The organism is Pedobacter petrophilus (genome assembly GCF_009674725.1).
Lineage (GTDB): Bacteria > Bacteroidota > Bacteroidia > Sphingobacteriales > Sphingobacteriaceae > Pedobacter > Pedobacter petrophilus.
The window spans coordinates 114,953-172,360 of record NZ_WKKH01000002.1 but is presented as its reverse complement, the minus strand read 5'-3'; the positions used below and the strand labels follow the sequence as shown (position 1 = coordinate 172,360).

The window sequence follows — 57,408 nt, the reverse complement described above, 5'->3', positions numbered from 1 at the left end:
AAGCAGTTTAGTTTCTCCATAGTAACTTAGGGGATTTGGCTTATCACTTTCCAGATACGGACCATCGGCGCCATCAAATACGAAATCGGTGCTCAGGTGTATAAAATGAATGTTTTGATCTTCGCAAAGCGATACCAGATTCTGAGTTGCTGTTACATTCAATTGATAACACCATTCTTTATTAGCCTCACTCGTATCCACATTGGTCATCGCTGCCGTGTGAATAACCGCATCAGGTTTATATTTTACCAACACTTCTTTAACTTGAATAGCATTTAGAATATCCATTTCAGCATATTCGTAACCGCCATTTACAGGAAATCGGTTTGCACCTTTAGCAGTTGCAATTAAGTTTACCCGCCCTTCAGTTAAGATTTTTTCGGTAATTTTTTGACCAAGAAGGCCATTACTACCGGTAACTAAAATAGTTTTCATTTGAAGATTTTGAGGTTCGAAAATACCCATTAAAAAGCTCTTGGAAAAATTTCCAATATATATTTAAAATTTACTAATAATAACTTAACTTTGCCAACCGAATTGGAGCCCTTACAAACCGCTTTAATTCATTGACTGTAATAAATTTACTCACAACAGATATGCCTAACTTAGGAAAAATAGCACAAATTATCGGCCCAGTGGTTGACGTTAGCTTTGCTGATGATGCCCATCTACCTAAAATTTTTGATGCGTTAGAAATAACGAAAGAAAATGGACAAAAAATTGTTTTAGAAGTTCAACAACACTTAGGTGAAGATCGTGTTCGTGCAATCTCAATGGACTCTACAGACGGTTTAGTTCGTGGAATGGATGTACTTGATACTGGTTCAGCGATTAAAATGCCAGTTGGCGACCAAATTAAAGGTCGTTTATTTAATGTGGTTGGAGAAGCCATCGATGGTATTACTGCTGTTGATAAAACAGGTGGCCGCCCAATTCATGCTACTCCTCCTAGGTTTGAAGATTTATCTACTGAAACTGAAGTGCTTTTTACAGGTATTAAAGTTATCGATTTATTAGAGCCTTATGCAAAAGGTGGTAAAATCGGTTTATTCGGCGGTGCTGGTGTAGGTAAAACGGTATTAATCATGGAGTTGGTAAACAACATCGCTAAGGCTTATGCTGGTTTATCAGTATTTGCAGGTGTTGGTGAGCGTACTCGTGAGGGTAACGATTTATTACGTGAGTTTATTGAATCAGGTGTTATTAACTACGGTGACGAATTCTTACACTCTATGGAAAAAGGTGGATGGGATTTGAAAGCTGTTGATACTGAAAAATTAAAAGAATCTAAAGCAACATTGGTTTTCGGTCAAATGAACGAGCCTCCTGGCGCACGTGCACGTGTAGCATTATCAGGCTTAACAGTTGCAGAATATTTCCGTGATGGCGATGGCGAAGGTGCCGGAAAAGACATCCTTTTCTTCGTTGATAATATCTTCCGTTTTACCCAAGCAGGTTCTGAGGTATCGGCTTTATTAGGTCGTATGCCATCTGCAGTAGGTTACCAACCAACACTGGCAACTGAAATGGGTTTAATGCAGGAGCGTATTACCTCAACTAAACGTGGTTCAATTACATCTGTACAAGCTGTATATGTACCTGCGGATGATTTAACTGACCCTGCACCGGCAACAACATTTGCCCACTTAGATGCAACCACAGTACTTTCACGTAAAATTGCTGAGTTGGGTATTTATCCTGCGGTAGATCCGTTGGATTCTACATCACGAATCCTTTCTCCTGCTGTTTTAGGTGATGAACACTATAATACTGCTCAACGGGTTAAAGAAACATTACAACGTTATAAAGAATTGCAAGATATCATTGCAATCTTAGGTATGGACGAATTATCTGAAGAAGATAAATTAATCGTATCAAGAGCGCGTCGTGTTCAACGTTTCCTATCTCAACCTTTCCACGTAGCTGAGCAATTTACAGGCTTAAAAGGTGTATTGGTAGACATTAAAGATACCATCAAAGGTTTTAATATGATTATGGATGGTGAAGTTGATGAATATCCTGAAGCTGCATTTAACTTAGTTGGTAGCATTGAAGATGCCATCGAAAAAGGTAAAAAATTATTAGCAGAAGCGAACTAGTTGCAAGATTTGAGTATCAAATATCAAGACAGCAAAATCCAATCTTGATACCTGATACTTGGTACTTGATACTCAATTTTAAAAAGAATGAATTTAGAAATATTAACTCCGGATAAAAAAGTTTTCGAAGGTGAAGTAACTGCAGTTACGGTTCCTGGTACTTTAGGTTCTTTTCAGATTTTGAAAGACCATGCAGCAATCATTTCAACTTTAGAAGATGGAGAAGTGATTATCAAAGCCAACAAAGTTGATGAACAACGCTTTTTTATCAAAGGTGGTGTTGTTGAAGCCATTCACAATAAAATTGTGGTTTTAGCAGAAGGTATCGCTTAATCATATAAATAATAATAAAGAGCCCTTGAGAGAAATCTTAAGGGCTTTTTTGTTATATGGTATTGCTGTCTGACCGTTATGTTATTTGGATAACTGATAATAACTGATAGGGTAAAACACCTGGGCACTACAAACCTGTTAACCACTTTCTGCCCCTCAATTTTAAGTTAAAACAATCTCCATCCATTTTGTAAACGATTAAATTATAGCTTTATATAAAATACGCCCGTTAAGTTAAAACTTACACTACTATACATGAAAAACCTGTTTTATACATTCGTACTCCTAATCTTTCAAATTAATGCACATGCACAAAGCAACGGCCCGAAAGATAACTTTGTTGTAAAGATCAGGGAGGAAGAAGGCGATTTAAATAAAGACGGCATTAAAGACAAAGTTTTAATTATGATGGATACCGTAAATGAAACTGTTCCCTTAAAATTGAAAATCTATCTATCACAACACAAAAAAAAGCCCACACTCTTTTTTGCTTCTACCAGAATAATAGAACCGATGTATCCTGTTTACAGGAAAGGATTACCCAATGAATATCAAATTCCATATTTCTTCATTGAAGATGGCTATTTAAAAATGATCTCCGAGACAGCGGGAGGCCAGGCCGAACATAGGTTTAGGTTTATAAACGGAAATTTTGAATTAATTTATTTCTCCAAATCTACATGGGATGGCAAAAACACCACAACTTTAACCGAATTTAATTTGATATCGGGATGGAGAACTGAAATAACCCAAGGATTAGGTTCAGAAAAAATTTTAACTAAAAAAAAGAGTAAATCGCTAATCAGGCCCTTACCTAAAATACAAACCTTTAAACCGTTCGAAAAAAATTATATTAATTAAGGTATGCATAATAACCTAAGAAGCTAAGTTTAATTAATGCCTTTTATACCCATTATTTTTCACCTGATAATTGTCTAAAAAAAACAAAACATATCATACTAAATACAATTTTAAGCAGAAAACCATAAGATTTGCAATGCAAGCATAACAAACATACCGTATACCGTTTTGATATTTAGTCTACACCCATCGACATTAAATCACTAAATTCACAATACTACAGAACAACATTTTTATATACCACTTCTTCTCAGAATTAAATTCCGATTTCATTTTTTTTTTATTTTCCCTTGCATATTAATAAACCAAAAACTAAATTGGTTTTATAAACAATAAGGCAATAATGATATCATCAAATAACACATTTACAATTAACGCTACTGCAATCTCTGCTGCACGCGTAGTGTTGTTACCTGTCATTTTACTTAATCTCCTACTCCTAAATATTTTATGGGGAAAGAAATCGGGTAGCTTATAAATAGAATTAAAAAACTAAAATATACTTAAAGCGTCCCGATACAAACGGGACGCTTTTTTTAAATAACAAAACAGGTATTATGAAATACTACAATTCTAATACGATTATTTACCTTGACGGGAAGTTTGAGAAAGCTGCCGATAGTAGCACTGACTTATACGGGCAGTCGTTACATTACGGTTATGCCGCTTTCGAAGGCATTAGGGCATACAAAACCCATAATGGCAATCGCATTTTCAAAGCCGCTGCCCATTTTGATCGTTTAGAACGCTCTTGCAAACTGGCCAATATTCCATTCCCATGGGATAAAGAAGAACTCATCAAAGAAACTTATAAGCTTCTTACATTAAACAAGCTTAAAGACGCATACATCCGTCCTTTGGTTTTTTGCCATCCCAACATGAAATTGAATGAGCCAACTGGTGTTTCAATTTTTATCTGTGCCTGGGATTGGGATGCCTATTCTGGAAATAAATTATTAAAATTAACCATTTCAGATTACGAAAGGCCAAACCCGAAATCTACGCCGATGGAAGCAAAATTGAGCGGAAACTATGTTAACTCTATCTTAGCCACTACCGCAGCAAACATTAAAGGTTACGATGAGGCTTTGCTTTTAGACATGCACGGTTTTGTAGCTGAAGCATCTGGGGCAAATATTTTCCTTGAAAAGGATGGTAAAATTTATACTCCATCCGTAGGAAATATTTTACCAGGAATTACCCGCGCAACAGTTAAAGAGCTTTGTACCGTTTTAGATATCGAATGCATCGAGAAAAAACTAACTGTAGAAGATCTGAGAAATGCAGATAGCGCTTTTTTGTGTGGCACGGCTACAGAAGTTGCAGGTATTGCTTCGATAGATGATATCGTATTCCGCAGCTTGTGGAGAGAATCTATCGGCTATACGATACAACGTGCGTATAAAAACCTCGTATTAGAAAAAGTAAATTATGAAGTCATCATTTAATTAAAATGAACCAGCAACTACCTAAAGCTTATCAGGAAATCAAAGAAGCAACTATAGCTTCGGGCTTTGATATGGCTTCTGATGTGTTGACATGTTCATTACTTAGAACGCTTGCCAGTGCAAAACCAGCTGGTAATTTTTTGGAACTTGGAACAGGCACAGGCTTATCTACCACCTGGATATTAGATGGAATGGATCAGGCATCTACCCTAACTTCTATTGATAATGATGATAAGTTTTTAAGCATTGCTAAAGCATTTTTGAGTGCTGATAATCGCCTCGATCTCATCTTAACAGATGGTAGCGAATGGATAGTGAAAAATAAACAAAATAAATACGATTATATATTTGCAGATACCTGGCATGGAAAATATTTGCTTTTGGATGAAGCTTTATCTATGCTAAAAAAAGGTGGCTTATATATAATAGATGATATGTTGCCTCAATCAAATTGGCCTGAAGGACATCAGGAAAAAGCAATTAAGTTGATGAATGATTTAGAATCCAGAACAGATTTGCACGTGACCACACAAGTTTGGGCAACAGGGATTGTAATCGCAGTAAAAATTAGGGAAATACTTTAAATAGTTCTTTGCATAGTTCAATAAGTTAGTATGTTTGTGTTCAGACGAATACATGAATTTTAACACAAACATTATTAGCAACCTGATTATTGTCATTTCTAAACAGAGAGGCGAGTATCGTTGCGTATAATATAAAATATACAAAATTGAAACCGCCTCCCAAACGAGGCGGTTTTTTTTTGCCCCTCAAATTATTATAACTAACAGAACCAGAATATACATTTTAACAATGAGCGAATTAAACAAGTACAGTAAAACATTTACACAAGACCCCACCCAACCTGCGGCGCAAGCTATGCTTTATGGTATCGGTTTAACCGATGCAGATATGGCAAAAGCACAAGTCGGTATTGCAAGTATGGGTTACGATGGTAACACCTGCAACATGCACCTTAACGACCTTGCAAAAGACGTTAAAGCAGGCGTCTGGAAAAATGATTTGGTGGGCTTGGTTTTTAACACCATTGGCGTAAGCGACGGAATGAGCAACGGAACTGATGGAATGCGTTACTCTTTGGTTAGTCGAGATGTAATTGCTGATAGTATTGAAACCATTTGTGGGGGTCAATATTATGATGGCATTATCTCCATTCCAGGTTGTGACAAAAATATGCCAGGCGCAATCATGGCCATGGCACGTTTAGACCGTCCATCAATTATGGTCTATGGTGGAACAATTGCCCCAGGCCATTATAAAGGTGAAGAACTAAATATCGTTTCTGCATTCGAGGCTTTAGGTCAGAAAATTTGCGGTAATCTATCGGAAGAAGATTATCAGGGCATTATCAAGCATACTTGTCCGGGTGCAGGCGCCTGTGGTGGCATGTATACGGCAAATACAATGGCATCGGCAATAGAAGCTTTGGGTATGAGTTTACCTTACTCCTCTTCCAATCCTGCTATTAGTCCGGAGAAGAAACAAGAATGTTTAGATACCGGAAAATACATTAAAATTTTATTAGAAAAAGATATCAAACCATCTGATATCATGACTAGAAAAGCATTTGAAAATGCCATTCGCTCTATCATCATATTAGGTGGAAGTACCAATGCAGTATTACACTTTATCGCAATGGGTAAAGCCATCGGTGTTGAAATTACACAAGATGATTTCCAAAAAATGAGTGACATAACACCTGTATTGGCAGACTTTAAACCAAGTGGTAGATACTTAATGCAGGATTTACATCAGTATGGCGGCATCCCTGCGGTATTAAAGTATATGTTAGATGAAGGTTTATTGCATGGGGATTGCCTTACCGTAACCGGCAAAACAATGGCTGAAAACTTAGCTGATGTGAAATCTATAATGGATTACGATCAGAAAATTATTCAAAAATTAAACAACCCGATTAAAGCAACCGGTCACTTACAGATTCTTTATGGAAACTTAGCGGAAAAAGGATCTGTGGCAAAAATCTCTGGTAAAGAAGGTGAAAAATTCGAAGGTCCGGCACGTGTATTTGATGGTGAGCATGATTTAATCGCTGGTATTTCAAGCGGACGGGTTCAACCTGGCGATGTCATCGTAATAAAAAATTCTGGTCCGGTAGGTGCTCCGGGTATGCCTGAAATGCTAAAACCAACCTCCGCAATTATTGGCGCTGGTTTAGGTAAATCTGTAGCCTTAATTACCGATGGGCGTTTCTCTGGCGGAACACACGGTTTCGTAGTTGGTCACATTACCCCTGAATCTTACAAAGGTGGTTTAATCGGCCTGGTTGAAGATGAAGACAGGATTTTGATTGATGCAGTAAACAACATCATCAGCCTTCAGGTGAGCGAAGAAATTATCGCAGCGCGAAGAGCAAAATACGTTCAACCAGAATTAAAAGTAACAAAAGGTGTTTTATTTAAATATGCTAAAACAGTATCAGACGCAGCCAGTGGTTGTGTAACTGACGAATATTAGATTGAAAGTCATCCCGGCTATTTAACACCTAAATAATTACAATATGCAAATTATAAAAAGCATTGAAAGTAAAATTTACACGATACGGGATGAGCGGGTAATGCTGGATTTTGACTTGGCATGGCTTTACGAAGTGGAAACGAAAGTACTGAACCAGGCGGTAAAACGTAATTTGAAGCGTTTTCCTGATGATTTTATGTTTCAATTGAGTGCAAATGAATGGCTAATAATCGTTGCGCAAAATGAGAAGAAAGATACTTTTCTAAACGAAGACCCTAACCGGTCACAAATTGTGACCGGTTCTCAAAAACATAGAGGCAATATGCCTTATGCATTCACAGAACAAGGCGTAGCAATGCTAAGTGGGGTTTTGAAAAGTGATAAGGCGATTAATATGAACATTGCCATATGAGGGCTTTTGTGGCCACTAGAAGGATTTTTCTTCAACCGCATAATGACAATGACCGTCTGAAGGAAATTAAGGAGCGAATTGAAGAACATGATATTCAATTGAATCAATTATACGACGCAATGGATAACCTGCTTGATGAAAAGATCGCTCAAAAAAAGTGGGAGACCAGAGAGAAGATAGGATTCAAAATCAACAAAAAATAATGGTTCGTGAATACACAAATCATAGTAAAACTAAAACCAACACTTCAACAATTCGATCAAACGAATATAGAATAGAGACTATGGAAACTGCACAAGATACGTTACAAACCGAGGCCAAAGCAGAAACCTCAAAAACATTATTTAAGGGAACAGGCTCACAAGTTCTGTTAAATGGATTGATTGAAGAAGGTGTAAGCACTATTTTCGGTTATCCGGGTGGTGCCATTATGCCAATTTACGATGCCCTTTATGATTATGCTGATAAATTGCAGCATATTCTCGTTCGTCATGAGCAAGGAGGAATCCACGCAGCGCAGGGCTTTGCAAGAGCAAGTGGTCAGGTTGGTGTGGTTTTCGCAACCAGCGGACCAGGCGCAACGAACCTGGTTACAGGATTAGCTGATGCACAAATCGACAGTACACCACTGGTTTGTATCACCGGACAAGTTTTTGCACATCTTTTAGGAACAGATGCCTTTCAGGAAACTGATGTAATTAACATCACTACGCCAGTTACCAAATGGAATTATCAGGTTACTGATGCCAAAGAAATCCCTGAAGTTTTAGCGAAAGCTTTTTACATCGCTAAAAGTGGCAGACCGGGTCCTGTTTTAATTGATATTACGAAGAATGCACAATTGCAGGTGGAAGAATTTCCTGATTATGTAAAATGTAACCATATTCGCTCGTACCGCCCGAAACCAAAAGTTCGGGTAGAATATATTGAGCAGGCAGCTGCTTTAATTAATTCTGCTAAAAAACCATTTGTATTATTTGGGCAAGGAGTTGTTTTGGGAACCGCTGAAGAAGAATTTAAAACTTTCATTGAAAAAAGTGGAATCCCCGCGGCGTGGACAATTTTAGGAGAAAGCGCCATCCCAACCGATCATCCTTTAAACGTTGGCATGTTAGGTATGCACGGTAATTATGGCCCTAATGTTTTAACCAATGAATGTGATGTTTTAATCGCTATTGGCATGCGTTTCGATGACCGTGTAACCGGCCGTTTAGATAAATATGCAAAACAAGCTAAAATTATCCACCTGGATATTGATCCGGCGGAAATTGATAAAAATGTTAAGGCTGATGTTGGCGTTTGGGGCGATTGTAAAGAAACCTTACCACTATTAACCAATTTGGTTGATGCAAAAAACCATGATGAATGGCTCGCCAAATTTAGAGATTATAATCAGCAGGAAATAGACCAGGTAATTACACCAGAACTGTATCCAACCAGTGATGAAATGACAATGGGCGAAGTATTGCGCAATATCAATGAAATTTGCGGTGGTGACGCAATAATCGTCACAGATGTTGGTCAGCACCAGATGGTAGCTTGCCGATATGCAAAATTCAACAATACCCGCAGTAACATTACTTCGGGTGGCTTAGGCACCATGGGTTTTGGTTTGCCAGCAGCAATTGGCGCAAAATATGGTGCTCCTGATAAAACGGTTATTGCCATTATTGGTGATGGTGGTTTCCAGATGACTCCACAGGAACTGGGTACCATTATGCAATTTGGTGCCGCAGTTAAAATCTTAATTCTGAATAACCGCTTTTTAGGAATGGTTCGCCAGTGGCAACAATTATTTCATGATAAACGTTATTCGTTTGTAAACATCACCAGTCCTGATTTTGTGGCTTTGGCTAAAGCATATTATATAGCAGCGGACAAAGTAGATGAACGTGCAAACTTAAGGCAAGCCCTGGAGACGATGATTAATCATGATGGCTCTTACCTTTTAGAGATAATGGTTGGAAGAGAAAATAACGTTTTTCCAATGGTTCCGCAAGGAATGAGCGTAAGTGAAATAAGGTTGAAATAATTGAGAACAAAGAGCAAGGAACAAAGAATAAGGATTTAATTCATGTCCTTATTCATTACTCCTTTATCCTAAATCTAAGAAACATGAGTACTGAAAACACAATAGAACATAAAATAGATCAAGCCGATATAGACGGTAAGCAGGAGTATACCATCACGGTTTATGCTGAAAATCGTATTGGTTTATTAAATAGGATTGCAATTATCTTTTCGAAAAGAAAAATCAACATCGAAAGTTTAAACAGTTCGGCATCAGAAATTGATGGTATACACCGTTTCAATATTGTAATTACCGAAAGTTATGAAGTAGTTAGAAAGCTTGCCCGACAAATTGAAAAGCAAATTGAGGTTTTGAAAGTCTATTTCAACACCAATGAGGAAATCATTTGGCAGGAACTGGCTTTATACAAAGTTTCTACTGATGAAATTGCAGAAAAAGTTACCGTAGAAAGATTGCTGAGACAATATGGAGCGAGTGCAGTTGTAATTCGAAAAGATTATACCGTTTTTGCTGTAACCGGACACAGAGAAGAAACTGATGCATTGGTAAAAGCTCTAGAACCTTATGAACTAATTGAGTTTGTCCGCTCGGCAAGAGTTGCCATTATTAAAGATAGTGCTGGTTTCCACGAGAAATTAAAAGAGTTTGAGGCTTTCGAACCTGGAGAAGAACTGGTAGAGAATGAGTTTTTAGATAAGGGAGAGAAAATATTTACAATGTAGTTGAGCACAAAGCTGAAAGTCTAAAGGTAAAAGCTGAAATACTAAAGTATAAAGGTATCTAAGCTTGATACTCGATACTTACTACTTGATACTAAAAAGAACAATGAAACAAGTATTTGAATTTATAATCAACTCGAGAAAGGCATTTATTCAGTTGATTGATGGATTAACCATTGAGCAGTTGAACAATATCCCGAATGGGTACAATAACAACATTATCTGGAACTTCGGCCATATCGTAGTGAGCACACAATTGCTTTGTTATGTTCGCACCGGTATTTTACCAGATGCGAGCGCATTTAAGTTTGTGGAGAGTTATAAGAAAGATACGCGTCCGACGTATACGGTTACGGCAGAAGAAGTAGCCGAATTGAAAACCATTGCATTGGATAGCATTAAAAAAATTGAAGATGATTATGCTAATGGCGTATTTTCAAACATCAATCCTTTTGCTACTTCAACTTTTTATATAGAAATGAAAAGTATTGAAGAGGTGCTGATTACAACGGTTGGTCATGATAACCTGCATTTTGGTTATGCATCGGCGCTGAAGAAACAAGTAGGCTGAGGGTAGAAAGGTACAGGGTTTTTGATACCTAAACAGAACAATGAAGTCGGTGAAATCAAACCGAAGAAAAGTAGAAAGAATATAAATAGAAATTAACCAATAAAAAACGATGTCAAATTATTTTAACACATTACCTCTTAGAGAAAAATTAAACCAACTAGGTGTTTGCGATTTCATGGACAGTTCTGAATTTCTGGACGGCGTAAGCGCATTAAAAGGCAAAAAATTAGTGATTGTTGGTTGTGGCGCACAAGGCTTAAACCAAGGGTTAAATTTGAGAGATAGTGGTTTAGATGTAAGCTACACGTTGCGCGCAGCCGCTATTGAAGGCAAGAGAGATTCGTGGAAAAATGCAACAGAAAACAACTTCAATGTTGGCACTTACGAAGAATTAATTCCAAATGCTGATGTAGTAATTAACCTTACGCCAGATAAACAACATACTGCTGTTGTGAATGCCATTATGCCGTTAATGAAAGAAGGAGCCACATTATCTTATTCTCACGGTTTTAATATTGTGGAAGAAGGCATGCAAATCCGTAAAGATTTAACCGTAATTATGGTGGCACCTAAATGCCCTGGCAGCGAGGTTAGAGCAGAATATGTCCGTGGTTTTGGTGTGCCAACACTGATCGCAGTTCACCCCGAAAATGATCCTCAGGGTAAAGGCCTGGCACAGGCTAAAGCTTACGCGGTAGGTACCGGTGGCCACCGTGCTGGTGTGTTAAAATCATCATTCGTAGCTGAAGTTAAATCTGATTTAATGGGCGAGCAAACCATTCTTTGTGGTTTATTGCAAACAGGTTCTATCCTATCATTTGATAAAATGGTAGAAAAAGGAATCGACGCTGGTTATGCATCTAAATTGGTTCAATATGGTGTTGAAGTAATTACCGAAGCATTAAAGCAAGGTGGTATTACAGCCATGATGGATCGTTTAAGCAATGTGGCCAAAGTTAAAGCTTTCGAAATTTCTGAAGAATTAAAAGACATTATGCGTCCGTTGTTTCAAAAACACCAGGATGATATTATGAGTGGCGAATTTAGCCGCATCATGATGGAAGATTGGGCTGCTGGTGATAAAAATCTATTGGCATGGAGAGCTGAAACTGGTGAAACTGCTTTCGAAAAGACTCCTGCAGGCGATGTAAAAATTACTGAACAAGAATATTTTGATAACTATACCTTAATGGTTGCTTTCGTTCGTGCTGGTGTTGAATTGGCTTTCGAAACCATGGTTCAGGCAGGAATTAAACCAGAATCTGCTTATTATGAGTCATTACATGAAACACCGCTGATTGCAAACACCATCGCACGCAAGAAATTGTTCGAAATGAACCGTGTGATTTCTGATACCGCTGAGTACGGTTGCTATCTATTTGATCAGGCTTGTAAACCATTATTAGCTGATTTTATGAAAAAAGTAGATACCGATTTAGTAGGTAAAAACTTCAACGAAGGCAAAGATGGTGGTGTGGATAACAGAACACTAATTGATGTGAACGAAGCAATCCGTTCTCACGAAGTAGAGCAAATTGGTGCGACTTTACGTAAAGCGATGACTGCCATGAAGGCGATTAAAACTGCATAGAATAAAAAGAATGTCATCCTGAGCTTGTCGAAGGAATTCTTTTTATTCATTGAAAAGTCTTCGACAAGTTCAGACTGACAACATTAAATACAAAACAAAATGTCAAAAACATTAGTAGAAAAAATTTGGGATGCACACATTGTAAAAAGTGAAGAAGGATTTCCTGATATTTTATACATTGATACACACTTAATTCATGAGGTAACCTCTCCTCAGGCATTTGATGGCTTGCGCAAAAGAGGCTTACCGGTTTTACGTCCTAAGCAAACGGTAGCTACTGCCGATCATAATGTACCTACGTTAAACCAGCTAATGCCAATCAAAGAAGAGCTTTCCCGTTATCAGGTGGATATGCTGACTAAAAATTGTGCAGAATTTGGCATTGAACTGTATGGCTTGGGGCACCCTTTTCAAGGCATTGTACACGTAATTGGCCCTGAATTAGGCATTACCTTACCGGGTAAAACAATGGTTTGCGGTGATAGTCACACGTCTACACATGGCGCTTTCGGAGCGATTGCGTTCGGTATCGGAACATCGCAGGTAGAGCAGGTTTTCGCCACGCAGTGTTTATTGCTGTCGAAACCTAAAACCATGAAGATCGAGGTAAATGGCACGCTGGAAAAAGGCGTAGGCGCAAAAGACATTATTTTATACATCATCGCTCAGATTTCTGCAGCCGGTGGAACAGGATATTTCATTGAATATGCAGGTTCGGCAATCGAGGCTTTGAGTATGGAAGCCAGGATGACGATTTGCAATATGAGTATAGAAATGGGGGCCAGAGGCGGCTTAATCGCACCAGATCAAACTACTTTCGAATATATTAAAGGAAGAGAATTTGCCCCTGCTGGCGAAGAATGGGACAAAGCGCTTGCTTACTGGAAAACGTTATACAGCGATGCTGATGCGAAATTCGATAGCGTGTTAACTTTCGATGCTGCAGATATTGCACCAATGATTACTTATGGAACCAACCCGGGAATGGGAATGGGCATCCAGGAAAATATCCCGGCAACGAATACTCAGCCTGAAAAAGAAAAACTTTCTTACCAGAAAGCTTTAGATTACATGGGCTTTGATGATGATGCGGCTTTGATTGGTAAACCCGTAGATTATGTTTTCATTGGAAGTTGTACAAATTCCCGCATCGAAGATCTACGTGAGGTTGCTGCTTTCGTAAAAGACAAACGCAAAGCAACCAATGTTACGGTTTGGATTGTTCCAGGTTCTAAACAAGTAGAGCAACAAGCGATAAACGAAGGTTTGGATAAAATTTTTGAAGCTGCGGGATTTCAGTTACGAGAACCGGGTTGCAGTGCATGTTTAGGAATGAACGAAGATAAAATTCCTGCCGGAAAATATTGTGTTTCTACATCGAACAGAAACTTTGAAGGCAGGCAAGGGCAAAATGCGAGAACGTTATTGGCTAGTCCGTTAACGGCTGCTGCTGCTGCTGTAACAGGTGTAATTACCGATGTAAGGGAAATACTTGAAAAAGCTTAAAGCGTAAAGATGAAAGCTTAAGCAAAGGCATATCCATTCGTCATTGCGACAAAATATATAAATAATAACTGAGTTTTGAATGATTGAATATCGCGTTTCGCTTTAATAATCAAATCTTAAAAATATTATTAAAAACTTAGGTGTGCTCAGATGTCTAAGGTGGTAAATAAATAGAAAGAAGTTATGCCAGAAATAGTTTGGGATGCAACATTATACAATAAGCAACATCATTTTGTATCTGATTACGGAGCAGATGTTTTGCAATGGTTAGCACCAAAATCCAATGAACACATTTTAGATGTAGGTTGTGGAACCGGTCAGCTGGCTGCTCAAATTGCCGAAAGTGGGGCAATAGTTTCAGGAACAGATGCATCAGCTGATATGATTGCAAATGCAAAAGTTGCTTACCCAACTCTAAACTTTGAAGTGGTTGATGGAACTAAACTTCCGTATAAAGAAAATTTCGATGCAATTTTTAGTAACGCCACATTCCACTGGATTGAAAATCAGGAAGCTTTAGTTGAAGGCCTGTTTAACAGTTTAAAACCCGATGGAAGATTAGTGGCTGAATTTGGAGGTAAAGGAAATGTAAAGAGCATCACTAACGCCATAAAATCAGCCGCAGAAAGATTAGGACTTACAGATAAAGTGTTAACCAACTTTTGGTTCTTCCCATCAGTTAGCGCCTATACTTCTCTGTTAGAATCGAAAGGTTTTGAAGTAGAACAAGCCTGGTTATTTGATCGGCCAACTAAACTAATTGGCGCGGAAGGCATGAGTGTTTGGATTAATCAGTTTGCGCAACACGCTTTCAAAAATTTAGGTATTGAAGAAACTGAATCCATTAAAAATTTAGCAGTAGAAATACTAAAACCAAATTACTTCATTAATGGAGAATGGGTTGCCGATTATAGAAGATTGAGGGTAAAAGCTTTCAAAAGGTAGAAGTCTGAAAGGTATAGGGCTTAAGGTTCAAAACCCAATTAAAAAGTATTAAAAGCAGAAAAATAACATTGTAAATCTGTGTAATCATTTAATCTGTGTAATCATCTTAAAAAATGAAAAAATTTACAAAATTAACATCGGCCATCGTGCCTTTAAATATAGAAAACATTGATACCGACCAGATTATTCCGGCGAGGTTTTTAAAAGCAACTACCCGTGAGGGATTTGGTGAAAATCTTTTCCGCGACTGGCGTTATGAGAATAATAACCAGCCAAAAGCCGATTTCGTGTTGAATGACCCCACTTATAGCGGTAAAATTCTGGTTGCAGGTAAAAACTTCGGTTGTGGTAGTAGTCGTGAGCACGCGGCCTGGGCCATTCAAGATGCAGGTTTTGATGCCGTAATCAGCAGTTTCTTCGCCGATATTTTTAAAGGGAACGCCTTAAACAACGGCTTACTTCCTATTCAGGTAAGCGAAGATTTTTTGGCATCAATTTTCAAAGCCGTTGAAGGCAACGCGACTTCCCCTTTGGAAGTTGACTTGGAGAACCAAACAGTTACCATTATAGAAACTGGCGCACAAGAATCTTTTGAAATCAACCCCTACAAAAAGTCATGCTTAATTAATGGTTATGATGATATCGATTTTATCCTTGCCCAAAAACACCTGGTAGAAGAATTTGAAAAAAGGTAGAAGGTATATGACCAAAGCTAAAAGACTAAAGCAAAAAGAAATCAGTTTAAGCGATTAATCGTTATAATTATCCTAAAAGAAAATATGAAAGAAAGTTTCGTCAGTATTGAAAATTTAGATCTAAAATACCAGCAAAAGTCGGTGTTAACGGATTTAAACTGGATAATAAATAAAGGCGAAAATTATGTTTTGTATGGAGAAAGTGGAAGTGGAAAAACTGCATTGGCAAAAATAATAGCAGGTTTACAAAATGCTATTGGTGATGTAAAAATCAATTTTAACGCTAAAAGCCATCTTCCTGAGGCAGTTTTATTTGTAGAAAGCTGGTATCAATTCAAAAATTTGGAAGGCGTTGCAAATTTTTATTATCAGCAACGTTACACCAGCCAGCAAGCCAAAGACACCTTAACCGTTCATGCAGAATTAATCCATTATGGCAAAGAAAAAGGTCTTCATTTTGATCAGGTTGAACCCATTTTAGAAGCACTAAACTTTTCTGCTTTTGCCAGTTCACAATTGATCGAATTATCCAGCGGAGAGCATAAAAAACTCCAGTTAGTGAAGGCTTTATGGCTAAAACCGCAATTGCTCATTATCGATCAACCTTATACCGGTTTAGATGCTGCTTCCCGGAAGAACTTAAATGTACTGCTAGATGAAGTTTCAGCTGATGGGGTTCAGTTGCTTTTAATATGCAATGACGCGGAATTGCCCACCTCAATTAATCGTTTCGCAGAGATAGTAAATGAGCAAATTGCAATATCTAATTCAAAAGCGGTACAATTGGTTTCCAATAAAAAGCATACAAAAGAAATCCCTGATTTCTTGAAAGAATCACCCGCTTTCTCATCAGATAATGTTGTTAAAATGGTTAATGTAAATATCAGCTACGGCGAAAAGCAGGTATTAAAAAACATCAAATGGGAAGTAAAAGCAGGCGAAAAATGGCTGTTGCAGGGTCATAATGGTTCAGGTAAATCGACTTTACTAAGTTTAATAAATGGTGACCATCCACAATCTTATGCCAATGAACTTTATTTGTTTGGCAACAGACGCGGAAGTGGTGAGAGTATCTGGGAGATTAAACAACATATTGGTTTAATTTCACCAGAATTTCACTGGTATTTTGATGCAAATGCAACGGTTTGGCAAAGCATTGCATCTGGATTTTATGATACTGTTGGCTTGTTTCAGCAATTGCCTTACACAAAAAGTGCGCAGGTTGATGAGTTGACAGCATACTTTGGACTGACAAAATCTAAAAACGAACTATTAAGTACACTTCCTTTAGGAAAACAACGACTGGTTTTATTAGCAAGAACCATTATTAAAAATCCAGAATTATTAATCCTGGATGAACCTTGCCAGGGTCTGGATCAAGACCAAACAGAGCATTTTAACCACTTGGTTGATGAACTGTGCAGCAATGGAATGACATTAATTTACGTTGGGCATTTCGAATCGCAGCTGCCAACCTGCCTGGAAAAGAGAATATTATTAGAAAAAGGCGAGGTAAAAGTCGTCGAAAGTTTAAATATAGAAATACTAAGCTAAAGCAAAATAGCCCGGAAACACAGAACATACGGAATTAAAATCTTCCGTGATTTCCGAGCCTCCATGGCAAAAATTAGTGATAGCATAAGAAGTCAACAATGAAAAAGAACATATTAGTAATACCTGGAGACGGTATTGGACCAGAAGTTACCACATGGGGGAAAGCAGCATTAGAGAAAATTGCTGAAATTTTCGGCCACGAGTTTACGTTTGATGAAGCTTTGATGGGCCACGCAGCAATTGAAGTTACGGGTGAACCGCTGCCAGACGAAACATTAGAAAAAGCAAGAAATAGTGATGCTATTCTATTTGGTGCTATTGGCCATGCCAAATACGACAACGACCCAAGTTTAAAAGTTAGGCCAGAGCAAGGTTTATTAAAAATCCGTAAGGAACTTGGTCTCTTTGCAAACCTCCGTCCGATATTACTATTTGATGAACTTCTTCAGGCATCGAGTATTAAACCAGAGATTTTAAGAGGAACTGATATTCTCTTTTTTCGCGAGTTAACCGGCGATGTTTATTTCGGGGAAAAAACACGATCAGAAGATAGAAATACAGCATCTGATTTAATGATTTATCACCGTTACGAAGTAGAACGGATTGCACATAAAGCTTATCAGGCAGCCCAGCAACGCAACAAAAGATTATGCTCTGTAGATAAGGCAAATGTGTTAGAAAGCTCCCGTTTATGGCGTGAAACCGTCCAGGAAATTGCGAAACAATACCCTGATGTAGAAACAGAGCACATGTTTATCGATAATGCGGCCATGCAGCTTATCAAAAACCCTAAGAAATTTGATGTGGTGTTAACCGCGAATTTGTTTGGCGATATCTTAACCGATGAAGCTTCTCAAATTGCAGGCTCTATGGGCATGCTGGCATCGGCATCAGTAGGCGAAAGTACTGGTTTCTTTGAGCCTATTCATGGCTCTGCGCACGACATTACAGGTAAAGACCTGGCTAATCCACTGGCCTCTATCCTATCTGCAGCTTTAATGCTGGAAATTGGTTTTGGGCTAAAAGACGAAGCTAAACTACTGGTTGATACCATTGATGCCGTTTTGAAAGAAGGTTTCAGGACGCATGATATCGCCGACCAAAGCACTAACCGGTTTAAAGTTTTAGGCACTGCCGAAATGGGCAAATTAGTCTTAAAATTTTTATCACAAAATTCAATCAATTCCTAAAAAAAGTATAATGATACACGACCCGAATAAAGTATATATTTTTGATACCACCTTACGTGATGGAGAGCAGGTTCCAGGCTGCCAGTTAGATACCGGCCAAAAAATTGTAATTGCAAAAGCACTGGAATTACTTGGCGTAGATGTGATTGAAGCTGGTTTTCCCATTTCGAGCCCTGGTGATTTTCAAAGTGTTGTAGAATTATCAAAAGCAATTAAAAATCCAACCATTTGTGCTTTAACAAGGGCCATAAAAGGTGACATTGATGTTGCGGCAGAATCATTAAAATATGCGAAACATCCCCGAATCCATACCGGAATCGGTTCTTCGGATATGCACATTAAATATAAATTTAACAGCACCAGAGAGAAGATTTTAGAAAGAGCAGTAGAAGCAGTAAAATATGCCAAAAAATTTGTTGAAGATGTTGAGTTCTATGCAGAAGACGCAGGAAGAGCAGACAATGAATTTTTAGCTCAAATGATTGAAGCGGTTATTGCTGCTGGAGCAACAGTGGTCAATATTCCAGATACCAATGGCTATTGCATGCCCGACCAGTATGGTTCTAAAATTCTTTATTTAAAAGAGAACGTTAAAAATATCGACCAGGCTATTATCTCTGTGCACTGCCATAACGATTTAGGTTTGGCAACGGCAAACAGTATTGCTGGCGTAGTAAACGGTGCCCGTCAGATTGAATGTACCATCAATGGAATTGGCGAAAGGGCCGGAAATACGGCTTTGGAAGAAGTTTCAATGATTTTGAAAACGCATAGTTTAGGCTTGCATACCGGAATTAACAGTAAACATTTTACTGAAATCAGCGGAATGGTTAGCAGAATGATGCACATGCCTGTTCAGCCGAACAAAGCTATTGTGGGTAAAAATGCTTTTGCACACAGTTCTGGCATTCATCAGGATGGTTTCTTAAAGCATCGTGAGAATTACGAAATCATCAATCCTGAAGATGTTGGTTTAAACAGTGCAGATATTATTTTAACAGCCCGTAGTGGTCGCCATGCTTTAAAACACCATTTAGAGCGTTTGGATTACGACATCGAGAAAATTAATATTGATGATGTTTATGAACGTTTCTTGATTTTGGCTGATAAGAAAAAAGATATTACAGACGATGATTTGTTATTCTTGATGAGCAACGGAGAAACAGAATCATACAAGAATGGCTATAAATTAAATTTACTTCAGGTAGTTTGTGGCGACCAGGAAAAACCGACTGCTAACATTAAATTGCAATATGATGGTGTTGAAAAAGAAGCTAAGGCCGAAGGTAACGGTCCTGTAGATGCTACAATTAATGCAATCGTAAGCATTATTGATAAAAATATTACGCTTAAAGAATTTACCATTCAAGCGATGCATGGTGGAAGTGATGACGTAAGTAAAGTGAATATGAAAGTAGATTTCGAAGGAAAATCTTTCGTGGGTTTTGGCTTTAGCACTGATATTGTAAAAGCATCAGCAAATGCTTATTTAGATGCGATTAATAAGTTTTTGTAATAGAGCAGAAAGGTAAAAGCTGAAAGACTAAAGTAGAAAACTCATGCAATTCGTTTGTCAGGAAATTTTTTCATGACTATATGATCTGAGGATTTTAAATCCTCATTTAGCAAATGATGGGATTCGAATCCCGACTAGTAGCGAAAAACTAATACACTCGTTAGTCAGGAAATGTTTTCCTGACTAAATTATCTGAGGATTTTAAATCCTCGTTTAGCAAAGACAGCAATACAAATCCCAACTAACTGATTGCAAGGAATAGCAGGATTACAATAACCTAAAAGCAAAACTGCTTTTTAAAAAAAACATAAGTAAAAAATCTAGTCTTGATACTTGATTCTAACTACTTGATACTTAAAAAATGAATGATACAATAAAAAAAACTTTCGATTTTGAAGGCGCATTTAAAACTTTAGAAGGTGTTGTAAAACGCACCCCGCTGGAATTTAATGCCGGATTATCGTTAAAATACAATGCTAATATCTATCTCAAAAGGGAAGATTTACAAATTGTACGTTCCTACAAATTACGGGGTGCATATAACAAAATAAGTACTTTAAACGCTGATGCATTAAAAAATGGCATTGTATGTGCCAGCGCTGGCAACCATGCGCAGGGTGTAGCTTACTCCTGCAAAAAGTTAAATATTAAAGGTGTAATATTTATGCCTGAAATAACGCCTAAACAGAAGATCAAACAAGTAAATATGTTTGGTGGGGATAATATCGAAATTGTTTTAGTTGGCGATACCTTTGACGATTGTTTAAAAGAAGCCTTAATTTACTGTGAAGAAAAATCATCAACCTTTATTCCACCCTTCGACGATGATAAAGTAATTGAAGGACAAGCTACTGTGGCAATGGAAATTTTTCAGGATTTACCAGCGTTAGATGCCATAATTGTACCTGTAGGTGGCGGTGGTTTAGCATCGGGGGTGAGTTCATATTTGCAAACGGTAAAACCTGATGTGAAAATTTTTGGTGTGGAACCCATGGGCGCACCGTCATTAAGCGAAGCACTTAAAAATGGCGGACCAATAACTGTTGAAAACATAGAACGCTTTGTAGACGGTGCGGCAGTAAAAAGAATGGGCTGGATTACTTACAAATACTGTAAAGAACTGCTCAGTTCCACCTATTTAATTCCTGAAGGACAAATTTGCACGACTATTTTAAAACTTTATAATGAAGATGCTATTGTTGTAGAACCCGCAGGTGCGTTATCTGTTGCTGCTTTAGAACAGGTAAAAGACCAGATTATTGGTAAAAATATAGTGTGTGTGATCAGTGGTGGCAATAACGACATTGAACGGATGCAGGAGATAAAAGAAAAATCTCTGCTTTTTGAAGGCTTGAAACATTACTTCATTGTACGTTTTCCACAAAGACCGGGTGCTTTAAAGTTATTTGTAAATGAAGTTTTAGGTCCGCAGGATGATATTACGAGATTCGAGTTTATTAAAAAAACGAATAAAGAAAACGGGCCGGCTTTAGTTGGTATCGAGCTAACCAATAAGGATGATTATGCAAGTTTAGTGCAACGCATGAAGGATTTTAAATTTGAGATCATTGAGCTGAACCAAGACCAGACTTTGTTTGAATACTTGGTATAACATCTTAAAACAGAGCGCACAGCGTTTTCGCAGAAGAAAATATTTATGAACGTCGTCATACTGAAATTGATTCAGCATCTTATCGGTAAGATAGACCCTGAAATAAATTCAGGGTGACGAAAAATGTAAACTATGAATTTCAAAGATTTAACAAACAAAACATTAATCGCTGATAACGACATTGATTGGGAAGAACTCGGTGATGGCGTGAAGCGAAAAATTATGGCCTATGATGACCAATTGATGTTGGTTAAAGTAGATTTTGCAAAAGGTGCCATCGGAACTATCCATAACCACCCACACTTACAATTGAGCTATGTGGCGAGGGGAAGTTTTGAAGTGACTATGGGAGATGATAAAAAGATCCTGAATGAAGGTGATGTCTTTTTCGCACCAACCCTCGTATTTCATGGTGTGGTTTGCCTTGAAGATGGTGTGCTAATTGATATTTTCAATCCACATCGAGAGGATTTTCTGTAAAATTTTGTCTATATCTAGATACTTGCTACTTATATCTAGATACTTACGACTATTCAAAAGTAAATCTTACATTCTTGTAGCCTAAGCCTTCGATAAGCGGTTTTAATACATTGGTTGCATTTGTTCTGGTTTGGGTCAGAATGTTTGATTTCTTCACTTCGGCAGTAACCTGTTTTTCTGCTGCTTTATAAGCTTCATCCACTAATCCCGCTTCGCGGAAGAAAGCCATTTTCGTATCATAAACTCTGGAGTTTTTGTGGTCAATTTTTACATAACAAATCTCTGGCTGTGGTAAATTTACTACAGCGGTATCGGCTGTAACTTCAATATCTTCGCGTGTAATTTTTGTGAGGTCTATACAGCCAACAGCTTCTGCTTTCACAATGAGCAAAACGCTGGCTTCTGGTAGAAAATCTGTTTTATTTTTATGTTCCAATACATCGCTGATTTGATAGCGAACCAGTTCTAATTTGCCAATAGCCTCTATTTTCTCTACTAAGAGCTGATGTTTACTTTCAACAGATGTATTAATGCTGAACTTTTTGGAGATAAAAAAATAACCTGCAACCAGCAAAATCAGCCAGGGTAAAACTCTAAAAACTATTCTCATTATGAAGGAATTAATTCAATTTTCAATGTCGTACGGTATCGGATAAACAATTATTAATCCACATTGTGTTTTTGAGAATTTTTGGCAGTTGTTTTGTAATATGCAAGTCACACACACAAATTAAACATATCAACATGAAAAAATTTACCATTTTAATGCTTTGCATGGTCACACTAGGTTTGGCATCTTGCAAAAAAGAGGCTTTAGTCACTCCAAACAATTTAACAATTATTAAATTTATAAATCCTAATGACTGGCAGTCTAGTGCCAACAGGTTTACATTATCTGCGTCGATATTAGACAGTAGGATTGATTTAAGAACGTTAGAAGATGATGGAATTCTTGTCTATGTCTCTAGGGGTGATAATGGAGTATATGAGCAACTTCCATTTACTTATGATACACAAGCCTATAGTTATGCTGTAAGTGAAGGAAGAATAGATATTGATTTACAAAGTTCAGATTTTCAAGAAGCAATACCAGACCGTCCGAGCACAGTAACTAGAGTGAAAATCGTATTAATCGAATCATACCAATAATATCAATGAAACTCCAAAAAACGACCAATGTTCAACTGAACGTGGTCGTTTTTTTTATGCGCTCCCCTATTCAATTGCAGGGCCCTTACGGTTACACCATTTCTTTCCAGGAGTAATTCATCGTAAAAACCTTTATAATAAACATCCGCTACGTTAAAACGTCTGCTACTCCAGTTGTTATTAATCTCGGCCCATTCCGGATAAAATACCACCGTAGCGGCAAAGGTTTTCAACCCTATCTTTTCTGCATCACCACGTGATAAAACAACCGCATTGCCTAAAATTTGTGCAGTATAGATGTGTTTTGGATTTTGATATATTTCTGATGGTTTACCTGTTTGTAAAAGTTCTCCATTGCGAACAATTAAAAGCTGGTCTGCCAGAAATAGGCCATCAGCCGGATCATGGGAAACTAAAATAACCGTTACACCTGTTTCAGCAGCTACACGTTTAATATCTGCTCTTAATTGGTTCTTTAACAAAGCATCAACCTGACTAAAAGGCTCATCCAACAAAAGAACTTTTGTATCCGCTACCATTGCTTTAGCTATAGCTACACGTTGCTGTTCGCCACCACTTAACTCAATAACTTTTTTATTTTGTAAAGGAAGAATCCTGAGGTGTTCCATAATGGCTAAAGTTTTCTCGGCTTTAGTTTTAAGGTCGGTATTAGAAAGTTGTGAAGCAATATTATCGTAAACCTTCGCGTAAATATTCAGCGAAAAATCCTGAGTAACCATCTTCATCTGTTTATGTCCAGGAATTAGCTGTTCATCAGGACCTTTTATACGTTCACCTTCGAAAAAGATTTCTCCTTCATCAACTTTTAGGAAACCATAAATAGATTTCAATAAAGTAGATTTACCACTCCCACTTTCACCGATAATGGCTACTACATCGCCCCTGTTAATATCGAAACTAACATTTTTAATTCCGCCAGCTTGCTCAGTGCTGTATTGCTTCGTTAAATTCTTTACACTAATAATTGTATCGCTCACAAGAGTAAAGATAAAGCTTAAAGCAGAAAGTCTAAAGCCTAAACAAAAGAATATCACACGTGTAATTTTATTGAAATTTGCACGTATAAAAATCTTTGCCTAAATTTAATCTATGAATACAAAACTAACACTGACTATAGACGATTCAGTTATTAAGCAAGCGAAGGCTTACGCTGAGAAACAAGGGAGGAGCTTATCGGCTGTTGTAGAAAATTATTTAAAAGCAGTAACGAACAGAGATGAGAAAGAGGTAGAAATTTCGCCAATAGTAAAATCCATGGTAGGCGCATTCAAAATGCCTGATGACTTTAATTACAAAGAAGAGTTGAAAAAAATGGGAGAAGAGAAATATCAAAAATATCTAAATAATGAATAAAGTTCTTATTGACTCCGATATTATTCTTGACTATTTTCTTGATAGAAAACCCTTCTCTGACGATTCATCTAAGGTTTTATCACTATGTGAAAATAAAAAGATTAGTGGATTTGTAACCGGCTTGGCACTTGCTAATATTCATTATGTACTAAGGAAGGGACACAGCTCTAAATCAATTTTGCAAGGAATAAAACAGTTGCTGATCTTTCTGGACGTTGTTATAATCAATAAGGAAACTATTCTTAAATCAATTGATTCAGATTTTACAGATTTTGAAGATGCACTTCAAAATTTCTCAGCCGAGAATCACGAATTAATTGACATTATTATCACCAGAAATATAAAAGATTATAAAAAAAGTAAACTTAGTGTGCTTACTCCTACTATGTTTCTAGAAACATTATAAAAAAATCCTGTTCCGCCTAACCGAAACAGGATCTACTTATTTGTGTGTTGTTGTATTTTTAATTCAATCCAAAGGTTACACCAAAACTCATATTTTTTAAACCAGCCTGTGCAGGTGTGTTAAACATATCATTGAAGTAATATTTGGTAAACAACCCAAAGCCGCCATAACCAAGTCTGAAACTACCTCCGTAACGAACGGATTGAAAGTGGTAATTATCATATTGTTTTTCTTTACCGCGTTCATCACTAATTTGCTTAACTTTTCCATTAAGTAAGAAACTCACCTCAGGACCTAAAATGAAATAAAATCTTTTTCCTTTTTTCGATTCGGCTGTGCGAAATTCAAAGTTCAAAGGAATATGAACATAACTGCTGGAGAAACGATTTTTAGAAAATTCTATAGGTTCGTTGATGTAAGCTAGCGTAGGTTGATTTTTTTGAATGGTGATATTATCTCTCAATCTAATCAAAGTCCAGTCGAAACCACCAGCTACGTAAACCTTAAAATTCGAATTAAAGCGATAGCCAAATTGTAGAATATCAAATGAAAAAGTACTGGTTTTACCACCTTTGTAATCTAAAAAATCATTCGCTGGCGATAAATTAAAGCTTCCATTATCAATTAATCGGGAGAAACCTAAGTCTACTCTTGTAAAGGTAATTCCGCCAACAAAACGACCTTTTTTAACCTTATCCAAAGAGTCAGAATTTTTGGTGATTAAAGTCCCACCACCAATCCTAACAGTATATTTTGCTTTTTTTTTGATCACTGTATCTTTAACTAGCGTGTCTTGTTGTGCAAAAGCACGTGGAGCCATAACACTGGCAAGTCCGCTTACCAATAGTGTTGTAAAAATTAGATGTTTCATATGTTGTGTGTGTTTATTTTTGAATGATTAAAGGAATGAATGAGTGAATGATATAAGCAAACGCGCACTGATTCTGTTTTATTTTTTACTTTTTTTACCGATTCTGAAAGGACCAATATTTACCACCGAAATAGAAGAATCATCATCATCAGTTCTGAACTGAATTAACTTATCTTTTCTTTTATCCATGGTATTGACAATCAGATTTACTACATCGCCAACATTACGGATTCCCTTTCTTTCAGCGGGATAGCTATTGTCGATAACCTCATCTGCAACAACCTCATTTACATTTGAGGCCAAAACACTTTCTTGTTTCGTTTGAAAAACGGCCTCTTCAATTTTAGCTTTGATATCCTTTTTAGGTTCATCTGCTTTTGCAATCATGGTTTCCTGCTTTTGTATGTCAGGCGCAGACATCACTTTTTGTTTCTCAATCCGCTTAACATTTTCTTCCACTTTTGTTTTAGCCAGAGTTGTTACCGGTTTAGCGTCAACGGGCAGCGTTTTAACCGCGGCCTTAACCGGGGCAGCAACAGCTGAACCCAGTGTATCTTTTATTTGCGGCTCAACAATGACAGGCTTTTCCCTTTTAGGTGAAATATTATTAGCGTATTGTTTAGGAGCAGATTTCTGTTGCTGATAAATTAAAACGCCTACCGTAGCAATGAGTAAGACTGCTGCCGCCGATAACCAGTAAATAGGAATAATTCTTTTTTTCTTGGGTTCAATTTCGCTTTCGATGTTACTCCATAAGTCCCTGGATGGCGTAATTTCCGCCTCTTCAAAACGGTCTTTAAATAACTGATCAAAATTTTTATCCTGTATAGGTTGCATAACCAAATCCCTCCATTTTTGTAATTTCTTCTTTTAATATTGCCCTGGCTCTTGAAAGCTGAGATTTACTGGCACCTTCAGAAATGCCCAATGTTTCAGCAATTTCCTTGTGAGAATAGCCTTCAATCACATACATATTAAAAACCATTCTATATCCATCGGCCAGTTTTTGGATTACTTTCATCAGATCCTGCATGCCCAATGTTCCAAAATCAAATCCTGTTGATGGTTGTTCATAAGCTTCATCTATCTCTACCACTTTCAGGCTGCGTAAATTTTTACGGTAACTTTCAATTGCAGTATTCACCATTACTCTTCTAATCCAACCCTCGAAAGAACCATCACCTCTATAGTCTTTTATTTTCTGAAAGATTTTGATGTATCCCATTTGCAATACATCTTCGGCTTCCATTCTATCTTTGGCGTAGCGCATACAAACGGCGAACATTTTCGATGAAGTCTGCTTGTAAAGCATTTCCTGCATCTTCCGGTCGCCGGCTTTGCAGCCCTCCATCAAATCGTTTATCGTATAGCTTCGCGTCAATTTCATTGTGTGTTTGTATAGAGTAGATGGCAGATTACAAACAATGGTTGCATGAGGTGTTAAAAAAAGTTAAATAAAAGTTAATAATACAGTTATAGACTGACTATCAATGAGATAAAGCATACAAGATATAAATCTTTTGATTCAGAAGAGTAATTCCAGGAGCATTTATTTAAAAACCCCGCAGGTTTAAAAACCTACGGGGTTATAAATTGTACACATACAATCAACATAAAGCTTCCTACCCTCTACTTTCCGGCTTGCTTCACCTTAAAAAATCTAAAATCCTGTTTATAGGTCAAGAAGAATGAGTGATTAAACTGCAATTGTTTATCAGTATGGTCTAAATCGATATGCGGTTCGAAACGCACATCAAGGTATAAATGAGGAATCAGTTCCTTTTGGTAAGCGTAACGCAAGGAAACAATGTTTCTGCCGCTTTGCTTCAATCCATTGGTGTATAAATTACTCGAAACAGATTCATATAAAGGCATGCCTTTAATAGATATAAAGTTATTCCCTTTCCAATATGACGCCACTAAACTTCCCCATTTACTTTCTACACCGGCATTTAGCCACACGCCGAAGCCACCTTCATAAGCTCTTCTTTTGGTAGGAGAAAAATCTTTATAAACTGCAATGTAGTTATCGGTGTAAACCTGTTTAATATTGGTGTTAATCTCCTTATGTAACTTTAATCCGGTAGCACCATTAAAAACCGTGCTAATTGGAATTTCTTTTAAAACATCAATTTGTCCGCCCTGATGGAAAGCCAAAAACTGCGCTGGAAAGCTAAATTTCCAACCATTGTTTTCTGCAAGAGTTGTTTCTGTGGATAAACCTCCAATAATTTCTTCTTTAGCCGCTTCACCAGCGTAGATCATTTTCTGCCAGGCAATCCACGCATCTAAATTAAATTTCTTCCTTTCCACCAGAAGCTGTGTTCCATATTCAATTGGAGTAGTGATTGTTCTCTCAAAATCATAAAGCGGCTCAATATATTTATGTTGAATACCACCTTCTAAACTTCCAAAAATCAGGGTTAAATTTCTTTTATGATATTTCAGACTAAATAATGGCTTAGCATCTGTTACACCGTTTCGCCCGAAATCTTTCCGAATAAATGCACCTGCAGTAATTGCTAAATTTGGGTGGGCATAATAAACAATTTGAGGCTGCAGTTGTGTTCCATAAAGCGTATATCCGTCATGAAAATCGTTCGTATACTCATAGTTACGAACGTAATTCAAATTATAAAAGTTAAAGTGAACTTCGTTGGTTAAACTACTATCCGGACGAATTCGATTCTCAAAAGCCGATTGATTAAACTGTGCAGATGCAAAATAAGAAGTAAATAAAAAGGCAACGAGGAGTACGATTTTTTTCGAACCTGTAATTGTAGACATGAGTTTGGATTTATTCGCCCAAATTTAGAATAGTTTTTTGGTAAAGTATTAAGTAGCGAGTATCAAGTATCAAGAAGTTGAAACAAGTTTACGCAAAGTAAACAAAATCCTAAATAAAGTAGAATTGGATTTATTTATGCTTGGTTTTTGCTTTGGTCTTTAAGCTTTCACCTTACTTTTTCAACCGATAATTTTTATATAGTTTAACTGCAATCATGATAGCCATCGCAACACCCATTATGCCAATTAAGCCATAAATCCAGTTCACTGCATTTTTAAGAATGACTACAAATACAATGGCAATCATGAAAATAGTGGCCAGTTCCCGCCATAACCTTAATTGAAAACTGCTCAATTTAAATAGGCCATTCTTTAGTTGCTTTGCAATATTCTGGCAGATAAAATGGTAAATTAATAATCCAACTACAAAACCAAGTTTAACAAGCATCCAGTCCATTTGAAGTAAAAATGGATGCAATGTAAGCATGGATGCCCCGGCAAGAACAGAAATTACCATTGCAGGAGCACAGATAATTTTCCATAATGTAGTCTCCATCTTAACGAATTGGTTTAAAAGAATACTTTTCTCCGGCTCAGGCTTGTCGTTCGCTTCTGTATGATAGATAAAAAGGCTTAAAATGTAAAATAAGCCAGCCATCCAGCTGATTACAAATACAACATGCACTGCAAGAAAATAGTAGTAATATGGCAGTAAGGCTTCTATCATTCTGTAATTTTATTCAAAATATAAGTATCAATCCAATTTGGAATATTTAGAGATTCTAAATCCAATATTCCGTCTATGATGCTACCTAAATAATTATGTTTTGTTTGCGAATTATCCCAAAGATAAGTTTCATCAGCCTTCTTTAACATATCAATAAGCAAATCCATTGTAAGAAAATAGCGCTTTTCTATTTTATCTTCGTTCACAAAATGTCCACCTTTCTTCACTCTATCTTTTACACGCTCTAAATTCATGATTGGCGTTTCCGTCCCTATAAAATATAAATAAACTTTATACCCATTTTGTTGGGCAAACTCTATAAGTTCAAGTTTTGATGGATGAGAAAAAACGGTTTCAAAAGAAAAAGACATTTCATCTTCTATCAATCTATAGCGAATAAAGTCAGCGATTATGGCAAAATGATATGAATTGTAATCAATATTTTCATAGTCACCTCTTACAATTACATTTCCTTTAACAACTAAATTCCAGCTTTTATGATCAAAACCAGCTTTTCGATATAGACCACTTTTTAAATAAAATTTCTCGAATGCTAATTGAGTGCAGGTAATTTCAAAATCAGAAAGGTTAAGAAAATTATTTTTCTTAAAGTCGGACTCTAAATTATCTGCATTGACAAAAAGCTTTGTAGAGAAATAAATAGGTTTGATGGAATTGTAAAGTGTAGTTTTGCCGGAGCCATTCGGACCGGCGAAAATTCTTAATTTAGGCTTAACAGCCATCTTTAAAACAACTTTATTTTTTTAGAGGAAACTCTTTTCTTAGCAAAACTTCCTTCAGAAATCTGGACAGAATCACCATTATTAAAAGTCCTGTAAACACCATCAGCTTTTACCTCAGTCCTGCCTAAATTCATAGCATCAACCACCCGAAGAACATCATCCATTGTTTTATTAACGGCATCAATTACCTGTTTAATGGGCAATTTATCTTCATCTTGTAATGATTTAACAGTCATCGGAAATTTATTTATGCTAATATAAACAAAATCGAGCTAAATTTTCAGGCTTAATACCTAAACTCCCTAACCACATCAATCGCGTATTTCACGTTATCAAAAGGAATATCAGGCATAATACCATGACCTAAATTAAAAATGAATCCTTCTGTACCCCGCATGCGTTCAAAAAGCTTATGAATTTGTGCTTTAATTACCGATTTATCAGCATATAAAATATGTGGATCTAAATTTCCCTGAACCGCAATACCTTGCGGTAAAGCATTTTTAATGTTTAATAAATCAGCATTCCAATCAACGGAAATTACATCAGGTTTAGCTTCTGCCATAATTGGCGCAAATACAGAACTTCCTTTACAGAAAGAAATTACCGGAATATCTTTTCTGTTTAGGTTCGCAATGATCTCCTGAATATAACGGTGAGAAAACTCCTGATAATCATTCCAGGATAAAGCCAATGCCCAACTATCAAAAATCTGAACTGCATTTACACCAGCGGCAATTTGAAGGTTCAGATAATCTGCAGTTACTTTAGCAATTTTAGCCAAAAGTTTATGCGCTAATTCTGGTTGATTGTGTATAAAAAGCTTGGTTAATTTAAAATCTTTAGAAGAACCACCTTCAATTAAATAACTCATTACGGTAAAAGGTGCCCCAGCGAAACCAATTAGTGGAATACTTCCGTTTAAACGCTGCTGGATCACCTTAATCGCATCTGCAACATATTGCAGTTCATCAAGACAATCAACATTTAGATTATCGATATCCTGCGCACTACGAACCGGGTTTGCAAATTTCGGACCTACACCTTGGGTAAAGCTTAAATCACCACCCATTGCTTCGCCCGTTACTAAAATATCACAGAATAAAATCGCGGCATCAATATTTAATAAATCTACAGGTAACATGGTCACATCGGCTGCAATTTCAGGAGTTTTACACATCTCTAAAAAAGAGTATTTGTTTTTAATTTCCCAATACTGCGGCATAAAACGACCAGCCTGACGCATCATCCATACTGGCGGACGTTCTGTTTGCTTTGAGAATGCAGCGTCTAAAAATAAGTTATTCTTCATGATTTATATTTGATGTTGCACTCGTTATCCGGATATATTCCAAAACCTCTTTATATAAGATGCTGAAATAAATTCAGCATGACGAATTATTGAGGGCCGAGTGAGCTAATATTTAACGATGCAAAGCTATAAATAAATAAAAAAACGAAGCACCTTTTTATTCCTAAACCGGTCTTCGTTATTCAAAATGACAATATTAATATTATAATTTGCCTATTTCCTTTTCAATCTTTGTAATAATTTCCTTTGAACGAGCTGATTCTGCCAGTTCTTTTGCCAAATTCGTATAAGCCTCTGCTTTTTCCTTATCCTTTTTTCTTAAAGCCAGATTTGCCAAATGAATCAATACATAACCTTTCTGGGTTTTACCTCCTACCGGAAAACGACTCGCCAGCTGAAAGTGGTATTCAGCTTTATCATAATCTTCCTCTTTCAAAGCCATATTGCCCTGCATAAATTCGTAGTATCCCCTCCGGTTTTTTGAAAGCCTTTCGGGATTCGGAACTTCAGCCAGCATTAATCTTGCTTTAGTAAAATCATTGTTCTTAAAATACTTGGAAGCCATTAAAACAGAACTGTGCCTGAAGTGGCTCCAAATCACAAATAGAAAAAGAAATCCGGCAACTGCTGCCAATTCGTACTGGATAAAATAAACACAAACCAATGCCGCCAGCAAAAAAACGGCCATCAGCACATATCGGCCAAGACTGTTATACATTAATGAATATCAGTGAATTTATAGCCTACACCACGAATAGAATGGAAATAGACAGGGTTTTTCTGATCTGGCTCGAAGTACTTACGGAACGTTAAAATAAAATTATCAATCGTTCTGGTTGATGGATAAACATCATAATTCCAAACTGTCTCTAAAATTTGTTCCCGTGAAACAGCATCATTTTTACGCTCGATTAAGAGTTTCAATAACATGGTTTCTTTCTTCGTAAGCGGCGTAATTGTACCATCATCATGTTTCAATTCGAAAGAGTTGAAATAGATCGTTTTATCTCCGATTTTGTAAGAATTTAATTCTTTTAAATCATCAGATTTTAAGCTGCGTTTAACAAGAATACCAACACGAAGAATTAACTCCTCTAAATTGAATGGCTTAACTAAATAATCATCAGCTCCTTTTTTCAAACCTAAAACACGGTCTTCAGAAGTGTTTTTAGCTGTCAAAAACATAATCGGAACTTCTGCATTTTCCAAACGGATTGTTTCACAAACCTGGAAACCATCCATTTCCGGAAGCATTACATCTAAAATAATTAGGTTGAAGCGTTCTTCTTTAAAAATTTTAAGAGCGGTTTTGCCATCCTTAACGGCGTGAACTTTATAACCCTCAAGTTCGAGGTTTAATTTGATAGCATCTAACAAGTGATCCTCGTCTTCTACCAATAGAATTCTTAATTTTTGTGACATAATTGAGATTAACTAAATGTTACTTCAAAAATACTTCCCTGAGGCAAATTGTCTTTTACTGTAATATCTGCATCATGGTATTGTAAAACCTCTTTCACAATAAACAAGCCTAAACCCGTTCCCTTTGCTTTTCTGACATTCTCATTACCAACGCGGTAGAACTTATCAAATATCAACATTTTTTCAGCATCTGAAATACCCGGACCTTTATCAATTACACTTAATCTTAAATGGCCTTCAACCTTATCCAGAACCACATTTATCTCATCACAAGGGCTCGAATATTTCACTGCGTTTTCAATCAAATTTGTTACTACTGACGATAAGGCAAACTTGTCACCCATAATCTGCAAATTTGGCTGAATTTGAGCATTTATCAATTGCTCATTACCACATGAATGAACCTGCAACCGATCCGTAATTTTATAAACCAATTCAGAAAAGTTAAATTCCTCTTTTGGAAAAGTATAAGAACGATTTTCAATCTTTGTAGCCAAAAGCATATTTTCGACTAAATCATCCAGCCGTTCTATATCTTTTAGCGAATTATTTAGCAAAGAAACCTGACGAGCTTTATCTAAATCTCTTTTAACAATAGTTTGAATAGAAAGTTTTATAGCTGCCAATGGCGATTTTAATTCGTGAGTAATCGACATTAAAAAATTTTGTTGCTGCTCTCTTAATTTGTCTTCCCGCTTGAGCGATTGATGCAGAAAATATCCGCCAATGCAAAGCAGAAATAAAAACACTGAACCTTCGCCCATAATCATTGTCATTCTGCTAGGCTGCAGGCGCACCACGAGCGTACCCCAGGAAATAAGCTGAATTAAGGCGTAAAGCAGTAATGCGTAAAAAATGATAATGGATTTCTTCATTGATTTATTTGTAATAATTTAATTTTCACGCGGGTTTAACAACAAAGATACTTTCTCGGCCCTGGTTCGTGTCCTCACGAACCAGCCTAATTTTTATTCAAAAAGCAAGTTACGCTACTTTCCGGTTATTTCAGCCCTGCCTTTCGTTCAAATATTTTTCAGCTTCTGTTGCGCTCTATAGGTCGTTATTGCGAGGAGGAACGACGTGGCAATCTTTTTCGCCAGCACTTCCAAAAGTATTCCACTTCAATTTAGTTTAAGAAATCTGGGTTAATGCAATTAAGTAAAAACCATCCCAACCTCTCCTTGAAAATAAGGAGGGAGTTCCCATGAAAGTTCTATAACCGTTATTGAGCTGAGATTTTTCTTAGGTGCTTAAGGTAATAAAAAACCTACTTCTTAAATACTAAATCCAATGCCTCGAATATCGCACGTTTTGCCTTCTCTAATTCTACTTTAGTGTGTGCTGCAGAAACGAAACCAACTTCATATCCCGATGGCCCCAGATAAATGCCCCGGTTTAATAATTCACGGTGCATAACTTTAAATTTTTCCATGCTGCCTGCATCAATATCATCTGCCGTTTGGATTTTTTCTTTATCAGTAAAAGCAAACCAGAAAATAGAACCAACTGAAAACACTTTAAATCTATAATTCCGAGCCGTTGCAAAGCGCTGAATACTTTCTACAAAGCCTTGTGCCTTGGCATTTAAATCTTTATAAAAGCTCGATTTATTCAACTCTGTGAGGGTAGCAATACCAGCAGCCATGGCTACCGGATTACCAGATAACGTACCGGCCTGGTAAACACCACCATCTGGTGAAATATGTGCCATAATTTCTGCAGATGCACCATACATACCAACAGGCAAACCACCGCCAATAATTTTGCCGTAAGTCACAATATCAGGTTTGATGCCGTAATGCGCAGCTGCACCTTCAAAGCCTACGCGAAAACCGGTTATGACCTCATCAAAAATTAATAATGATCCGTTATCTGTACAAATTTTACGCAAAAACTTAACATACTCTTCGTCTTGGATAATTAAGCCATTATTCGCCGGGATACCTTCAATAATTACTGCAGCTACCTGATCTTTGAACTGCGCAAAGGCCTGTTCAATGGCGTTTGTATCATTTAAAGGAATTACAATTGTTTCTTCTGCAAAAGATTTTGGAACTCCTGCAGAAGAAGTTTCTCCAAAAGTAACCAAGCCAGAACCTGCTTTCACTAAAAGTGAATCACTATGGCCATGATAGCAGCCTTCAAACTTGATAATTTTATCTCTTCCTGTAAAACCCCTTGCCAAGCGAATGGCAGACATTACGGCTTCCGTGCCTGAACTTGTGAAACGGATTTTCTCTACAAAACGATTGTTCTTTATGATCAGTTCTGCCAATTCGTTTTCCAAAGCTGTTGGTGCGCCAAAGCTCATTCCATTTTGCATCACTTCGGTAACTTTCTCTCTGATTTTAGGGTTATTGTGACCTAAAATTAACGGGCCCCAGCTTCCACAAAAATCAATAAACTGGTTTCCATCAGCATCCCAGATGTAGCAGCCGTCGCCCTTTTCAATAAAAAGCGGCGTACCGTATACAGATTTAAATGCCCTTACCGGTGAATTTACACCACCAGGGAAATATGTTTTCGATTTCTCGTATAACTCTGCCGACTTAGCCCTTGAAATATCAGGTTTACTCCCGGTGTTGACCGGAATATCGGCTTCATTGCCTGAGAAAATTTTCTTTAATTGATCTAACATTTTTATTAAGCTAAAAGCTGAAAGACTAAAGCTTAAAGCGAAGAGTAAAGCGCTAACAATGGCTTTGGTCTTTCGGCTTTAAGCTTTCAGCTTATCTACATCCAATTATTATTTAAAATATCTTTAATATGGTAAGTGGTGATGATACTTGCGCCTGCTCTTGCGAAGGCGTGCATCGTTTCCATCACTACCTTTTGTTCATCAATCCACCCACGTTCTGCAGCGGCTTTGACCATCGAATATTCACCAGAAACGTTATAAACTGCAATTGGTACGTTGGTGTCTTGTTTCAAACGTTGAATAATATCAAGGTAAGCTAATCCTGGTTTCACCATTAAAACATCTGCACCTTCCTGCTCATCTAACTGGGCTTCACGCAAAGCTTCAAGCGGGTTTCTAAAATCCATCTGGTAAGCCTTTCTATCGCCTTTACTCGGCGCACAATCAGCAGCCTCTCTAAACGGGCCGTAATAAGCTGAAGCAAATTTAGTGGCATGACTCATAATCGCTGAATTTTCGAAACCATTACGATCCAGCAAGTTACGCATCGTTTCAATTCTGCCGTCCATCATATCTGACGGAGCAAACATATCCGCGCCAGCCTGAGCGTGGGTCAATGCCATTTTGGCGATTATTTCAGCCGTCTTATCATTTTGAACATAGTCGTTCTCCATGATGCCACAATGACCATGAGTAGTGTAAGAACACACGCAAACATCAGTAATAACATATAAATCCTCACCAAATTGCTTTTTTAGTTCGCGCACCGCAGTTGGTACTAACGAATGATCGTGATAAGCGGATTTTGCGTCAGCAGATTTTTCATCGCCAACACCAAAAAGCATGATTTTATTTAATCCTTTTTTAAGTCCGGCTTCTACATCCTTAACCAAAGTATCAACCGAATAATGGTTTACACCTGGCATGGCATCAATTGGATGTATAACGTTCGTTCCTGGGACCACAAAATAAGGGTACACAAACATATCTTTCGATAGTCGGGTTTCGGCTACCATCTCTCTAACCAACGGGTTCTTCCTCAATCTTCTCGGACGATGTAACATATTCTCTGTATCAAGTATTTAGTATCAAGTATCACGACTTGAATATTGTATTATTATGAGCGCCATGGTTAGTGTCCTCACGAACCATTATGACATATATAGAAAAGCAGTTCCAGTAGTTCTGTTGTTGCTGTAGTCCCGCTTTTCGTTGCAAGCTTTTTAAAAATTCAAGGTTGCTGCAAAAAAAGGCTTTTCACTTCAATCGGGTTTAAAAAACTTAGCTTAGTATTTCAAATCGAAATCCCCCTGTCAGAAAACTAAACTGTTTAAAGTTCGTTTCTCGCTTTCCTCTTTGTTTTGGGCTTTCAGCTTTAGTCTTAAGCTTTTTTATGCTTCCAAACCCTCTACCTTAAACCTTTCGCCCCTTAACCTTATCTAATTTCTATTCCAAAAACAGCCTCAGTCAAGCCAATTTCATCAGGTGAATACGGCAAAGCGTACTTTACACCCATTTCATCAAACTTTTTACCCGTAGAATTTCCGATAGCAATCACCTGCTGACCAGGCTCAAGCAAATTATCTACGAAATAGGCATCAACGTTTGAAGGACTGGTAAAGATGAGTACATCCGCATAACTTTGATCAATGTTTTCTTCAATTACGGTTTCGTAAATTGGTAGGTCGATAATTTTAGCATCGGCCGGCAAAGATTTTTGAATTGACTGAAGAGAATCCTGGGCTCTTGGAAATAAAATATTCTTACCAGAAACCAGTTTTGCAAAATCTTCTGCAACTTCTGTGATATCGCCACTTTCACCAACAAAATCAGCAAAATGGCCAAATTTGCGTAAAGCATCTTCCGAACCTCTGCCTACTACACCAAATTGTGTTTTCTTTGGCAATAATGGTTTAAGGTTAAAGAAATATTCAACGCTGTTTCGGCTACTAAAGAAAACCCAGTCAATATTTTTTAGAATAAACTGATCTAGCACCGTTACAATGGGAAAGGTTCGGATCAGGGAACGTCCTTCAATTTCAATACCCTTACTTTCTAATGCTTTCCGGAAGTAGCTATGTTCACCGATTTCGCGAGAGATGAAAACCTTCGCTGGTTGCTTTCTTTCCTTACTATATTTGGCAACAATCTTTTCTGCTAAACCTTCAGCCGTTTCCGAACGTAAAAAAAGACGCTCTGGAAAATCATCTGCTGTTTCTGCTTTTGATGTCCATACTTCGAAAGCACCATCTTCTTTTTTGCAATAACAGCCTAAAGGCATGTGACAACCACCTTCAAAAAGATTTAAAACCTTACGTTCCACACCAACCTGTTCTGCAGTTTCAGGATCGTGAAGTTTCTGAAGGGCCTCAAAAAGTTCGCTATCACTTTCTCTAATCTGAATGGCTAACGCACCTTGAGCGGGTGCAGGAACAAATTCTGTTGGTGCTAATTCCTCGACATGAAATTCACTTACATCTAATCCTAAACGTTTAATTCCGGCTTTGGCCAACATAATGGCATCGTAATTTTCATCTCTAAGTTTCTGGATACGTGTTGGCACGTTTCCACGTAAATCTTCAATCTCCAAATCAGAACGCAAGCCCAATAGCTGGGCTTTTCTGCGGTTAGACGAAGTACCCACCATTGCTCCTTTTTTCAAAGATAGCTTCTGCGATACATCAACACAATCCTTTAAAATCAGCAAGTATTCTGTAGCCTCTTCTCGGGGAGGAATTGCAGCAATAGTTAAGCCTGCCGGATGATTTGTAGGTAAATCCTTTAAGCAATGTACTGCCAAATCAATTGTACCAGCTAAAAGCTCCTCTTCCAGTTCTTTGGTAAAAAAACCTTTTCCTTCCAGTTTATCCAATCTCAAATTCAGGATTTTATCGCCCTGCGTTTTGATGATTTTAATTTCCGCCTCAATTCCAATTGCAGCTAACTCATTTTGAATATGGTTAGCCTGCCACAAAGCTAGTTCGCTACCGCGTGTTCCGATGGTTAATTTCTTCACTATAAACATTTAATGAGCCACAAATTTAAGGTAAATTTGCTTTATACCATGATTTGTTTAAAAATGAGACAGTGAGGTTACAGAGTATGGAGATTAATAGGAAAGGAGTACAACTGCAATAGCCGCTACGCATAGAAAGTTTACCAGAACAGCCTTTAAAACACTATGCCAGGAATTGAAACTCCCCTCTTTATTTTCAAGCAGGGGTGCCCGCAGGACGAAGTGGTTATTTATTGATACATCAATGGGTTTAAAAAAATATAAGTTTTGTCTTGGCGAGCTTTGCGCCTAACCTTTGCGAACTTTGCGGTTAAAACCAAAATTGAAATAGGATGTAACTGCTAACTTGGCGAGCTTTGCGCCCAACCTTTGCGAACTTTGCGGTTAAACTTATCAGTTACACCAGAATTGATCTATGATTGTTTAACCAGAATTTCTTTTGCCATTACCATTGGAACACTGATGCATTTTTTCTCCATGTAATTCATCACCCGTTCCAATACCTCACGAGATGCTTCATCCATCTGGCTAATTTCATCAGCAAATACGCCATTTAAAGCTGTATTTTTAATCTCTTTAATTTTGCGTGGTACATCCTGCATCGCTAACTCAATACGGCGTTGTTTCAATACCATCAAAAACTCAGTAATGTTAGCACTGATAATATCTTCGGCATGAACCAATTCATTGTAACGCTCCTGAATATTTTTACGGGCAACCTCTTTTAAAGATTCTACCTCAATATAATATACAGGATTATTGTGGATTACAGCAGGAGCGACATCATTTGGAATGGCAAGATCTACCACTACCTTTTTTGCCTTATCACCATTAAGCAATCTGGCATAAAGTTCTTCGGTAATGATCGGATCAGTACAACCCGTACAGGTAATAATTACATCAAAACCTTCGCTAAAATTCTCCAGAGCAGACAAAGGATATGCTTTTCCGTTAAGTTCTTCGGCAAGAGACTCTGCTTTAGATAGCGTACGGTTAAATATAGAAAAATTAGAAAACTTATGTTTATTAAGATATTTGGCGAGATTCAGATTGGTTTCTCCGGCGCCAATGATTAGTACACGTGGATTAGGAGATACGTTTAGTTCCTTTAGCTTGCGGTAAGCTAATGAAACCACAGAAACAGGATTTTTAGAAATATTGGTGTGGGTATAAACCTCTTTCGCAGTTTTAACCACACGCTCCATAATCATTCGCATATAATCACCTGTGAAACCTGCATCACGGCAGTTTTCATAAGCCTTACGGATTTGAGGAAGAATTTCTTTTTCACCAACTACCAAACTTTCTAAAGAACAAGACGTTCTTAACAGATGATTAAAAGCTTCTTCGTTTTCGTAAACAGTAACATTATCAAGGAATCGCTCCATAAATTCAGGAGGCAAGCCCATGTCTAAAACGGCAAGAAATCTGGTTACAAATTCTTTATCCGTTGTCTCCTTGGTAAGAAAAACGAATTCTACCCGGTTACAGGTACCGATATAGAAAATTTCGCTAACGGGAAGTTCATTTTGAATATTCTTCAATCTACCATCTAAACTCTGGTCACAAATAACTAATTTCCCTAAAGATTTCAGGTCGATGTGATGATGCGTGAATGCTATTACTTTTAAATATTCCAAGTTGTTCCGTTGTTAACTACTGTCGGGATACAAAAGTAGCACGGTTGCCTCATGTCATCGTCATTCATCTGTAATTTACATCAATTTAGAACGGTTTTAAATAAATGCAAAACACTGACAATTCTTCCCGCAAATTTAAATTCTTTCTGGGGATTTATGCCCTATTTTACATCCTGGCGGGAATTAATCATTTTAAATCAACCGAAGGTTATTATGCAATAATGCCAAATTGGATACCTGCCCATCAGTTTTTAATTTATTTTTCCGGCATTTTAGAGATTTCTTTTGGACTTATGCTCCTATTTAAGCGAACCAGGAAAGTAGCAGGATGGCTAATTATTTTAATGCTTTTGGCCTTCATGCCTGCACATATCTTCATGATTCAGAAAGCGCCATTCATGCTTGGAAAAATTGAAATTACGCCATTAATCGCCTGGATCAGGATTCCATTTCAGGTATTTTTTATCTGGTGGGCATGGATTTATACCAGAAAAACTGACTAAGGTAATTCGAAAAGGAACGAAAAATCTGCTTCATGATAATCTATTTTCCGTGACCTGACGATGAATAAGCTGCACAACAAAATCAGATTTCGCGGGTTTATATTTCACACCAATACCTTAAAAGATGATTATACAAAATGATTTTAGCCTTACCGGCGCTGACGGAAAACTCATAATTGGCGACATTACTTTTGAAGATAAAAATCCAAATACGCCACTTGTACTTTTTGTTCATGGGTTTAAAGGCTTTAAAGATTGGGGCGCACACAATTTAGTTGCCCGTTATTTTGCCGCCAACGGCTATCGGTATGTAAAGTTCAATTTGTCACACAGTGGTGTACCTGCCGATCTTCCCACAGATGTAACCGATCTTGAAGCATTTGCAAACAATACCGTTTCTAAAGAACTTTTCGACATTAATGCCGTACTCGACTTTATTGAAAAGGCATATGGAAAAGAAACAGAAGTGAATTTGATTGGCCATAGTCGCGGTGGTGGCTTAGCCATTATTGAAGCTGCAAACGATTTAAGAATTAAAAAATTAATTACCTGGAGTGCGATTTCAAGTTTTGATAGTCTTTGGAAAAAAGAGCAGGAGCTAGAATGGAAAAAAACCGGAAAAATCTATGTCACCAATGCCAGAACAAAGGAGCAGATGCCATTAAATGTAACGTTGCTGGAAGATTTGGAAGAAAATGCTGAAACCTTAAATATCGTTAACGCGGCAAAACGAATCAATATTCCATGGCTTATTATTCATGGTGATGACGATGTAAATGTGCCTTTTAAGCATGCTCAGCTTTTGGCAGATACCAATCCAAATAGTAGAATTACAAAAATTGAAGGCGCAAACCATGTTTATGGAGCAAGCCATCCATTCGAAAACGAAACACTACCTCCGCTTTTGTTCAAAGTGTGCGAGAAATGTTTAACTTTTTTAGGAGAATAAAATCACAGAGCGGGATTAATCATCCCCTCTCCTTACAAAACCACGCATATCACTTCCGCTCGGGCTCTGGAAAATCTCTAAATCGAAGTAAGGTACCGCAGCGAGCAAATGATCAAAAATATCTGCAGCTACCTCCTCAAATTTCTTCAATCCTTTTTCTTTCGAGAAAACATAAATTTCGATTGGCAAACCGTTTTCAGTGGCTTGTAACTGCCGAACCATAAACGTTAAATCGGTATTGATCGATGGATTACTTTCCAGATACTTCTCTGCATAAACCCTAAAAGTTCCGATGTTAGTCATGTGGCGACCATTCACCAGGTTATTAGGATTTACAGTATTTTCTGCGTTAAACTGCTCAATTTGTAATTGCGTTTCTTTCAAATAATCTTTCAAAAAATCGATGCTTTGCAATCGGCCGATTAATTCATCATCACAAAATTTGATACTCGATATTTTGATGTTGATGTGGCGTTTAATTCTCCGCCCTTCACTTTCTTCCATAGCGCGCCAGTTTTTAAATGACTCACTTACAATGGCGTAACTTGGCACAATCGTTACGGTTTTATCCCAGTTTCGAACCTTAATGGTAGTTAAATTAATCTCTGTCACTTCCCCGTCGGCACCATATTTTTCTACTGTAATCCAATCGCCAACGCGTACCAAATCAATGGCGCTCATTTGCACAGAAGCGACAAAACCTAAAATAGGATCGCGGAAAACCAATATAAAAACAGCCGTTACTGCACCGAAACCCCCAAATATATAAAGCAATGATTGGTTAAGGATGATAGACAGAATTAATACAAAACCAAAAATGTAAATTATAATTTTGGCTACCTGCTTATAACTTCTAATGGGCTTATCTGCATATTTCCGGGATGATTCCATGATGGAAACGAGTGCGTTGAGAAATGCATTAATGGCGAACATAGTTGCCAGCACCACGTATATTTTAGAGAAGATCAGCGCATAGAAAAACCAGTTTTTAAAATCGATAAATACGTACGGAACCGCATTGTAAATAACATAAGCGCCAAATATTAATGCAAAAGCTCTGAAAACCCGAAACTCATATAAGGCTTGCTGCCAATCAGATTTGGTTTTCGCGCTTTTAACAACCCCAATAAAAACCTGTCTGGTTACAAAAATGGTGATGAATAGAAATAGCGTTACGCCAATCAGCCCGATCAGGAAATAGCTATAAATGAATGTTCCGCCAGTTAAACCCTGCTCAATTAAAACTTTCCTTAATTCGTTAAAGATGGATTGAAATTCCAATGGATTCATAAGAACAATTTAAGATTTATTGATTGGACAGACTTATAAAAATCCAATAATTATCAGGTAACAAAGACAGTTAATAGCAACTTTAGGCTTTCTCTACCCAATTACCGTCATTTTTAATGATTTCAATCAGTTCATCTAGCGCAAACGCCGTGGTAACATTTTTCTTAACCACTTCCTGACCACGGTAAAGCGTAATTTTATCCGGACCAGTACCCACATAACCATAATCTGCATCTGCCATTTCGCCAGGTCCGTTAACGATGCATCCCATAATACCAATTTTAAGTCCTTTCAAATGATCGGTACGGGAGCGGATTAATTGTGTGGTTTCTTGTAAATCGAAAAGTGTTCTGCCACAACTCGGACAGGAAATATATTCTGTTTTACTGATGCGTGTACGCGTAGCTTGTAAAATCCCAAAACTGGTTGCATTAATTAAAGCTAAATTCTGACCTTGCGCATCAATCCAGATTCCATCGCCGAAACCATCGGTAAATAATGCACCTAAATCGGTTGCCGCGTAAAGCATTAAAGTATCGGCTTCTAAGTCCCCATAGCTTCTTTTTATGATTACCGGGATTTGGATATTTTTTTCCTGCAAAGCCACAAAAAAAGCTCTTTGCTCGGCCATGCCATGGTTAGCTGACGTATTTAGAATTAAAACAACAGACTTTTCTAATTGCAGAATGGCTTCAATGTTAATCTGCTTTGCATCAATTTCCACGAAGTTTAGAAATTCGTCTTTAACTTCAGCTTTGGAAAATCCATCTAAAGAAAAAAGCGGATGACAGTTATTTTTATCTCTGAGTTTTAACCAGGTTTGATAATTATAAATTTGTTTCAGGTTTCCCGGAAAAGAAAAAGATGGCAGGTTATCGCCAAGAAAAGCTAAATCGCAGGCTTGATCTGCCAGGTTATACTTATCTAAGCCGGCGCTGTAATTATATCCAACAGCACTTAAGAAATAAGGATCTTTCAGATTCTCTTTAGAAACATCGATCATTACAACCGGGTGATGGTGATCTCCAATATGCTGAACGGATTGAGTAATTCTTCGAGAATAGGAATAAGGTGAATAAGTTGGGAGTTGGGAGTTGGGAGTTGGGAGTTTAGCAGGAGATTCAAAACTCAAAACTTTATGCTCCGAACTTTTTTTCACGTATCGATCTGCCAGCGCTTTTGCAACTGGTGCTTCAAATTCCGGATCTTCAGTTAAGGAAACACGAATGGTATCTCCTAGCCCATCTTCCAGCAATGTTCCAATTCCGACAGCCGATTTTATGCGACCGTCTTCACCATCACCGGCTTCGGTTACGCCAAGGTGCAAAGGATAATTCATCCCTTCTTTAACCATCGTTTCTACCAATAACCGGTAAGCCTGAACCATCACCTGAGTATTACTGGCCTTCATCGAAATCACCAGATTATAATAATTTTCTGCTTCGCACATGCGGATGAACTCCATTGCAGATTCTACCATACCCCGGGGTGTATCGCCATAATGGCTCATAATCCGATCGGAAAGGGAACCGTGATTGGTTCCAATTCGCATGGCAGTACCATATTCTTTACAGATTTTTATGAGTGGTATAAATTTTTTATTGATCCTTTCTAACTCTGCGGTATAAGCATCCTGAGTGTATTCCAGGTTTTCAAATTTCTTTTTATCTGCATAGTTCCCTGGATTTACGCGAACCTTTTCTACAATCCTTGCCGCCATTTCAGCAGCGTTAGGAGTAAAGTGAATATCTGCAATCAGCGGCACATCATATCCCCTAAAACGTAATTCCTTTTTAATATTCGCTAAGTTTTCAGCCTCCTTTATGCTGGGTGCAGTAATCCGAACGTATTCACAACCCGATTCTACCATTCGAATCGTTTGTTCAACTGTTCCAAGGGTATCCATGGTATCGGTGGTCGTCATCGATTGAATACGAATGGGGTTATGACCGCCCAAAGCAATATCTCCAATCTTAACTTCGCGGGTTAAAAACCTGGAATACTGCGTTAAACTATTGCAATACCCTCCACCTAAATCATGCTTTACCAATAAATTTTCCATGCGACTGCAAAGATATAGATAGAATTTTTAATGAGAGAATATTGAAGGAGGGAATGTTGAATGAGAGAATATTGAAGGAGAGAGTGGCTGATGGGTACTTAAGGATGAAGAATATGCCTAGATTAATCTATCTTTTATTACTAATGTATCTGCAGTAATGTCATGCCAACACTGATTTTTCTTATTCAGAAAGCTATAGAAGTACCCAAAGAAAACCGGGATTACGGACATTATTTTGGAAAGATTACGGCTTAATGAACGTGCGAAAGAAATCCGGGTACCTTCTAAATCTGTGACCTTTATATTGAGCATTCGTTTGCCGATGGTAGCCTGAGCGGCTGAAGATTCTGCAAAAATGCCGTAAACCAGTTTTACGATAAAAATTACCGGAAATGGAATTAAGAAAGCACTTATCCTTTCATCTTTCCCCTGGATAAAAATGTAACTGGTTAAGATGATAATGGTATAGAAACCGAAGATTATGAAGTGATCGATTACCGAGGCCAGCAGCCTTTGATCAAAAGCAGCAAAATATTGTGGTGCGGTCTTCTGGTATGTGAAACCAAGAAGCTCACGCAATTCGGGAATTGCATGAGCTTCTTTATAATCATCCATTCCGGGTTTACGGATGAAGGTATTCGGTGTAATGTTCAGATCAGTTAACTGAGATAAACTATAAGGTCCCTTTGGTTTACCATTTATCACAACAGTGTACTGATCCGAATTCATTATTTTTAATATCTACTGACCTCAAAGTTACTTAATCCGCCATCTAAATTGATAAAAATTTTATGGGTTGAGGTTTTATAATTTGATGTTTCATAGAGCCCGTCGTTAATTTTCTCAAAGCCTTCGAAATCTTTTGCAGATAAGCCAGTTTGTGTTTTTATTCTGCAACCAGAATTAGTTGGAACTTTAATTTTCACATCTGCCACGCCGGATTTAACCACAACATCAGTAATAGGCAATAAATCACCAAATTTAATATCCAATGCTGCAGCACCACCATCAAAACGGAAAGTTCTCACTTTATAATCACGAAAATCCATATTTGCAGCACCTGCGCCAAGTTTCATCAGGATATCCCAGTTTGCTGCTTTATTTAAGTTGAAATCAACATCGTTTGATCCATTGTTGAAGTTCCATTTTTTCCGTTTATCGTCTAATTGAAATGTAAGCACATTAGCGCTATCTGTAACTACCTTTTTTAAGGAAAAGTTACCGTTTTTGCCTTTAATACTTGCATCTATCAGTTCTGATGTTTCACCGTTTAAATTAAATGAAATGCCTCCTCCGGCAATATTTAAGATCGTTTTCTTTGCGTTATCTGTTGCTACAAATGGTTCGGATAATTTAAATTCTCTTACTGCGCTATCTTCCTCATTATCATCGTGATCTTCATCATCGTGATCGATATTAATATCTATATCCTTTTTAAAATTTCTACCCCACCACGAACCATGCTCCGGAACTTGTTGCCCTTTTACAAATAAGAACGATAATGCGACCACTAAAACAGCAATAGAAATAATGCTGCCGGTTTGAGAATTATTTTTGTTGAACAAGATATTCAAACCCCCAATGATCAAAAATATTGGCCAAAAGCCCCATACGTTACGCCAGTAAAAATTTATTATTCCAAAGTTTTCGAGAAGAAGTACACCGCCTATAAAAAGCAGTAAAATACCCCAAATTAATCTATCTAATTTCATAATATTTATAATTGAGGATTGTTTGCTGTTGAATTATTTGTGTTATCCTGATTGGTAACCGGCTCGCTTTCTACTACAACTTCAGAAAAATCTGCTTTCTTTTCTTCTTCAGCAGTTTGTTGTTGCTTAAAGGCCTGCCAGTCGTTTTTCCTTTTTGATTTTGCAATGATACTGATCCCTAATGCAATAAAAATCAGTGGCCACATAAACTTAAAGAAATTTCTAATGGTGAACCAGTCTGGGATAAAATCCATCTCCCGCATCAAAAAGAAACAGCCAATGATCAGTAATACCAAACCCGTAACCGTTCGTCCGGTATCGTTGGGTTTATTAAACTTACTAAAATCAGGTTGCGTTTCGAAAGGCGTTTTTTGTGCATTTTCATTAACAGGTTGCGTCCAGTTAACGTTTTCAGACCCTGTTGGCCCCGTAAATGGCGGTGGGTTGCCAAATGGTGCATTGGTTGGATTGTTTTTATTGAAATAATCGTTAAATTTTGAAAATCTAACGGATGGATCATTGTTAACCGGAACAATTACCCACATAATAATATAGGCGATCAGGCCAGCCCCGGCCATAAAAATAGTTGATAATACAAATAATAATCTGATTATGGTAACCTCTACCTGCATGTAATCTGCAAGTCCTGAAGCTACCCCGGCAATCATCTTATCGTGTTCGTTTCTAAAAAGCTTCTTTTCCATAACGCGGTTCATTTTGTGTTTAAAAATTGAGCGGAGTGATTAAAACCTCATCAACATTTACCCCTTTACTTAAGTTTAAAATGGTATAAAGTGTTTCTGCAATATCAGCGGGTTGTACAAATTTCTCATCAGGAATTCTGGTTCCTTCCCATGATGCTGTCTTTGTAGCGCCCGGCAAAAAAGCAGTTACTTTAACGTTGTGTGGTGCTAACTCTTGCCGCAATACATGATTAAGACTTAACATCGCTGCTTTTGTTACACTATAACTGCCACCATTTTCTACGGGACTTTTGCCTGCCACAGAACAGATATTAAAAATATGACCTTGTTGCTTTAAACGCATCTCTTTCCCGAAAAACTTACTGATATAATAGGTTGCATTTACATTCAGATCCTGTTGCTTTTCAAATGTTTCATCTGCTTCATCCAATAAACTTCCCGGTATAAATACACCGACATTATTAACCAGCACATCTATAAAACCAAATTCATTTTTCACCTGGTGGAGAAATTGATAAACTTCTTCTTTAACTCCACAATCTACAGTGTAGGTAAGAATTTTTCTGTCCGGAGCAGCAAATTCTTCCTGCAATAGCACTAAATCATCGGAGCTTCTGGCTACCAGGGCTAAATCATATCCTTCGTTCCAAAGTTTAACGGCTATTGCCCGGCCAATACCTTTTGTTGCACCCGTGATTAAAGCTTTCATTTTTTATGGTTTAATTTTTGTTGACAAAAAACCATATTTATATTCAAAACCACGAATATTTTTGCAATTATCAAAGCGCTCCAACTTTTTTATCGTTTCTTTGTAGTAATATAAATGATCATTTAAATTAAGCACCATATACGGAATGAATTTTACCAATTTCGGGAGATACATCCTGCTGCTCAAATCTGTATTCAGAAGGCCGGAAAAACTAAAAATATACTTAAAAGAAATTGCCAAACAAATGGATTATGTAGGTGTGGGCTCTTTAGGCCTTATTGCCATCATTTCTACGTTTATTGGTGCGGTAATGACTTTACAGATTGCTTTCCAGCTGGTGAGTGATTTTATTCCTAAAACCATTATCGGTTCCGTTAACCGGGATTCCAGTATTCTTGAATTAAGCCCAACCATTAGTGCTATTGTTTTAGCAGGTAAAATTGGCTCGGCGATTTCATCTGAGATCGGTTCGATGCGCGTAACAGAACAAATTGATGCCCTTGAGATTATGGGTATTAACGCACCTGGTTATCTCATTCTTCCTAAAATTATTTCTGGTATTACAATGGTACCAATGCTGGTAATTATTTCTATGTTTTTAAGTATTTCTGGCGGTTACATTGGCGGTTCCGTATCTGGCGCTGTTACACCTTCAGAGTATCTTCAGGGAATTACAACTGACTTTAACCCCTATACTATTGTTGTTGCATTGGTAAAAGCATTTGTATTTGGTTTCATCATTACGTCTGTTCCTGCTTACGAAGGTTTTTATGTTCGTGGTGGTGCTTTAGAGGTTTCTCAGGCAAGTACAAGAGCAGTTGTAATTAGCTGTATTTCTATTCTTGTTTGCGATTATTTAGTTACTCAATTGTTATTGTAATGATCGAAGTTAAAGATATATATAAATCATTCTCTGGAAACGAGGTTTTAAAAGGCATCTCCGGTAAGTTTGAAGAAGGCGTTACAAATTTAATTATCGGAGGATCGGGTTCAGGTAAAACCACATTGCTTAAATGTATGGTTGGTTTACATCAGCCAGATTCTGGTTCTGTTTTATACGATGGGCGTGATTTTACACCGATGACTTATGAGCAACGGATTGAGGTACGTAAAGAAATTGGAATGCTTTTTCAGGGATCTGCTTTATTTGACAGTATGACGGTAGAGGATAACATTATGTTTCCACTTAATATGTTTACGGATCAAACCAGAAACGAAAAGTTAGAACGTGTTAATTTTTGCCTGGAGCGTGTAAATCTTGCCGGTAAAAATAAATTATTTCCTGCAGAACTTTCCGGAGGGATGAAGAAACGTGTAGGGATTGCCCGTGCCATTTCTATGAACCCAAAATACCTGTTCTGTGATGAGCCGAACTCTGGATTAGACCCTAAAACTTCTATCGTGATTGATGAGTTAATTCAGGAACTGACAGAAGAGTTTAAAACCACTACCATTGTAGTTACCCACGATATGAACTCTGTAATGGGAATAGGAGATTATATCTTGTTTTTGCACGAGGGAAAGAAATTCTGGGAAGGCAGCAATAAAGAAATTGCCCATACTGAAATAAAAGAATTAAACGACTTTGTATTTGCAAGTCGCTTTATGAAAGCAGCAAAAGACAAGTTCTAAAAAATTCTTACCTTTGTTTATGACTTCGGCTACAAAAAATATCATTAACAAACTGGAAACCTTGCCAGAAAGCATGGTAAACGAAGTAGAAGATTTTATTGATTTTCTGAAAGCAAAACATTCGAAAAAATTTTACCAGGATTCAAATACTGATAGTAATAACGTTGTTGAAGAGCCCATAAGTTTATATGGCTCGGCGAAAGGGACTATACTTTATATTTCTGATGATTTCAATGAGCCATTGGATGAACTTAAAGAATATATGTAAATGCATTTTCTGCTCGATACACATATATTTTTGTTCTTCATTAATGGCGATTTACAAATCCCTCAGAAAACAATTAATCTCATTAACAATCCCAATCTTAAAAAGTATTTTAGTATAGTAAGTATTTGGGAAATAGTTATTAAAATGAATATAGGCAAACTTAAATTAAGAGATGATATTTCCTCTATTTATGCTTTGCTTCGCAAGTATAACATCGAAATTCTTCAGCCAGACGAGCATGATTTTAAGGTATACTCTACGCTTCCATTAATACATAAAGACCCTTTTGACCGGCTTATTATCTCGCAAGCAATTGCTAAAGATTTAACTGTCATTTCTGATGATCAATACATCAGAAATTACCCAAATTTAAAGTTACTGAATACATGATACAATTATTGGCCCCAACGCATTGGAAAGATTATGAACTGATTGACTGCGGGGATTTTGAAAAATTAGAACGTTTCGGAAATGTGATCTTAATCAGGCCTGAACCGCAGGCTGTTTGGAAGAAAACATTATCAGAACAGGAATGGAAAAAAACAGCCAACATTACTTTTAGGGGCCGGTCGGCAACTTCTGGAGAATGGGTGAAGAAAAATCAATCAATCCCTGATCGCTGGCATGTGGAATATAAAAACGATGAAGTGGCTATTAAACTTCGTTTAGGTTTAACCTCGTTTAAACATGTTGGCGTTTTCCCTGAGCAGGCTGTAAACTGGGATTTCATTTCCTCATCAATTAAAAAATTTAAAACTCCGCAACCAAAGGTCTTGAACCTTTTTGCCTATACAGGTGCCGCATCATTAATTGCAAATGCAGCTGGCGCGGAAACCACTCACGTAGATTCAATCAAACAAGTGGTTACCTGGGCAAATGAAAATCAGGAATTGTCTGGCTTAAAAAATACCCGCTGGATGGTTGAAGATGCTTTAAAGTTTGTTAAAAAAGAACTTAAAAGAGGTAAAAAATACAATGGTATCATTTTAGATCCACCCGCATATGGGCATGGTCCGAATGGAGAGAAATGGAAACTGGAAGATCATATCCAGGAGATGATGCAAGATGTAGTGCAGCTCTTAGATGAGCAGGAACATTTTCTCATTCTGAATACTTATTCGCTGGGTTTTTCTGCTGTAATTGTCGAAAATTTAATCCACACTTCTTATCCAAACGTAAAAAATTTAGAAGTAGGTGAATTATATTTACAGGCAACCGCAGGCATTAAACTCCCGTTAGGCGTTTTCGGAAAATTCTGTAATGTGTAATTTTATTTGGTTTCATTCACCAAATTTATATACCTTTTCCCCATAAAATCGGATACTTAAAAAAAGCGTATACTTTAACTATTAATAATATCTATGAAATTTCCCCATTTAGCTGGCACAGTAATACTCGGTTTTGCCGCAATCAGCTTATTTGCTAACTGTAATTCAGATGGCAAAAGCAGTAACGGAGTTAGCCAGTCATCATCAGACACTACTAAAAAGAAAGCAGATTCAGCAGCAAACGTAATGAAGCCTGTTGATCCTAAACTATATGATTCTCTTGTAAAAAAACTAGCTAATGGCGATACAACAGGTAAATGGCCGGTAAAAAACCAGCCAACTCCATTAGCCGGTGCAATCCTTCCATTTAAACGTATTGTTGTTTATTATGGAAACCTTCACTCTAAAAAAATGGGGGCCTTGGGTGAATATGCGCCAAAAGAAATGTGGCAACACTTAAATGCAGAAGTTAAACGTTGGGAAAAAGCAGATCCATCTACCCCGGTACAGGTTGGCTTACACTATATTGCTGCTGTAGCAAGCGGAACGCCCGGAAAAGATAAAAAATACATCAACCGCATGGGAAATAAACAGATTGATTCTGTTTTAACAATTGCGAAGATGCAACCAAATACTATTGTTTTTCTCGATTTGCAGGTTGCTTTAAGTACAATTAAAGCCGAACTTCCTCATATCCAGAAATACCTGCAAATGCCAAATGTTCACCTGGGGATAGATCCGGAATTTTCAATGAAAGATGGTTCCCTTCCTGGTAAGAGAATTGGAACTTATGATGCTGTAGATATTAACTATGTAACTGGCTACCTGGCTGATCTTGTTAAAAAATATAACCTGCCTCCAAAGGTTTTTGTATTACACCGTTTCACTAAAAAAATGGTAACCAATTCCGCTAATATTAAATTACGTCCGGAAGTACAAGTAGTGATACACATGGATGGATGGGGTGAACCTGAATTAAAGAAAGGCACCTATCGCCATTTCGTTTACGGCGAACCAGTACAATTTACAGGTTTCAAACTCTTTTACAAAAACGACCTGAAAAAAGAACCTAAGCGATTATTAACTCCGGAAGAGTTATTGAAACTTACGCCGAAGCCGATATATATTCAATATCAATAATATTTAAGCCTGCAATTAAATTGCAGGTTTTTTTTTGCATCTTTATTTTAACACTCATCACTTATGAAAACAATACTCTCGTTAATTATTGCCTTATTCTTTTCACTTTCAGGCTTTTCTCAAGAATTAAAATCTACCAAATCTTTAGCTGTTGCACTTTTGCGCGCTACAGAAACTGATAAACCTGTTCTATTGATTATTAATACACCGAGAATGGCAGACCCCAGCTACTTACCACCTAATTCAAAAGTGAGTTTTAAATCGGCTTTAGACGAAAATGACGTTATTGCAAAAATTGATCAAGCATTCACTGTTTATAAAACGACTATAGTAGACACCAGTATAAGATCTATTATCCACTTAGGCAATATCAAACGTTTTCCCGCATATATTTTCCTAAGACCGAATAAAGAAATTTTTTTTAGTGATTTTGGAAACTCAACAGACAAAAAGAAGTACTTATCAATGGTAGATAAGGCATTATCAGCATATAAAGAAAAATCGATCTCAGAACTGGAGAAAGAAGTTGAAGCCGATGGGAGCAATAATAATAACCTGATCAAAAAACTTATCGATTTCAGAAAGAAAATTGGAATCACCAATAATGCAGATCTGATTGAAAAATACGTTAACAACTTGAAAATTAGTGATTTTGACAGTTATGAGAATATCCGTTATATTTTAGAATCTGGCCCTTACGCAGATGGTAAGGCTTATAAATTGATTTATAACAATAAAAAGCTGGTTGATAGTTTTTATAAAAATGAACCTTTGCAAAAAAGAGTGGCGGTTAATAATGCTATTATTTCTAACACTATGATGGCTGCAGCAAAAGAGAAAAAAGTGAGCAGAGCCATGGCAGGTGCGAATTTTGCGCGTTCTTCCTGGACCAGAGATTACAGGGCGGGTGAAAAAGCTTTCAACAATCAAATCCTTTGGTATTATAATTCGGTAAAAGACACGGCCAATTACATGAGAACAGCCATGTATTTCTATGATAACTATTATATGAATGTTAGCGCCGATAGTATTAAGAAAATTGAAGCCCGAAATCATAATGCTGCGATGCCAAGTCCATTCCCTAACAAGACAGTAAAGATGGTATCGAAAGAAAAGATGGATAGCTTAATGAAGTTTTCTACAACGAAAAGTGTAACAACACAGTCGATTGTTACTGTTACATCTTCATCCAGCAACTATGCGATGGAATTGAACAATGCAGCCTGGAAGTTTTACGAAATTGGAACAAAAAACATCAACAACCTTACCAAGGCGATGCTCTGGAGTCGCCGTTCGATAGAGCTGAATCCATTGTCAGGATATTATGATACATTAGCTCACATTCTCTATCGCATGGGTTACTATGAGGAAGCAGTTAAAACTCAGGAAACAGCTATTGAAAAAGGCAAGCAAGAAAAAACATCGGTTGCCAATTTCCAATCAGAGTTAAAAAAGATGAAAGCCAAATCGCTATAATATATCTAAATGGCCCTCATTACCGGATCTTTGACCAAAATACCCAAGATATAAGATCTATTAGGCATAGATTTCGTCGTTGGGAGATATATGCAAAAGCAACATTTGTGGGCGGAGTTTTTGGTGTACAGAAGCTATTTTTTAAATGATTAAAGGAGTTGAGTTGGTAACATCTGTTTACATGGATGGCGAACTGAGGCACCCAACTCATATGGAAATTAGTAACGGTGATACTGGACGTGCAGAAGTTGTCGAAATCATTTTTAACAAAAACGAAGTTTTATACACCGAATTGTTACTGATCTTTTTCAAAGCCCATAATCCTACTATTTTAACAGACAGGTAAATAAAATGGGATTCCCCATTCCGATCAGTTATTTTATGATAATGAGACTCAAAAAATAAAGGGAGAAGAAGTTTTAAAAAAGATTATCGACGAACATCTATACGACAAACCTATTGTTACCGAAATAAACCCAGCGTTTGTCTTTTATCCGGCTGAAGACTGCCTGCCATTAAAACTATTTTCTGCGAAATAAAGCAAGCCATTTTGCAGCGTTGTGATTCAACCGAAATTAGATAAACAGACAACAGATTTTAGGAGAAGCAAATATGACTTGCCTTAACATTAAATTTCAAACGTAAGCAAAGCATGCTGACTCGCCGTATGGATATCTCTCCAAACGCGGTTAATTTCTGATTCTTTTTTAGCAGCTTCCAATCCACAATAAGGGAAAAGTGTATCTGCGGCTCTTCTGCAGGCATGCGCAAGTTTTCTACTTACCCTGCTTACCGTTTCGAGTTGTTCATTGTCTATCGCACCAGCATAAATTAATTGATTCCAAGACTCATCAAAAGCATGATAAAATTGCAACTTTAGCGTTTCAACTGCTAATTTGCATTTATCTAATTCAGCATTGAAAAAGGCAATTTGATTTTCATTGTATCTGCGCAAGCCTGTACGGGAGAAAAAGGAATTTTCTACTAATCGGATAAAGTGTTGAGCCATTCCGAGGCTATTTACAGCCAAAGTGGTTTCGGCCAGTTGCAAAAAAGGATAATCGAAGCCCTCATCTGCAACTGCTATATTATCGTTAATTTTAAAAGTTCTATTCTTCGGAACAATTAAATCCTTAACTTCAAAAGCATGGCTTCCTGTGGCAATCAGGCCAAAATAAGACCAGCCAGAAAGGATTTCTACTTCATCTTTTTTAAGAATAAAAGACATAATAACGGGATTTCCATCTTCATCTAAAAGATCTGTCCCGTCTGTTTTCTTTAAAGAACAGTTTGCGGTAAAAATAGTGGCATGTAAAGCGCCACTGGCATATTTCCAATAGCCATTGATTAAGTAGCCGTTTTCAGTTTCGATTGCAACCCCACCAACTGCACCGCTACCGGCAAAACAAACTTGCCTGTCGGCAAAAATTTCGGTTGCCAATTCTGGATTTAAGAATCCTGCAAACCAGGCTGCACCCGCACAAAGGGTTACTGTCCACCCTAAACTGCCATCGGCCTCAGCCAGTTCTTCTTCAAGCCTTAAAATTTCCGGGAGTTTTTTACCTGCTCCACCGTAAATTTCCGGCACAAATAATTTAAACCAATTTTCCTGATAAACGAGTTCCAGGATCTCCGGATGTAATGCACCTATCTGTTCTGATTGAGCGGCATATGCACTCACTTTCTCTTGCCAGGTTATAATCACTGTATCCATATCTTTCACTTTAAATAATACTTAACTTCCGTTTTCCAATAATTTTTTTCCATTCTAAGAAGCCAAATATGGCTACTATAAATAGAAACATCGTTTGGCAGGCCAAAAGCGGCAGTTTTTTATGAAATAGTAGCGGAATGGCAACAATATTGGAAATATTTAGAAAGATCCAATTTTCGATTCTGCGCTTGGCTAAAAGCCACATGCCGGCCCATGCTACGGAGGAAACAAAAGCATCTAGAATTGGAACGTCTGAATCGGTGTGGTTTCGTAATGCAAAATACAGAATGAAAAAACCAAGCACCGAAATGAGTACGGCAATTAATAACTCCCGGTTTGTACTCCATGACACTTGATTTTCACCATCAACTTTACGCTTTTTCCAGATGATCCAGCCATAAACGCTCATCACTAAATAATAAATATTCAATAGCATCTCCGCATAAAGTTTAACATCCAGTAATAGAAACATATATAACAGAATGGATATAATTCCGGTTGGATATAACCAGATATTATTCTTTTTGGCTAATAAAACTTCAGAAATGCCGAAGCCAACAGCCAGCCACTCCACAATTGAAGTGCGTAAAATTTGTTCTTGAAAAAGCCTGAACCACTCTTGAAAATTCATTTACAATAATTTTGTCTCTCGACTAATAAAAAATAATTGAAACTGCTTTCAGGGCGAAACAGTATGGTGAATTTACCTCTTCCCTACGCCGGCATTATCCGAATCAGGTAGTATGAGTTAGAAGGCTGGAGGGGATTAAGGTGGACGGTCTTCAAAACCACATACCTTTCAACCTTTACCTTCTATCCCTTTTGGGTGTAATCTCAGCCGATGGCTGCAACAGAAATTGCAACTTAACCAGCACCCCTTTGAGTAAGGCAAATATAGATTTTTAAATTTTAAGATTTTGGTTTTATATGGAATTTGAATTGATAGGTGCTGTGAAGGGGGCTTTTTCAGCAGACGAAGTAATCTTATTGCAATTGCTATGAGTTAATTAACCTACCCAACTTTGTAGGATTGCTTTGTGCCTCGCAAAGGACGATCTTCGATTTAGTGGACTATCGCCAAATCGTCATGCTGAATTTAGTTCAGCACCTATCTGGAAAGATCCTGAAACAAGTTCAAGAGGACGATTCTGGTCCAACACCGACTTGCCAGGAGCTCAAGCCGTCTTTATCTAAAACAATCCCAATTGCCCTTTATCGTCAATCTCGATATCATTAGGGTTTGTGATTTCAAAATCAACTTTTTTCGCCGGTTTTTCATCAGCTTTCGGCTTTTCTTTAACTTTGGGCTCTTCTTTCTTTGCAGGTGCAGGTTTCGGTTTCTCTGTTACCGCTTCCGCAGGAGGTGTTTGATCAACTTCCTTTTCTACTTCTTTAACTGGCTCTGAAGCAGGCTTCTCTATTACCGGTGTTTCTTCAGGAACCACTTTTTCCGCAGTAACCGGCACACTTTTACGTTCAAATTTTGGTTTTGACTGTTCCAACACTGATGTTTCAGCAATCTCCCCGATTACTTCTGGCTTGGAAAACTCTTCACCTGCTAACGATTCACCAACTTCTTCAGTTACCTCTGTTTCCATCACCTCTCCTCGTTCAGAAGTTTCATTTGAATCATCATCGTTTCCACCCTCGTCACTTTCATCCGTTTCTTCTACCTCAATTTCAGGTTCTTCCAGCACAACTTTTTTCACTTCATGAGGCGATAAGCGATTACCGTTCGCTTTTAAACCTTTTACGTCAATTAATTCAGAAAGCATTAAATCCAATGTCTCCGGGATTTGTGTTTTACCTTTCAACACATCCACAACAACCTTTGCT

The 57,408-nt window shown here is 37.4% G+C and carries 61 protein-coding genes (2 of these 61 only partly in view); 34 read left to right on the top strand and 27 right to left on the bottom strand.

Features of this window, described 5'->3' with window-relative positions:
* Positions 1-435 carry the 5' portion of an SDR family oxidoreductase gene (locus GJU39_RS01970; protein WP_154279008.1) on the bottom strand. 471 nt of this gene lie to the left of the window's left edge, so only the first 435 of its 906 coding nucleotides appear in the window; the start codon lies at positions 433-435; the stop codon falls past the left edge of the window.
* Between the two features lie 161 nt (positions 436-596).
* Between GJU39_RS01970 and atpD the strand changes: the two genes are divergently transcribed.
* From atpD to GJU39_RS01875, 20 genes are all read left to right on the top strand, one after another.
* On the top strand, positions 597-2,099 hold the full coding sequence (gene atpD, locus GJU39_RS01965; protein ID WP_154279066.1) for a F0F1 ATP synthase subunit beta: 1,503 nt from the start codon (positions 597-599) through the stop codon (positions 2,097-2,099).
* A gap of 87 nt (positions 2,100-2,186) precedes the next feature.
* Positions 2,187-2,432, top strand: a complete 246-nt coding sequence (atpC, locus tag GJU39_RS01960; protein ID WP_154279007.1) for an ATP synthase F1 subunit epsilon — start codon at positions 2,187-2,189, stop codon at positions 2,430-2,432.
* A gap of 255 nt (positions 2,433-2,687) precedes the next feature.
* Positions 2,688-3,293 carry a hypothetical protein gene (locus tag GJU39_RS01955; RefSeq protein WP_154279006.1) on the top strand — a complete coding sequence of 202 codons (606 nt, stop codon included), beginning with the start codon at positions 2,688-2,690 and terminating at the stop codon, positions 3,291-3,293.
* A gap of 557 nt (positions 3,294-3,850) precedes the next feature.
* Positions 3,851-4,741, top strand: coding sequence for a branched-chain-amino-acid transaminase (gene ilvE, locus GJU39_RS01950; RefSeq protein WP_154279005.1), 891 nt, complete (start codon positions 3,851-3,853; stop codon positions 4,739-4,741).
* A gap of 5 nt (positions 4,742-4,746) precedes the next feature.
* Positions 4,747-5,325 carry an O-methyltransferase gene (locus tag GJU39_RS01945; RefSeq protein WP_154279004.1) on the top strand — a complete coding sequence of 193 codons (579 nt, stop codon included), beginning with the start codon at positions 4,747-4,749 and terminating at the stop codon, positions 5,323-5,325.
* A 229-nt stretch (positions 5,326-5,554) separates the two neighbouring features.
* Positions 5,555-7,237, top strand: a complete 1,683-nt coding sequence (gene ilvD / locus GJU39_RS01940; protein ID WP_154279003.1) for a dihydroxy-acid dehydratase — start codon at positions 5,555-5,557, stop codon at positions 7,235-7,237.
* Between the two features lie 43 nt (positions 7,238-7,280).
* Complete coding sequence (locus GJU39_RS23500; RefSeq protein ID WP_209437576.1) at positions 7,281-7,649, top strand: ORF6N domain-containing protein; 369 nt, start codon at positions 7,281-7,283, stop codon at positions 7,647-7,649.
* Positions 7,646-7,852: a hypothetical protein gene (locus GJU39_RS23495; RefSeq protein WP_209437575.1), complete on the top strand. Its 207-nt coding sequence runs from the start codon at positions 7,646-7,648 to the stop codon at positions 7,850-7,852. Before GJU39_RS23500 ends, GJU39_RS23495 begins: the two co-directional genes overlap by 4 nt.
* Positions 7,853-7,932: 80 nt before the next feature.
* A complete protein-coding gene (ilvB, locus tag GJU39_RS01930) occupies positions 7,933-9,681 on the top strand; it encodes a biosynthetic-type acetolactate synthase large subunit (protein WP_154279002.1) in 1,749 nt (582 codons plus the stop codon).
* Positions 9,682-9,764: 83 nt separating this feature from the next.
* Entirely contained in the window at positions 9,765-10,403 is a 639-nt protein-coding gene (ilvN, locus tag GJU39_RS01925; RefSeq protein ID WP_154279001.1) for an acetolactate synthase small subunit, read from the top strand.
* A gap of 103 nt (positions 10,404-10,506) precedes the next feature.
* A complete protein-coding gene (locus tag GJU39_RS01920) occupies positions 10,507-10,971 on the top strand; it encodes a DinB family protein (RefSeq protein WP_154279000.1) in 465 nt (154 codons plus the stop codon).
* A gap of 109 nt (positions 10,972-11,080) precedes the next feature.
* A complete protein-coding gene (ilvC, locus tag GJU39_RS01915) occupies positions 11,081-12,562 on the top strand; it encodes a ketol-acid reductoisomerase (RefSeq protein ID WP_154278999.1) in 1,482 nt (493 codons plus the stop codon).
* A 99-nt stretch (positions 12,563-12,661) separates the two neighbouring features.
* Positions 12,662-14,068 carry a 3-isopropylmalate dehydratase large subunit gene (leuC, locus tag GJU39_RS01910; RefSeq protein WP_154278998.1) on the top strand — a complete coding sequence of 469 codons (1,407 nt, stop codon included), beginning with the start codon at positions 12,662-12,664 and terminating at the stop codon, positions 14,066-14,068.
* Between the two features lie 183 nt (positions 14,069-14,251).
* Positions 14,252-15,013 (top strand): class I SAM-dependent methyltransferase, encoded by a 762-nt coding sequence (locus tag GJU39_RS01905; RefSeq protein ID WP_154278997.1) that lies wholly within the window; start codon positions 14,252-14,254, stop codon positions 15,011-15,013.
* Positions 15,014-15,126: 113 nt separating this feature from the next.
* Positions 15,127-15,708 (top strand): 3-isopropylmalate dehydratase small subunit, encoded by a 582-nt coding sequence (gene leuD, locus GJU39_RS01900; protein ID WP_154278996.1) that lies wholly within the window; start codon positions 15,127-15,129, stop codon positions 15,706-15,708.
* 84 nt (positions 15,709-15,792) lie between these two features.
* On the top strand, positions 15,793-17,262 hold the full coding sequence (locus GJU39_RS01895) for an ATP-binding cassette domain-containing protein (protein ID WP_154278995.1): 1,470 nt from the start codon (positions 15,793-15,795) through the stop codon (positions 17,260-17,262).
* Positions 17,263-17,360: 98 nt separating this feature from the next.
* Positions 17,361-18,452 carry a 3-isopropylmalate dehydrogenase gene (leuB, locus tag GJU39_RS01890; protein WP_154278994.1) on the top strand — a complete coding sequence of 364 codons (1,092 nt, stop codon included), beginning with the start codon at positions 17,361-17,363 and terminating at the stop codon, positions 18,450-18,452.
* 10 nt (positions 18,453-18,462) lie between these two features.
* On the top strand, positions 18,463-19,968 hold the full coding sequence (locus GJU39_RS01885; protein WP_154278993.1) for a 2-isopropylmalate synthase: 1,506 nt from the start codon (positions 18,463-18,465) through the stop codon (positions 19,966-19,968).
* 361 nt (positions 19,969-20,329) lie between these two features.
* The gene (ilvA, locus tag GJU39_RS01880; RefSeq protein ID WP_154278992.1) at positions 20,330-21,580 is read left to right on the top strand and encodes a threonine ammonia-lyase IlvA; all 1,251 of its coding nucleotides are present in this window, start codon (positions 20,330-20,332) and stop codon (positions 21,578-21,580) included.
* A gap of 132 nt (positions 21,581-21,712) precedes the next feature.
* A complete protein-coding gene (locus tag GJU39_RS01875; protein WP_154278991.1) occupies positions 21,713-22,060 on the top strand; it encodes a cupin domain-containing protein in 348 nt (115 codons plus the stop codon).
* A 49-nt stretch (positions 22,061-22,109) separates the two neighbouring features.
* On the opposite strand, the gene GJU39_RS01870 is transcribed toward GJU39_RS01875, so the two are convergent.
* Entirely contained in the window at positions 22,110-22,670 is a 561-nt protein-coding gene (locus GJU39_RS01870) for a DUF4230 domain-containing protein (protein WP_154278990.1), read from the bottom strand.
* Between the two features lie 134 nt (positions 22,671-22,804).
* Between GJU39_RS01870 and GJU39_RS01865 the strand changes: the two genes are divergently transcribed.
* Positions 22,805-23,209, top strand: a complete 405-nt coding sequence (locus tag GJU39_RS01865) for a hypothetical protein (protein WP_154278989.1) — start codon at positions 22,805-22,807, stop codon at positions 23,207-23,209.
* 2 nt (positions 23,210-23,211) lie between these two features.
* On the opposite strand, the gene GJU39_RS01860 is transcribed toward GJU39_RS01865, so the two are convergent.
* Positions 23,212-24,207, bottom strand: coding sequence for an ABC transporter ATP-binding protein (locus GJU39_RS01860; RefSeq protein ID WP_342448164.1), 996 nt, complete (start codon positions 24,205-24,207; stop codon positions 23,212-23,214).
* 112 nt (positions 24,208-24,319) lie between these two features.
* On the opposite strand from GJU39_RS01860, the gene GJU39_RS01855 reads away from it, so the two are divergent.
* Both GJU39_RS01855 and GJU39_RS01850 read left to right on the top strand, forming a co-directional pair.
* On the top strand, positions 24,320-24,583 hold the full coding sequence (locus GJU39_RS01855; protein ID WP_154278988.1) for a DUF6364 family protein: 264 nt from the start codon (positions 24,320-24,322) through the stop codon (positions 24,581-24,583).
* Positions 24,576-24,989: a PIN domain-containing protein gene (locus GJU39_RS01850; RefSeq protein ID WP_154278987.1), complete on the top strand. Its 414-nt coding sequence runs from the start codon at positions 24,576-24,578 to the stop codon at positions 24,987-24,989. The genes GJU39_RS01855 and GJU39_RS01850 overlap by 8 nt, the downstream gene beginning before the upstream one ends.
* Before the next feature lie 58 nt (positions 24,990-25,047).
* Here the strand turns inward: GJU39_RS01850 and GJU39_RS01845 are convergent, their stop codons facing one another.
* The 15 genes from GJU39_RS01845 to hemA form a co-directional block, all read right to left on the bottom strand.
* Positions 25,048-25,860, bottom strand: a complete 813-nt coding sequence (locus GJU39_RS01845) for an outer membrane beta-barrel protein (RefSeq protein WP_154278986.1) — start codon at positions 25,858-25,860, stop codon at positions 25,048-25,050.
* Positions 25,861-25,938: 78 nt separating this feature from the next.
* Positions 25,939-26,697, bottom strand: a complete 759-nt coding sequence (locus GJU39_RS01840) for a hypothetical protein (RefSeq protein ID WP_154278985.1) — start codon at positions 26,695-26,697, stop codon at positions 25,939-25,941.
* Complete coding sequence (locus tag GJU39_RS01835) at positions 26,678-27,247, bottom strand: RNA polymerase sigma factor (RefSeq protein WP_154278984.1); 570 nt, start codon at positions 27,245-27,247, stop codon at positions 26,678-26,680. The genes GJU39_RS01840 and GJU39_RS01835 overlap by 20 nt, the downstream gene beginning before the upstream one ends.
* A gap of 242 nt (positions 27,248-27,489) precedes the next feature.
* Positions 27,490-28,647: a hypothetical protein gene (locus tag GJU39_RS01830; protein WP_154278983.1), complete on the bottom strand. Its 1,158-nt coding sequence runs from the start codon at positions 28,645-28,647 to the stop codon at positions 27,490-27,492.
* A gap of 172 nt (positions 28,648-28,819) precedes the next feature.
* Positions 28,820-29,374 carry a CopD family protein gene (locus GJU39_RS01825; protein ID WP_154278982.1) on the bottom strand — a complete coding sequence of 185 codons (555 nt, stop codon included), beginning with the start codon at positions 29,372-29,374 and terminating at the stop codon, positions 28,820-28,822.
* Positions 29,371-30,117, bottom strand: a complete 747-nt coding sequence (locus tag GJU39_RS01820; RefSeq protein ID WP_154278981.1) for a hypothetical protein — start codon at positions 30,115-30,117, stop codon at positions 29,371-29,373. The genes GJU39_RS01825 and GJU39_RS01820 overlap by 4 nt, the downstream gene beginning before the upstream one ends.
* 2 nt (positions 30,118-30,119) lie before the next feature.
* Positions 30,120-30,353 carry a hypothetical protein gene (locus GJU39_RS01815; protein ID WP_154278980.1) on the bottom strand — a complete coding sequence of 78 codons (234 nt, stop codon included), beginning with the start codon at positions 30,351-30,353 and terminating at the stop codon, positions 30,120-30,122.
* A gap of 50 nt (positions 30,354-30,403) precedes the next feature.
* Positions 30,404-31,429: a uroporphyrinogen decarboxylase gene (gene hemE / locus GJU39_RS01810; protein WP_154278979.1), complete on the bottom strand. Its 1,026-nt coding sequence runs from the start codon at positions 31,427-31,429 to the stop codon at positions 30,404-30,406.
* A 202-nt stretch (positions 31,430-31,631) separates the two neighbouring features.
* Positions 31,632-32,147 carry a hypothetical protein gene (locus GJU39_RS01805; RefSeq protein WP_154278978.1) on the bottom strand — a complete coding sequence of 172 codons (516 nt, stop codon included), beginning with the start codon at positions 32,145-32,147 and terminating at the stop codon, positions 31,632-31,634.
* Positions 32,147-32,851, bottom strand: coding sequence for a response regulator transcription factor (locus GJU39_RS01800; RefSeq protein WP_109926856.1), 705 nt, complete (start codon positions 32,849-32,851; stop codon positions 32,147-32,149). Before GJU39_RS01800 ends, GJU39_RS01805 begins: the two co-directional genes overlap by 1 nt.
* An 8-nt stretch (positions 32,852-32,859) precedes the next feature.
* Positions 32,860-33,726, bottom strand: coding sequence for a sensor histidine kinase (locus tag GJU39_RS01795; protein WP_154278977.1), 867 nt, complete (start codon positions 33,724-33,726; stop codon positions 32,860-32,862).
* Positions 33,727-34,118: 392 nt separating this feature from the next.
* Positions 34,119-35,489 carry a glutamate-1-semialdehyde 2,1-aminomutase gene (hemL, locus tag GJU39_RS01790; protein WP_154278976.1) on the bottom strand — a complete coding sequence of 457 codons (1,371 nt, stop codon included), beginning with the start codon at positions 35,487-35,489 and terminating at the stop codon, positions 34,119-34,121.
* A 95-nt stretch (positions 35,490-35,584) separates the two neighbouring features.
* The gene (gene hemB / locus GJU39_RS01785; RefSeq protein WP_154278975.1) at positions 35,585-36,553 is read right to left on the bottom strand and encodes a porphobilinogen synthase; all 969 of its coding nucleotides are present in this window, start codon (positions 36,551-36,553) and stop codon (positions 35,585-35,587) included.
* A gap of 371 nt (positions 36,554-36,924) precedes the next feature.
* Entirely contained in the window at positions 36,925-38,514 is a 1,590-nt protein-coding gene (gene hemC, locus GJU39_RS01780; protein WP_154278974.1) for a hydroxymethylbilane synthase, read from the bottom strand.
* Between the two features lie 404 nt (positions 38,515-38,918).
* Positions 38,919-40,145 (bottom strand): glutamyl-tRNA reductase, encoded by a 1,227-nt coding sequence (hemA, locus tag GJU39_RS01775; RefSeq protein WP_154278973.1) that lies wholly within the window; start codon positions 40,143-40,145, stop codon positions 38,919-38,921.
* A 104-nt stretch (positions 40,146-40,249) separates the two neighbouring features.
* Between hemA and GJU39_RS01770 the strand changes: the two genes are divergently transcribed.
* Positions 40,250-40,648: a DoxX family protein gene (locus GJU39_RS01770; RefSeq protein ID WP_154278972.1), complete on the top strand. Its 399-nt coding sequence runs from the start codon at positions 40,250-40,252 to the stop codon at positions 40,646-40,648.
* A gap of 124 nt (positions 40,649-40,772) precedes the next feature.
* Positions 40,773-41,597 carry an alpha/beta hydrolase family protein gene (locus GJU39_RS01765; RefSeq protein ID WP_154278971.1) on the top strand — a complete coding sequence of 275 codons (825 nt, stop codon included), beginning with the start codon at positions 40,773-40,775 and terminating at the stop codon, positions 41,595-41,597.
* Between the two features lie 15 nt (positions 41,598-41,612).
* On the opposite strand, the gene GJU39_RS01760 is transcribed toward GJU39_RS01765, so the two are convergent.
* From GJU39_RS01760 to GJU39_RS01735, 6 genes are all read right to left on the bottom strand, one after another.
* Positions 41,613-42,887 (bottom strand): mechanosensitive ion channel family protein, encoded by a 1,275-nt coding sequence (locus tag GJU39_RS01760; RefSeq protein ID WP_154278970.1) that lies wholly within the window; start codon positions 42,885-42,887, stop codon positions 41,613-41,615.
* A gap of 82 nt (positions 42,888-42,969) precedes the next feature.
* Entirely contained in the window at positions 42,970-44,949 is a 1,980-nt protein-coding gene (gene ispG / locus GJU39_RS01755) for a (E)-4-hydroxy-3-methylbut-2-enyl-diphosphate synthase (RefSeq protein WP_154278969.1), read from the bottom strand.
* A gap of 117 nt (positions 44,950-45,066) precedes the next feature.
* Positions 45,067-45,678: an RDD family protein gene (locus tag GJU39_RS01750; RefSeq protein WP_154278968.1), complete on the bottom strand. Its 612-nt coding sequence runs from the start codon at positions 45,676-45,678 to the stop codon at positions 45,067-45,069.
* A gap of 5 nt (positions 45,679-45,683) precedes the next feature.
* The gene (locus tag GJU39_RS01745) at positions 45,684-46,661 is read right to left on the bottom strand and encodes a LiaF transmembrane domain-containing protein (RefSeq protein WP_154278967.1); all 978 of its coding nucleotides are present in this window, start codon (positions 46,659-46,661) and stop codon (positions 45,684-45,686) included.
* Between the two features lie 5 nt (positions 46,662-46,666).
* A complete protein-coding gene (locus GJU39_RS01740; RefSeq protein WP_167515629.1) occupies positions 46,667-47,365 on the bottom strand; it encodes a PspC domain-containing protein in 699 nt (232 codons plus the stop codon).
* Between the two features lie 19 nt (positions 47,366-47,384).
* Positions 47,385-48,074: an SDR family oxidoreductase gene (locus GJU39_RS01735; RefSeq protein WP_154278965.1), complete on the bottom strand. Its 690-nt coding sequence runs from the start codon at positions 48,072-48,074 to the stop codon at positions 47,385-47,387.
* Between the two features lie 145 nt (positions 48,075-48,219).
* Here GJU39_RS01735 and GJU39_RS01730 point away from each other — a divergent pair, with 145 nt between their 5' ends.
* From GJU39_RS01730 to GJU39_RS24255, 9 genes are all read left to right on the top strand, one after another.
* Positions 48,220-48,954: an MlaE family ABC transporter permease gene (locus tag GJU39_RS01730; protein ID WP_154278964.1), complete on the top strand. Its 735-nt coding sequence runs from the start codon at positions 48,220-48,222 to the stop codon at positions 48,952-48,954.
* Positions 48,954-49,706 (top strand): ABC transporter ATP-binding protein, encoded by a 753-nt coding sequence (locus tag GJU39_RS01725; RefSeq protein ID WP_154278963.1) that lies wholly within the window; start codon positions 48,954-48,956, stop codon positions 49,704-49,706. The genes GJU39_RS01730 and GJU39_RS01725 overlap by 1 nt, the downstream gene beginning before the upstream one ends.
* A gap of 19 nt (positions 49,707-49,725) precedes the next feature.
* Positions 49,726-49,974 carry a type II toxin-antitoxin system VapB family antitoxin gene (gene vapB / locus GJU39_RS01720; RefSeq protein ID WP_154278962.1) on the top strand — a complete coding sequence of 83 codons (249 nt, stop codon included), beginning with the start codon at positions 49,726-49,728 and terminating at the stop codon, positions 49,972-49,974.
* The gene (locus GJU39_RS01715) at positions 49,975-50,364 is read left to right on the top strand and encodes a type II toxin-antitoxin system VapC family toxin (RefSeq protein ID WP_154278961.1); all 390 of its coding nucleotides are present in this window, start codon (positions 49,975-49,977) and stop codon (positions 50,362-50,364) included. It abuts the gene before it with no gap.
* Positions 50,361-51,242 (top strand): class I SAM-dependent methyltransferase, encoded by an 882-nt coding sequence (locus GJU39_RS01710; RefSeq protein WP_154278960.1) that lies wholly within the window; start codon positions 50,361-50,363, stop codon positions 51,240-51,242. Before GJU39_RS01715 ends, GJU39_RS01710 begins: the two co-directional genes overlap by 4 nt.
* Positions 51,243-51,335: 93 nt before the next feature.
* Entirely contained in the window at positions 51,336-52,382 is a 1,047-nt protein-coding gene (locus GJU39_RS01705; RefSeq protein ID WP_154278959.1) for a hypothetical protein, read from the top strand.
* 63 nt (positions 52,383-52,445) lie between these two features.
* Positions 52,446-53,858: a hypothetical protein gene (locus tag GJU39_RS01700; protein WP_154278958.1), complete on the top strand. Its 1,413-nt coding sequence runs from the start codon at positions 52,446-52,448 to the stop codon at positions 53,856-53,858.
* Positions 53,859-54,003: 145 nt separating this feature from the next.
* Positions 54,004-54,204 (top strand): peptide-methionine (S)-S-oxide reductase, encoded by a 201-nt coding sequence (locus GJU39_RS24035; RefSeq protein ID WP_154278957.1) that lies wholly within the window; start codon positions 54,004-54,006, stop codon positions 54,202-54,204.
* A 10-nt stretch (positions 54,205-54,214) separates the two neighbouring features.
* Positions 54,215-54,397, top strand: a complete 183-nt coding sequence (locus tag GJU39_RS24255) for a peptide-methionine (S)-S-oxide reductase (protein WP_379104761.1) — start codon at positions 54,215-54,217, stop codon at positions 54,395-54,397.
* Positions 54,398-54,486: 89 nt separating this feature from the next.
* On the opposite strand, the gene GJU39_RS01685 is transcribed toward GJU39_RS24255, so the two are convergent.
* The 3 genes from GJU39_RS01685 to GJU39_RS01675 form a co-directional block, all read right to left on the bottom strand.
* Positions 54,487-55,572, bottom strand: coding sequence for an acyl-CoA dehydrogenase family protein (locus GJU39_RS01685; RefSeq protein WP_154278956.1), 1,086 nt, complete (start codon positions 55,570-55,572; stop codon positions 54,487-54,489).
* Between the two features lie 10 nt (positions 55,573-55,582).
* Positions 55,583-56,203, bottom strand: a complete 621-nt coding sequence (gene pnuC, locus GJU39_RS01680) for a nicotinamide riboside transporter PnuC (protein WP_154278955.1) — start codon at positions 56,201-56,203, stop codon at positions 55,583-55,585.
* A gap of 559 nt (positions 56,204-56,762) precedes the next feature.
* Positions 56,763-57,408, bottom strand: partial view of a DNA gyrase/topoisomerase IV subunit A gene (locus GJU39_RS01675; RefSeq protein ID WP_154278954.1) — the end only. Its footprint extends 2,339 nt past the window's final position; only the last 646 of its 2,985 coding nucleotides appear in the window; the start codon falls outside the window, past its right edge; its stop codon occupies positions 56,763-56,765.

What these genes read in the sequence shown, in the direction of transcription:
- atpD (WP_154279066.1), top strand. Translation starts at nt 597, where the DNA reads ATGCCTAACTTAGGAAAAATAGCACAAATTATCGGCCCAGTGGTTGAC.
- atpC (WP_154279007.1), top strand. Translation starts at nt 2,187, where the DNA reads ATGAATTTAGAAATATTAACTCCGGATAAAAAAGTTTTCGAAGGTGAA.
- GJU39_RS01955 (WP_154279006.1), top strand. Translation starts at nt 2,688, where the DNA reads ATGAAAAACCTGTTTTATACATTCGTACTCCTAATCTTTCAAATTAAT.
- ilvE (WP_154279005.1), top strand. Translation starts at nt 3,851, where the DNA reads ATGAAATACTACAATTCTAATACGATTATTTACCTTGACGGGAAGTTT.
- GJU39_RS01945 (WP_154279004.1), top strand. Translation starts at nt 4,747, where the DNA reads ATGAACCAGCAACTACCTAAAGCTTATCAGGAAATCAAAGAAGCAACT.
- ilvD (WP_154279003.1), top strand. Translation starts at nt 5,555, where the DNA reads ATGAGCGAATTAAACAAGTACAGTAAAACATTTACACAAGACCCCACC.
- GJU39_RS23500 (WP_209437576.1), top strand. Translation starts at nt 7,281, where the DNA reads ATGCAAATTATAAAAAGCATTGAAAGTAAAATTTACACGATACGGGAT.
- GJU39_RS23495 (WP_209437575.1), top strand. Translation starts at nt 7,646, where the DNA reads ATGAGGGCTTTTGTGGCCACTAGAAGGATTTTTCTTCAACCGCATAAT.
- ilvB (WP_154279002.1), top strand. Translation starts at nt 7,933, where the DNA reads ATGGAAACTGCACAAGATACGTTACAAACCGAGGCCAAAGCAGAAACC.
- ilvN (WP_154279001.1), top strand. Translation starts at nt 9,765, where the DNA reads ATGAGTACTGAAAACACAATAGAACATAAAATAGATCAAGCCGATATA.
- GJU39_RS01920 (WP_154279000.1), top strand. Translation starts at nt 10,507, where the DNA reads ATGAAACAAGTATTTGAATTTATAATCAACTCGAGAAAGGCATTTATT.
- ilvC (WP_154278999.1), top strand. Translation starts at nt 11,081, where the DNA reads ATGTCAAATTATTTTAACACATTACCTCTTAGAGAAAAATTAAACCAA.
- leuC (WP_154278998.1), top strand. Translation starts at nt 12,662, where the DNA reads ATGTCAAAAACATTAGTAGAAAAAATTTGGGATGCACACATTGTAAAA.
- GJU39_RS01905 (WP_154278997.1), top strand. Translation starts at nt 14,252, where the DNA reads ATGCCAGAAATAGTTTGGGATGCAACATTATACAATAAGCAACATCAT.
- leuD (WP_154278996.1), top strand. Translation starts at nt 15,127, where the DNA reads ATGAAAAAATTTACAAAATTAACATCGGCCATCGTGCCTTTAAATATA.
- GJU39_RS01895 (WP_154278995.1), top strand. Translation starts at nt 15,793, where the DNA reads ATGAAAGAAAGTTTCGTCAGTATTGAAAATTTAGATCTAAAATACCAG.
- leuB (WP_154278994.1), top strand. Translation starts at nt 17,361, where the DNA reads ATGAAAAAGAACATATTAGTAATACCTGGAGACGGTATTGGACCAGAA.
- GJU39_RS01885 (WP_154278993.1), top strand. Translation starts at nt 18,463, where the DNA reads ATGATACACGACCCGAATAAAGTATATATTTTTGATACCACCTTACGT.
- ilvA (WP_154278992.1), top strand. Translation starts at nt 20,330, where the DNA reads ATGAATGATACAATAAAAAAAACTTTCGATTTTGAAGGCGCATTTAAA.
- GJU39_RS01875 (WP_154278991.1), top strand. Translation starts at nt 21,713, where the DNA reads ATGAATTTCAAAGATTTAACAAACAAAACATTAATCGCTGATAACGAC.
- GJU39_RS01870 (WP_154278990.1), bottom strand. Translation starts at nt 22,670, where the DNA reads ATGAGAATAGTTTTTAGAGTTTTACCCTGGCTGATTTTGCTGGTTGCA.
- GJU39_RS01865 (WP_154278989.1), top strand. Translation starts at nt 22,805, where the DNA reads ATGAAAAAATTTACCATTTTAATGCTTTGCATGGTCACACTAGGTTTG.
- GJU39_RS01855 (WP_154278988.1), top strand. Translation starts at nt 24,320, where the DNA reads ATGAATACAAAACTAACACTGACTATAGACGATTCAGTTATTAAGCAA.
- GJU39_RS01850 (WP_154278987.1), top strand. Translation starts at nt 24,576, where the DNA reads ATGAATAAAGTTCTTATTGACTCCGATATTATTCTTGACTATTTTCTT.
- GJU39_RS01845 (WP_154278986.1), bottom strand. Translation starts at nt 25,860, where the DNA reads ATGAAACATCTAATTTTTACAACACTATTGGTAAGCGGACTTGCCAGT.
- GJU39_RS01840 (WP_154278985.1), bottom strand. Translation starts at nt 26,697, where the DNA reads ATGCAACCTATACAGGATAAAAATTTTGATCAGTTATTTAAAGACCGT.
- GJU39_RS01835 (WP_154278984.1), bottom strand. Translation starts at nt 27,247, where the DNA reads ATGAAATTGACGCGAAGCTATACGATAAACGATTTGATGGAGGGCTGC.
- GJU39_RS01830 (WP_154278983.1), bottom strand. Translation starts at nt 28,647, where the DNA reads ATGTCTACAATTACAGGTTCGAAAAAAATCGTACTCCTCGTTGCCTTT.
- GJU39_RS01825 (WP_154278982.1), bottom strand. Translation starts at nt 29,374, where the DNA reads ATGATAGAAGCCTTACTGCCATATTACTACTATTTTCTTGCAGTGCAT.
- GJU39_RS01820 (WP_154278981.1), bottom strand. Translation starts at nt 30,117, where the DNA reads ATGGCTGTTAAGCCTAAATTAAGAATTTTCGCCGGTCCGAATGGCTCC.
- GJU39_RS01815 (WP_154278980.1), bottom strand. Translation starts at nt 30,353, where the DNA reads ATGACTGTTAAATCATTACAAGATGAAGATAAATTGCCCATTAAACAG.
- hemE (WP_154278979.1), bottom strand. Translation starts at nt 31,429, where the DNA reads ATGAAGAATAACTTATTTTTAGACGCTGCATTCTCAAAGCAAACAGAA.
- GJU39_RS01805 (WP_154278978.1), bottom strand. Translation starts at nt 32,147, where the DNA reads ATGTATAACAGTCTTGGCCGATATGTGCTGATGGCCGTTTTTTTGCTG.
- GJU39_RS01800 (WP_109926856.1), bottom strand. Translation starts at nt 32,851, where the DNA reads ATGTCACAAAAATTAAGAATTCTATTGGTAGAAGACGAGGATCACTTG.
- GJU39_RS01795 (WP_154278977.1), bottom strand. Translation starts at nt 33,726, where the DNA reads ATGAAGAAATCCATTATCATTTTTTACGCATTACTGCTTTACGCCTTA.
- hemL (WP_154278976.1), bottom strand. Translation starts at nt 35,489, where the DNA reads ATGTTAGATCAATTAAAGAAAATTTTCTCAGGCAATGAAGCCGATATT.
- hemB (WP_154278975.1), bottom strand. Translation starts at nt 36,553, where the DNA reads ATGTTACATCGTCCGAGAAGATTGAGGAAGAACCCGTTGGTTAGAGAG.
- hemC (WP_154278974.1), bottom strand. Translation starts at nt 38,514, where the DNA reads ATGTTTATAGTGAAGAAATTAACCATCGGAACACGCGGTAGCGAACTA.
- GJU39_RS01770 (WP_154278972.1), top strand. Translation starts at nt 40,250, where the DNA reads ATGCAAAACACTGACAATTCTTCCCGCAAATTTAAATTCTTTCTGGGG.
- GJU39_RS01765 (WP_154278971.1), top strand. Translation starts at nt 40,773, where the DNA reads ATGATTATACAAAATGATTTTAGCCTTACCGGCGCTGACGGAAAACTC.
- GJU39_RS01760 (WP_154278970.1), bottom strand. Translation starts at nt 42,887, where the DNA reads ATGAATCCATTGGAATTTCAATCCATCTTTAACGAATTAAGGAAAGTT.
- ispG (WP_154278969.1), bottom strand. Translation starts at nt 44,949, where the DNA reads ATGGAAAATTTATTGGTAAAGCATGATTTAGGTGGAGGGTATTGCAAT.
- GJU39_RS01750 (WP_154278968.1), bottom strand. Translation starts at nt 45,678, where the DNA reads ATGAATTCGGATCAGTACACTGTTGTGATAAATGGTAAACCAAAGGGA.
- GJU39_RS01745 (WP_154278967.1), bottom strand. Translation starts at nt 46,661, where the DNA reads ATGAAATTAGATAGATTAATTTGGGGTATTTTACTGCTTTTTATAGGC.
- GJU39_RS01740 (WP_167515629.1), bottom strand. Translation starts at nt 47,365, where the DNA reads ATGGAAAAGAAGCTTTTTAGAAACGAACACGATAAGATGATTGCCGGG.
- GJU39_RS01735 (WP_154278965.1), bottom strand. Translation starts at nt 48,074, where the DNA reads ATGAAAGCTTTAATCACGGGTGCAACAAAAGGTATTGGCCGGGCAATA.
- GJU39_RS01730 (WP_154278964.1), top strand. Translation starts at nt 48,220, where the DNA reads ATGAATTTTACCAATTTCGGGAGATACATCCTGCTGCTCAAATCTGTA.
- GJU39_RS01725 (WP_154278963.1), top strand. Translation starts at nt 48,954, where the DNA reads ATGATCGAAGTTAAAGATATATATAAATCATTCTCTGGAAACGAGGTT.
- vapB (WP_154278962.1), top strand. Translation starts at nt 49,726, where the DNA reads ATGACTTCGGCTACAAAAAATATCATTAACAAACTGGAAACCTTGCCA.
- GJU39_RS01715 (WP_154278961.1), top strand. Translation starts at nt 49,975, where the DNA reads ATGCATTTTCTGCTCGATACACATATATTTTTGTTCTTCATTAATGGC.
- GJU39_RS01710 (WP_154278960.1), top strand. Translation starts at nt 50,361, where the DNA reads ATGATACAATTATTGGCCCCAACGCATTGGAAAGATTATGAACTGATT.
- GJU39_RS01705 (WP_154278959.1), top strand. Translation starts at nt 51,336, where the DNA reads ATGAAATTTCCCCATTTAGCTGGCACAGTAATACTCGGTTTTGCCGCA.
- GJU39_RS01700 (WP_154278958.1), top strand. Translation starts at nt 52,446, where the DNA reads ATGAAAACAATACTCTCGTTAATTATTGCCTTATTCTTTTCACTTTCA.
- GJU39_RS24035 (WP_154278957.1), top strand. Translation starts at nt 54,004, where the DNA reads ATGATTAAAGGAGTTGAGTTGGTAACATCTGTTTACATGGATGGCGAA.
- GJU39_RS01685 (WP_154278956.1), bottom strand. Translation starts at nt 55,572, where the DNA reads ATGGATACAGTGATTATAACCTGGCAAGAGAAAGTGAGTGCATATGCC.
- pnuC (WP_154278955.1), bottom strand. Translation starts at nt 56,203, where the DNA reads ATGAATTTTCAAGAGTGGTTCAGGCTTTTTCAAGAACAAATTTTACGC.